Annotated in this window: 54 protein-coding genes (2 of these 54 cut by a window edge); 30 read left to right on the top strand and 24 right to left on the bottom strand. The window is 57.5% G+C overall.

Annotated features, from left to right (window positions below; all coding sequences use genetic code 11):
- A protein-coding gene (murI, locus tag ABNF92_RS05560; protein ID WP_349343694.1) for a glutamate racemase crosses the window boundary here: on the top strand, positions 1-558 show its 3' portion. 306 nt of this gene lie to the left of the window's left edge; only the last 558 of its 864 coding nucleotides appear in the window; the start codon falls outside the window, past its left edge; the stop codon is at positions 556-558.
- On the opposite strand, the gene ABNF92_RS05555 is transcribed toward murI, so the two are convergent.
- From ABNF92_RS05555 to ABNF92_RS05540, 4 genes are all read right to left on the bottom strand, one after another.
- Positions 536-1543, bottom strand: coding sequence for a DUF2156 domain-containing protein (locus ABNF92_RS05555; RefSeq protein WP_349343693.1), 1008 nt, complete (start codon positions 1541-1543; stop codon positions 536-538). The two genes, murI and ABNF92_RS05555, sit on opposite strands and share 23 nt — an antisense overlap.
- A 49-nt stretch (positions 1544-1592) precedes the next feature.
- On the bottom strand, positions 1593-2246 hold the full coding sequence (locus ABNF92_RS05550; RefSeq protein ID WP_136629338.1) for a class I SAM-dependent methyltransferase: 654 nt from the start codon (positions 2244-2246) through the stop codon (positions 1593-1595).
- 233 nt (positions 2247-2479) lie between these two features.
- Positions 2480-4654: an EAL domain-containing protein gene (locus ABNF92_RS05545; protein WP_349343692.1), complete on the bottom strand. Its 2175-nt coding sequence runs from the start codon at positions 4652-4654 to the stop codon at positions 2480-2482.
- A 24-nt stretch (positions 4655-4678) separates the two neighbouring features.
- Positions 4679-6664, bottom strand: a complete 1986-nt coding sequence (locus ABNF92_RS05540) for an HDOD domain-containing protein (RefSeq protein ID WP_349343691.1) — start codon at positions 6662-6664, stop codon at positions 4679-4681.
- Positions 6665-6870: 206 nt separating this feature from the next.
- Here ABNF92_RS05540 and ABNF92_RS05535 point away from each other — a divergent pair, with 206 nt between their 5' ends.
- The 5 genes from ABNF92_RS05535 to ABNF92_RS05515 all read left to right on the top strand — a co-directional run bounded on the left by ABNF92_RS05535 (position 6871) and on the right by ABNF92_RS05515 (position 14391).
- Complete coding sequence (locus tag ABNF92_RS05535; protein ID WP_136631805.1) at positions 6871-8193, top strand: MinD/ParA family protein; 1323 nt, start codon at positions 6871-6873, stop codon at positions 8191-8193.
- Positions 8194-8415: 222 nt separating this feature from the next.
- Positions 8416-9951 carry a fatty acyl-CoA reductase gene (locus ABNF92_RS05530; protein ID WP_349343690.1) on the top strand — a complete coding sequence of 512 codons (1536 nt, stop codon included), beginning with the start codon at positions 8416-8418 and terminating at the stop codon, positions 9949-9951.
- Positions 9952-10254: 303 nt separating this feature from the next.
- A complete protein-coding gene (gene acs / locus ABNF92_RS05525; RefSeq protein ID WP_136631807.1) occupies positions 10255-12204 on the top strand; it encodes an acetate--CoA ligase in 1950 nt (649 codons plus the stop codon).
- A gap of 44 nt (positions 12205-12248) precedes the next feature.
- Positions 12249-12914 carry a response regulator transcription factor gene (locus ABNF92_RS05520; RefSeq protein ID WP_069184146.1) on the top strand — a complete coding sequence of 222 codons (666 nt, stop codon included), beginning with the start codon at positions 12249-12251 and terminating at the stop codon, positions 12912-12914.
- Positions 12915-13302: 388 nt separating this feature from the next.
- A complete protein-coding gene (locus ABNF92_RS05515) occupies positions 13303-14391 on the top strand; it encodes an acyl-CoA desaturase (RefSeq protein WP_349343689.1) in 1089 nt (362 codons plus the stop codon).
- Positions 14392-14589: 198 nt separating this feature from the next.
- Here ABNF92_RS05515 and ABNF92_RS05510 read toward each other — a convergent pair whose 3' ends face one another.
- Entirely contained in the window at positions 14590-15573 is a 984-nt protein-coding gene (locus ABNF92_RS05510) for a D-2-hydroxyacid dehydrogenase (RefSeq protein ID WP_349343688.1), read from the bottom strand.
- A 239-nt stretch (positions 15574-15812) separates the two neighbouring features.
- Between ABNF92_RS05510 and ABNF92_RS05505 the strand changes: the two genes are divergently transcribed.
- From ABNF92_RS05505 to ABNF92_RS05495, 3 genes are read left to right on the top strand one after another with little or no spacing between them, the layout of a single operon-like run.
- Positions 15813-17039 carry a pyridoxal phosphate-dependent aminotransferase gene (locus ABNF92_RS05505; RefSeq protein WP_136629632.1) on the top strand — a complete coding sequence of 409 codons (1227 nt, stop codon included), beginning with the start codon at positions 15813-15815 and terminating at the stop codon, positions 17037-17039.
- 9 nt (positions 17040-17048) lie between these two features.
- Positions 17049-17240 carry a CPXCG motif-containing cysteine-rich protein gene (locus ABNF92_RS05500; protein WP_069184151.1) on the top strand — a complete coding sequence of 64 codons (192 nt, stop codon included), beginning with the start codon at positions 17049-17051 and terminating at the stop codon, positions 17238-17240.
- A complete protein-coding gene (locus ABNF92_RS05495) occupies positions 17233-17805 on the top strand; it encodes a DUF1439 domain-containing protein (protein WP_349343687.1) in 573 nt (190 codons plus the stop codon). Before ABNF92_RS05500 ends, ABNF92_RS05495 begins: the two co-directional genes overlap by 8 nt.
- Before the next feature lie 7 nt (positions 17806-17812).
- Here ABNF92_RS05495 and ABNF92_RS05490 read toward each other — a convergent pair whose 3' ends face one another.
- Positions 17813-18967, bottom strand: coding sequence for an isocitrate/isopropylmalate dehydrogenase family protein (locus ABNF92_RS05490; protein WP_349343686.1), 1155 nt, complete (start codon positions 18965-18967; stop codon positions 17813-17815).
- Between the two features lie 189 nt (positions 18968-19156).
- On the opposite strand from ABNF92_RS05490, the gene ABNF92_RS05485 reads away from it, so the two are divergent.
- Complete coding sequence (locus ABNF92_RS05485; protein ID WP_349343685.1) at positions 19157-19927, top strand: EAL domain-containing protein; 771 nt, start codon at positions 19157-19159, stop codon at positions 19925-19927.
- Between the two features lie 29 nt (positions 19928-19956).
- On the top strand, positions 19957-20313 hold the full coding sequence (locus ABNF92_RS05480) for a hypothetical protein (RefSeq protein WP_349343684.1): 357 nt from the start codon (positions 19957-19959) through the stop codon (positions 20311-20313).
- Positions 20314-20316: 3 nt separating this feature from the next.
- Here ABNF92_RS05480 and ABNF92_RS05475 read toward each other — a convergent pair whose 3' ends face one another.
- Positions 20317-21210 (bottom strand): LysR family transcriptional regulator, encoded by an 894-nt coding sequence (locus tag ABNF92_RS05475; protein WP_349343683.1) that lies wholly within the window; start codon positions 21208-21210, stop codon positions 20317-20319.
- 153 nt (positions 21211-21363) lie between these two features.
- Between ABNF92_RS05475 and ABNF92_RS05470 the strand changes: the two genes are divergently transcribed.
- The 5 genes from ABNF92_RS05470 to ABNF92_RS05450 all read left to right on the top strand — a co-directional run bounded on the left by ABNF92_RS05470 (position 21364) and on the right by ABNF92_RS05450 (position 26175).
- Entirely contained in the window at positions 21364-22575 is a 1212-nt protein-coding gene (locus ABNF92_RS05470; RefSeq protein ID WP_349343682.1) for an acyl-CoA dehydrogenase family protein, read from the top strand.
- A gap of 188 nt (positions 22576-22763) precedes the next feature.
- Positions 22764-23582 carry an SDR family oxidoreductase gene (locus ABNF92_RS05465; protein ID WP_008176103.1) on the top strand — a complete coding sequence of 273 codons (819 nt, stop codon included), beginning with the start codon at positions 22764-22766 and terminating at the stop codon, positions 23580-23582.
- A 51-nt stretch (positions 23583-23633) separates the two neighbouring features.
- Entirely contained in the window at positions 23634-24698 is a 1065-nt protein-coding gene (locus tag ABNF92_RS05460) for a phosphotransferase family protein (protein WP_209398665.1), read from the top strand.
- Entirely contained in the window at positions 24698-25387 is a 690-nt protein-coding gene (locus ABNF92_RS05455) for a histidine phosphatase family protein (RefSeq protein ID WP_349343681.1), read from the top strand. Before ABNF92_RS05460 ends, ABNF92_RS05455 begins: the two co-directional genes overlap by 1 nt.
- A 17-nt stretch (positions 25388-25404) precedes the next feature.
- A complete protein-coding gene (locus tag ABNF92_RS05450) occupies positions 25405-26175 on the top strand; it encodes an SDR family oxidoreductase (protein ID WP_349343680.1) in 771 nt (256 codons plus the stop codon).
- A 70-nt stretch (positions 26176-26245) separates the two neighbouring features.
- Here ABNF92_RS05450 and ABNF92_RS05445 read toward each other — a convergent pair whose 3' ends face one another.
- Positions 26246-27124 carry a DUF6279 family lipoprotein gene (locus tag ABNF92_RS05445; RefSeq protein WP_349343679.1) on the bottom strand — a complete coding sequence of 293 codons (879 nt, stop codon included), beginning with the start codon at positions 27122-27124 and terminating at the stop codon, positions 26246-26248.
- A gap of 144 nt (positions 27125-27268) precedes the next feature.
- Here ABNF92_RS05445 and ABNF92_RS05440 point away from each other — a divergent pair, with 144 nt between their 5' ends.
- Positions 27269-27508: a DUF2798 domain-containing protein gene (locus ABNF92_RS05440; RefSeq protein WP_041645013.1), complete on the top strand. Its 240-nt coding sequence runs from the start codon at positions 27269-27271 to the stop codon at positions 27506-27508.
- 154 nt (positions 27509-27662) lie between these two features.
- Positions 27663-29042: a DUF4397 domain-containing protein gene (locus ABNF92_RS05435; protein WP_349343678.1), complete on the top strand. Its 1380-nt coding sequence runs from the start codon at positions 27663-27665 to the stop codon at positions 29040-29042.
- Between the two features lie 46 nt (positions 29043-29088).
- On the opposite strand, the gene dacB is transcribed toward ABNF92_RS05435, so the two are convergent.
- Entirely contained in the window at positions 29089-30594 is a 1506-nt protein-coding gene (dacB, locus tag ABNF92_RS05430; protein ID WP_349343677.1) for a D-alanyl-D-alanine carboxypeptidase/D-alanyl-D-alanine-endopeptidase, read from the bottom strand.
- Between the two features lie 386 nt (positions 30595-30980).
- On the opposite strand from dacB, the gene ABNF92_RS05425 reads away from it, so the two are divergent.
- From ABNF92_RS05425 to ABNF92_RS05410, 4 genes are all read left to right on the top strand, one after another.
- Complete coding sequence (locus tag ABNF92_RS05425) at positions 30981-31454, top strand: sterol desaturase family protein (protein WP_349343676.1); 474 nt, start codon at positions 30981-30983, stop codon at positions 31452-31454.
- A gap of 32 nt (positions 31455-31486) precedes the next feature.
- A complete protein-coding gene (locus ABNF92_RS05420) occupies positions 31487-32257 on the top strand; it encodes a glutathione S-transferase N-terminal domain-containing protein (RefSeq protein WP_349343675.1) in 771 nt (256 codons plus the stop codon).
- Positions 32258-32452: 195 nt separating this feature from the next.
- Positions 32453-33388 carry an aldo/keto reductase gene (locus ABNF92_RS05415; protein WP_349343674.1) on the top strand — a complete coding sequence of 312 codons (936 nt, stop codon included), beginning with the start codon at positions 32453-32455 and terminating at the stop codon, positions 33386-33388.
- On the top strand, positions 33385-34062 hold the full coding sequence (locus tag ABNF92_RS05410) for a DUF6064 family protein (RefSeq protein ID WP_349343673.1): 678 nt from the start codon (positions 33385-33387) through the stop codon (positions 34060-34062). The genes ABNF92_RS05415 and ABNF92_RS05410 overlap by 4 nt, the downstream gene beginning before the upstream one ends.
- Here the strand turns inward: ABNF92_RS05410 and dkgB are convergent.
- Entirely contained in the window at positions 34031-34840 is an 810-nt protein-coding gene (dkgB, locus tag ABNF92_RS05405) for a 2,5-didehydrogluconate reductase DkgB (RefSeq protein ID WP_349343672.1), read from the bottom strand. The two genes, ABNF92_RS05410 and dkgB, sit on opposite strands and share 32 nt — an antisense overlap.
- Positions 34841-34961: 121 nt before the next feature.
- On the opposite strand from dkgB, the gene ABNF92_RS05400 reads away from it, so the two are divergent.
- Entirely contained in the window at positions 34962-35375 is a 414-nt protein-coding gene (locus tag ABNF92_RS05400; RefSeq protein WP_069184169.1) for a GFA family protein, read from the top strand.
- Here ABNF92_RS05400 and ABNF92_RS05395 read toward each other — a convergent pair.
- From ABNF92_RS05395 to ABNF92_RS05365, 7 genes are all read right to left on the bottom strand, one after another.
- Entirely contained in the window at positions 35369-36490 is a 1122-nt protein-coding gene (locus ABNF92_RS05395; protein ID WP_349343671.1) for a PQQ-dependent sugar dehydrogenase, read from the bottom strand. The two genes, ABNF92_RS05400 and ABNF92_RS05395, sit on opposite strands and share 7 nt — an antisense overlap.
- 253 nt (positions 36491-36743) lie before the next feature.
- Entirely contained in the window at positions 36744-37565 is an 822-nt protein-coding gene (locus tag ABNF92_RS05390) for a (2Fe-2S)-binding protein (RefSeq protein WP_153634515.1), read from the bottom strand.
- Positions 37552-39582: a Fe(3+)-hydroxamate ABC transporter permease FhuB gene (fhuB, locus tag ABNF92_RS05385; protein WP_349343670.1), complete on the bottom strand. Its 2031-nt coding sequence runs from the start codon at positions 39580-39582 to the stop codon at positions 37552-37554. Before fhuB ends, ABNF92_RS05390 begins: the two co-directional genes overlap by 14 nt.
- A complete protein-coding gene (locus ABNF92_RS05380; RefSeq protein WP_349344063.1) occupies positions 39572-40453 on the bottom strand; it encodes an iron-siderophore ABC transporter substrate-binding protein in 882 nt (293 codons plus the stop codon). The genes fhuB and ABNF92_RS05380 overlap by 11 nt, the downstream gene beginning before the upstream one ends.
- Before the next feature lie 43 nt (positions 40454-40496).
- Positions 40497-41270 carry an ATP-binding cassette domain-containing protein gene (locus ABNF92_RS05375; RefSeq protein WP_209398639.1) on the bottom strand — a complete coding sequence of 258 codons (774 nt, stop codon included), beginning with the start codon at positions 41268-41270 and terminating at the stop codon, positions 40497-40499.
- Positions 41271-41338: 68 nt separating this feature from the next.
- Positions 41339-43141, bottom strand: coding sequence for an ABC transporter ATP-binding protein (locus ABNF92_RS05370; RefSeq protein ID WP_349343669.1), 1803 nt, complete (start codon positions 43139-43141; stop codon positions 41339-41341).
- A gap of 102 nt (positions 43142-43243) precedes the next feature.
- Positions 43244-43696 carry a YaiI/YqxD family protein gene (locus ABNF92_RS05365; protein ID WP_349343668.1) on the bottom strand — a complete coding sequence of 151 codons (453 nt, stop codon included), beginning with the start codon at positions 43694-43696 and terminating at the stop codon, positions 43244-43246.
- A gap of 283 nt (positions 43697-43979) precedes the next feature.
- On the opposite strand from ABNF92_RS05365, the gene ABNF92_RS05360 reads away from it, so the two are divergent.
- The 3 genes from ABNF92_RS05360 (at position 43980) to ABNF92_RS05350 (ending at position 45587) form a co-directional block, all read left to right on the top strand.
- Positions 43980-44552, top strand: coding sequence for a histidine phosphatase family protein (locus tag ABNF92_RS05360; protein WP_291909712.1), 573 nt, complete (start codon positions 43980-43982; stop codon positions 44550-44552).
- A 40-nt stretch (positions 44553-44592) separates the two neighbouring features.
- A complete protein-coding gene (locus ABNF92_RS05355) occupies positions 44593-44931 on the top strand; it encodes a zinc ribbon domain-containing protein YjdM (protein ID WP_014576332.1) in 339 nt (112 codons plus the stop codon).
- Positions 44932-45077: 146 nt separating this feature from the next.
- The gene (locus ABNF92_RS05350) at positions 45078-45587 is read left to right on the top strand and encodes a copper chaperone PCu(A)C (RefSeq protein WP_349343667.1); all 510 of its coding nucleotides are present in this window, start codon (positions 45078-45080) and stop codon (positions 45585-45587) included.
- A gap of 39 nt (positions 45588-45626) precedes the next feature.
- Here the strand turns inward: ABNF92_RS05350 and ABNF92_RS05345 are convergent, their stop codons facing one another.
- The gene (locus ABNF92_RS05345) at positions 45627-45803 is read right to left on the bottom strand and encodes a DUF2897 family protein (RefSeq protein ID WP_136629612.1); all 177 of its coding nucleotides are present in this window, start codon (positions 45801-45803) and stop codon (positions 45627-45629) included.
- 64 nt (positions 45804-45867) lie between these two features.
- The gene (locus ABNF92_RS05340) at positions 45868-46698 is read right to left on the bottom strand and encodes a M90 family metallopeptidase (protein WP_349343666.1); all 831 of its coding nucleotides are present in this window, start codon (positions 46696-46698) and stop codon (positions 45868-45870) included.
- A gap of 144 nt (positions 46699-46842) precedes the next feature.
- Here ABNF92_RS05340 and ABNF92_RS05335 point away from each other — a divergent pair, with 144 nt between their 5' ends.
- The 3 genes from ABNF92_RS05335 to ABNF92_RS05325 are packed head-to-tail and all read left to right on the top strand — an operon-like array spanning position 46843 to position 48503.
- Entirely contained in the window at positions 46843-47514 is a 672-nt protein-coding gene (locus ABNF92_RS05335; RefSeq protein ID WP_349343665.1) for an SDR family oxidoreductase, read from the top strand.
- Positions 47515-47549: 35 nt separating this feature from the next.
- The gene (locus ABNF92_RS05330; protein ID WP_349343664.1) at positions 47550-48005 is read left to right on the top strand and encodes a CopD family protein; all 456 of its coding nucleotides are present in this window, start codon (positions 47550-47552) and stop codon (positions 48003-48005) included.
- Between the two features lie 27 nt (positions 48006-48032).
- Complete coding sequence (locus tag ABNF92_RS05325) at positions 48033-48503, top strand: MaoC family dehydratase (protein WP_209398616.1); 471 nt, start codon at positions 48033-48035, stop codon at positions 48501-48503.
- 18 nt (positions 48504-48521) lie between these two features.
- On the opposite strand, the gene ABNF92_RS05320 is transcribed toward ABNF92_RS05325, so the two are convergent.
- Entirely contained in the window at positions 48522-49376 is an 855-nt protein-coding gene (locus ABNF92_RS05320; protein WP_349343663.1) for a PA4780 family RIO1-like protein kinase, read from the bottom strand.
- A gap of 106 nt (positions 49377-49482) precedes the next feature.
- Between ABNF92_RS05320 and ABNF92_RS05315 the strand changes: the two genes are divergently transcribed.
- Entirely contained in the window at positions 49483-50343 is an 861-nt protein-coding gene (locus tag ABNF92_RS05315) for a DUF6544 family protein (RefSeq protein WP_349343662.1), read from the top strand.
- A gap of 22 nt (positions 50344-50365) precedes the next feature.
- Here the strand turns inward: ABNF92_RS05315 and ABNF92_RS05310 are convergent, their stop codons facing one another.
- The 4 genes from ABNF92_RS05310 to ABNF92_RS05295 all read right to left on the bottom strand — a co-directional run.
- Positions 50366-50785 (bottom strand): universal stress protein, encoded by a 420-nt coding sequence (locus ABNF92_RS05310; RefSeq protein WP_069184187.1) that lies wholly within the window; start codon positions 50783-50785, stop codon positions 50366-50368.
- A gap of 139 nt (positions 50786-50924) precedes the next feature.
- Entirely contained in the window at positions 50925-52307 is a 1383-nt protein-coding gene (locus tag ABNF92_RS05305; protein WP_209398610.1) for a sodium-dependent transporter, read from the bottom strand.
- Positions 52308-52362: 55 nt separating this feature from the next.
- Complete coding sequence (locus ABNF92_RS05300; RefSeq protein ID WP_349343661.1) at positions 52363-53550, bottom strand: amino acid aminotransferase; 1188 nt, start codon at positions 53548-53550, stop codon at positions 52363-52365.
- Positions 53543-56396: the 3' portion of an indolepyruvate ferredoxin oxidoreductase family protein gene (locus ABNF92_RS05295; RefSeq protein WP_349343660.1), read on the bottom strand. The gene runs 665 nt beyond the window's last position; 2854 of the gene's 3519 nt are visible here — the last part of the coding sequence; the start codon falls outside the window, past its right edge; its stop codon occupies positions 53543-53545. The genes ABNF92_RS05300 and ABNF92_RS05295 overlap by 8 nt, the downstream gene beginning before the upstream one ends.

Raw genomic sequence — 56396 nt, 5'->3', positions numbered from 1 at the left:
ATCAAGCCGGCGGCGGCAAAGACGATTAACCGGCGGCTGGGGTTGTTGGCAACACCGGCAACAGTTCGCAGACCGTACCTCGACAGGCTGGTCGAGGAATTTGCCGGCGATTGCCGGGTAGAACGTATTGGCCATCCGGGGTTGGTGCGCTGGGCGGAAGACCTGGTTTCTGGTATCGAGGTCCCTCTTGAGGAGCTAGAAGAGGCAATGAAGCCTTTCCGGGAAGCGGATGTGGACACGGTGGTTCTCGGCTGCACTCATTATCCACTATTGCTGGAGAGCCTGAAGCAGAGTTTGCCGTCGGTTCGTTTCTGGGTGGACTCGGGAGAGGCTATTGCACGGCGGGTGGCCTGGCTGCTGGATCAGGCGGGGCAACGTGCGTTGGTAGAAGTCCAGATGTGCAGGGAAGGGGAGTGCCCCGTGATCGCAGCTTTGTTTTCAGGGTTGGCGCCTGACGGAATCACAGCCTTCATGACGGGACTTGGACTGGCGCCCAAAGAGCTCAATGAAGGCTGGCCCAGCGGAGCGTCGGGGGCTACAGCAACCGGGTCAGCTTGAACATAGCGAAGAATTCCAGCGCCGGGATCGATCGTTTGTGACAACAGTAGGTTTTGAAATTCTCGCCCCGGAAACGCGACTTGGTGAACTCCAGGCCCTTGAAGTTGTAAAGGAAATTACCCTTCTCATAGACCCCGTGGAGAAGGCGCTTCAGCAGCCGGCTCTCCTGATGTTCCGTAGCCGAATCCAGTGACAGGGGAATCAGACCCAGATCCAGATAGGGTACGCCCTCGGCCCTGAACACTTCCATCGCATGAGCCATAAGGGTATAGAAAATGCCCTGTCGGAAATCGGCATTGGCCCGGGAGATATTGGGCACATAGCTGATGATCTCGTTATTCCGATAGATCGGGTCGAAATATATGAACCCGACGGCTTTGCCGTCCTGGTAGGCGTAGAAATGCCGTTCGTTTTCCCGATAGTCCATTTCCATGGGACGGATCAGAAAACGGATTTCATTGCTTTTGCATTTCCGGGTTCGAATCCAGGCTTCGGAGATCTCACGGGTGTGGTCGTCGCTGAACCGTTCCTTGACGGTAATGCCGTTTTTCTCAGCCTGGTTCAGTGCGGTCCGGAGAATCTGTTTCTTCTTTCCGCTCAGGGACCACTTGCTCAAATCAATGCGGGACTCGCTGCCGAACTGTGTGCCGTAAAGGCCGAAGCGCAGATGGAGAAAATCGACCACAGACTTGGATACCTGTATGTAGCTGGCATTGGGAAATTTCTGGTGAAAGCTCTCCAGCAGGCTGCCAAAGTCTTCGGGGGCACAGACCGGATCAGAGAGCACGAAGGTCGCACCCCATTTGCGCATGTAGGCGATGTAGCCCATGCCCGGTACATCGAAATACTGCATGCCCGGTTGCAGCGTCGAGAACGACTGGGAGTGGGTTCCATACTTCTTCAGGAATCCGACCCGCTCGGTAAACGTGAATGAGCCACTTTCCAGTGTGCCAACCCTGTCCAGTGCGAGGATCTGATCCGACATGCTGCTGCTCCCTGTTTGTTTTTGTTGGGTGACTCTTTAGCGAAGGTGTTCAGGCCTGCTTGCGTCCGAGGATGGACCAGTAGCAGTTCATGTTCAGAAGCTTGAAGTGCTTCTTATCGGTGACCTGAAGGCCCAGGCGCTGCATGTGCTCGGGATAGTTATAGATTTTGTGGAAGGCGTTGTTGGCGAACAGCCAGAAGATGAAGACTGCCATGTACCAGTAGAGCTTTTTGAACATTCGGGAAAGCAGGTTGCCCGTGGGGTAGGAAAAGTCGCCAACAACCACGCGGGCGTCTGCTTTGCCCAGACGTATCAGGTGCTCAAGGACCCGGACCATCATGTCTTCATCAAATACATTGAGGAAGAAATTGGCTACGACCATATCGTACTGCTCGAACTCATCCACCTTCATGATGTCGCTGTGGATACGGCGGATGGTCAGGTGTGGCGCTTCTTTTTCCTGGGCCTCGGCAAACTTTCGCAACATGGTTTCGGACAGGTCGACTACAGTCACATCGGCGCCAAGTTCCGCAGCCCGAATGGCATCCCGGCCGTGGCCGACCCCGGCAAACAGTATTTTGTCCCCTGGCTGCACGGTTTCAACGTCCAGCATCGCTGTCTTGCAGCGGTGAATGTTTTTTCCGCTGTAAAGGTTGCTCAGGAAATCGTAGACGGGACCAATATACTTGTACTTGTCGCGCATGATGACTGCTGCCTGTTCTTGTTCCTTGGATGCCGTCACCGTTTTTATCGTTATTGGTCCGAGAATGTCGGACATTCCGGTGATTAGCGCCTATGGATTCGAGCTTAGAGAACAGGGTGGGAGAAATATGTGCAGTAATGCGCATTTCCGGATACATAAAGTAACGTATCGCAATACTTTGCAAACCAGATCGCGGTTTTATATCGGAGTGTCAGACAATAAATAATCGTCTATCAGAATGATGCGGCTTTGGCTCTCGTGGTGCCCAGGGTTCTGGAAATTTCGACGGCAGGCCTGGCAGGGCCATAGAAAAAGCCCTGGACCTGATGGCAGCCCAGGCCTCGAAGGTATTCCAGTTGCTCGTCGGTTTCCACGCCTTCGGCAACAATCTCCAGCTTCAGCCCGTGAGCCATGGCGACGATGGCATTCACGATACACGCGCCGTCTTCGCCGCTGCGGATGGCTTTCACGAAAGACTGGTCAACCTTGAGGGTATGGATGGGCAGTCGGTGCAGGTAATTCAGGGAGGAATAACCGGTGCCAAAATCGTCTATCGCTATCCGGACACCCAGAGCTGCCAGTTCACGGAGTTTCTGGGAGATCTGCTCAAGATCGTTCATGATCACGTTTTCAGTGATTTCGATTTCCAGGTTGCCGGCCGGGAAGTTGTGGGCCTTTACCTGCTGCATGAGGGTTTCCACGAACCGCGGGTGCTCGACCTGGATGGGTGACAGGTTGACTGCCAGCCGGAGGTCGGCATGGCCGGCCCGGATCCATTGGCCAACATCCTCGCAGGCCTGATTGAGAACCCGTTCGCTGAGCTGGCCGATCAGCTTGGTTTCTTCTGCCAGGGGCAGAAAGTCTCTGGGGTAGAGAAGTCCGCGTTCGGGGTGCTGCCACCTTACCAGGGCCTCGAGGCCGACTACCCGATTGGTTGTGGAGCACACCTGGGGTTGGTAAAACACCCTCAACTCGTCCCGCTCCAGAGCCAGGCGCAAATCCCGCTCCAGGTTAAGACGGTTGGCTGTATCGATACTCATACTGTCGGAATAAAAGCGGTAACCGTCCTTGCCCTTGCCTTTAACGTGATACATGGCAATGTCGGCGTTCTGGATGAGCTGATCCATGGATTCGCCGGCTTCCGGGAAGATGGCGATACCGATACTCACACCCACGAACACCTCGTGATCACCCAGTTGAAAAGGCGCCCTGAGGGCATCGATCAGCTTCTTGGCGATCTGTCTGGCATCTTCGTGATTGTGGATCGAGGGCAGTAGCAGGGTGAATTCGTCGCCACCGAAGCGGGACAGGGTATCGCCCTTGCGCAGACATTTTTCAAGACGGTGGGTCACGGCTTGCAGCAATCGATCACCCATGGCGTGGCCGAGGGTATCGTTGATGACCTTGAAACGGTCCAGATCCAGGAACATAACGGCGAGTTTCTGACCGCCACGTTTGGCGTGGGTGATCGCAAGCTCAAGACGGTCCTTGAAAAGAGCCCGGTTTGGCAGGCGGGTCAGCAGGTCGTGATAGGCCTGGAAATTGATGAATGCTTCGGCTTCCTTTCGCTCGGTGACATCCCGGGCGGTGCCGTAGTAGCGAGCGCCATTGCCATTTCCGCCGCCCTGGGTGGTTCCGGAATGGGGCCAGGTCTGCGGATCGATTGGAAAGGCAGTGATCTCGAAGTGTCGGGTTGCCCGGCGGCTGCCCCGGGTTTTCAGGCGAACTTCCAGGGTCCTGGGGTTGTCCGCGGTGATGTTGGGGCCCTTCAGGGCCAGGGTTCCCCGGGTCACGTCACGGTCATCCAGGATGTGTCGGAAGTGCTGGCCACAGAGTTCCGCAGGCTGGTATCCGAGCAGGCTCTCGACCTTGCTGTTTACAAAGCAGAAGTGGCCATCGTGATCGAGCATAAACACGATATCCGGGGAACTGTTAACGATGTAGCGATGCAGGGCCTCGGATTTCTCTAGCCGCATCTGAATATGCTCGTGGGCCTCGAGCAGAGACTTCTTTCCAATAACACTCTCAACGGTGGCCAGAAGCTCTTCAGGGTCAAAGGGTTTGCGAATGTAGTCCAAGGCACCCCGCCGCAAGGCTCGGCTCACGGCACTGAAGGAGCTCTCGCCGCTGACGACAATCACTCCGCAATCCGGTTGGCTATTGGCAAGATGGGCCATGACGTCGAAGCCGCTGACTTCCGGCATCCTGAGATCCAGCAGCGCTAGATCGAACGTCTCCTCGTCAATCAGGTCACAGGCTTTTTGACCACCGTGGGCTTCCGCCACTTGGTAACCCCGGCTGCGCAACAGCGAAGCGAGCGTGTTCAGCAAACGGAGTTCGTCGTCCGCTACCAGTATCCGTGCCGTTAACCCGTGACTGAAAGGCTGATCAGTTTGTTCAGGTGCCATCGGTCTGTGTCCGTTGTTTCTGCGTCAGTCGGTCTCGTTCTTTTTATGGCTGGCCGCCGGGAGCAAAATCCTGAAGGTGGTGCCCTCCTGCCCCGTCCGACAAGCTATGATGCCCTCCATGTCATCGACTAGCTGCTTTACAATACTCAGGCCCAAACCGCTGTGGCCTTCTCCCTTTGTGGTTTTTACCGGTGAGAACAGGGTGTCCCGTATTTCACCGGGTATTCCTCTGCCTGTATCTTTGATTTCCAGCTCAACCCAGGTGCGATGATTCTGCCACACTGGAGAAGCGGTATGAATTTCAACAGTGCCACTATCCTCGGGTAGGCTTTCCGCAGCGTTACGAACCAGGTTGATCACTACCTGGCGAATCCGGGTGGTGCTGGCCGCAACCCGTGTTGGTTCGCTGCACAGTGATAGCTTCAGATTTCGGTTCCCGGAGCTGAACAGGCTATCTTCAAGAATACGTGCGAGACTTTCCAGCTCAGTATTGAGCTCAACTCCTTCATCACCCGATCCCACGGCGTCAGTATGACTCATTTGCAGCAAAAGGTTACCGGCCCGGTCCAGCTCATCCCGAATGACGTCCAGTTCCTGCTGGACACCGGCATCCTCGAGCCTGCCACGGAGCTGATAAATGTATTGTCTGATGATGGTAAGCGGGTTGCTGACCTCGTGCACCTGTTTGCGCAGCCGTTCGCGGGCTATTTCCTGATCCAGCCCTTCTGATCCGGCCTCTGCGCTGGCGGTCGCAAGATTTCGGTTTGCCAGCACGGAGGACAGCTGGCGGGTAAAGATATCAGCCAGTTCCAGAGTCGTCGGTAGATGGTCGTTGTCGGTTCCCAGGGCGAAGACGCCCGGGCAATCGTCGCCGCCCTTCACCGGCACGGCCAGCAGTGACGGTGTGTGTAATAGCGAGAGTAACTGACGGTCCAGTACCGTGGGTGAACGTTCCCCAAGGCTGACTGGCAGCCCGGAAATAAAAGCTTCCGTGAGAACACTCCCGCCTGGCTTGGCAGTTACCGCAAGTTCGGGGATGTCGCCAATGGTGCCGGACAGGAGCACGAGATTGTCTCCCGTGTGCCCAAAGCACAGTGCCGGAAGGCCTGTGATCAGGGTAAGGCTGTTGACGGTTTCGGCGAGAATACTTTCGGTTTCACCGGTCAGGTCGGCCAGGTTGATGGCCTGGTTCGCCATGGCTTGACGAAGAATGGTCTGTTTCAGCTGCCTAGAGGCACTTTCGCCACAGTAATCCTCGTCCAGCGGGATTCCCATGGAGGCCGCCATGCCGGAGACTTCATGACCGATGCGGCGGTTGATTTCACGGGTCAGTTCTTCGTTGAGCCCGAATACCGTGCCTGCCGCTGCAATGCCGGCGGCATCGGACAGAGCCAGGCGGGTTGCGAGACTGATCAGCTTCACCAGGTGGCCGGCATCCCTGAGTTCCGAGGGCAGCGCCTGCTGATAACGCATGGCATCGGCTGCCATGGGGCCCAGGCCCCAGGAGGCCACGAGTTCGGCGGCAATGTCTGACTGGTGATCAAGATAGTGTTGCTTCGCCTCGGTGGCTGGCGTTTTAATAGCGATCAGTTCGCCGATGTTGTGCAGCATGCCCAGCATGAAGGCTTCGTCTGGCTCCGGATACCGGGTAAGCGTTGCCAGCGCCCGTGCGGTTAGTGCGGTAGTCAGCGAGTGGCGCCAGAAGTCTCTGAGTTGCTGCCATTCCTCGCCGCCCAGCTCGAACAGCAGCTGTCTCAGGGCTGCGGTCAGAACCAGGGTGTGAAAACGGCGGGTGCCGAGTCTGAGGAGTGCCTGGTCAACCGATCGAATGGGGGTAGAGGGGCCGTAAAGGGCGGAATTGGCCAGTGCCAGTATGCGAGCCACCAGCGCCGTATCGGCAGAGACAATTTCGCTGATTTTTCGGTAGCTGTCGTCCTGATGGCATGCATCGAGCGCCCGCAGGGTCACCTCCGGTAGACTCGGTAGCTGTAGATCAGGCGCGATGTGCATAGGCTTACCTGCCGTGCGACGAAAAAGTCAGTATCTGACGGAGCGTTCATTCTTATTGTCCGAAAAGAGCTTAGACAATAATCCGTCGTTATTAAATACTTATTGCTCTTTTTTTAAGCAATATATTATCTGATTCGTGATATGTGTAGAATTTTTACAGGTTAAAATACTGAAAACCGAAAAATCAGGGACCTAGATTACCGGTGATGAACGCCAGAGAACCTGTCAAGCACAATTCGAACCAACCCCGCACCATCGCAATTGCTGGCGGTAAAGGTGGGGTGGGTAAGACCTCGGTCGCCCTGAATCTTGCGCTCACCCTGGCAAGGCAGGATAACCGGGTTTTGTTGCTGGATGGCGACACCGACCTTGCCAATGTCAGCATCATGGTTGGCCTGTACCCGAGAAAAACCCTTGCCAATGTGATGGCCGGAGAGTGTCGTCTGGAGGACGTCATCCTTGAGACCGATTACGGGCTGCACATTGTACCAGGGGCCTCCGGTGTCCAGGAGTGCATGGACATGGGGCCGACCGAGAGCCTTCGAATCCTGCGGGCACTCTATAACCTGGAAAATCGTTACGATTACGTCATTACCGATACCGCTGCCGGCCTGCAGGCTGCCGGGCTCCATATGATTGCCGCAACAGAACTAGCTTGTATGGTGGTGACCCCGGATCCCGCGTCCCTGACGGACGCCTTCTCGCTGATCAAGGTGCTCAGGCGCAGGGGCTACAATCGGATACCTAGCATTCTTGTGAATATGGCCCAGGGGGCCAGCCAGGCCAGGTCCGTCTTCCAGCGTCTGGATGCCGCTGCCCAGCGCCACCTGGGGATCTCGCTCCACTACATGGGTGGCATCTGGCGCGACGAGACCCTTCGCCAGTCGGTTCTCAACCAGAAGCCTGTCGCGCTTCTGCCTGTGTCGGACCCCTCATGCCGACAGTTCCACACCCTTGCCGACATGCTGGACGTGAGGCTTTCCCAGCTGCCCAGGCGAAAGGCAGGCATTGCGGCTTACTGGCATAAGGTGTCAAAAAGGGAATCGGCAAATCCGAAAGCGTTGGGCAAGCCCGAACCTCAAACCGGGAACGAGACGCCATCGCTGAAGCATCGGTGCCTGAAGGCCGTGGATGAGATTGAGGCGGTGTTCAGTGAAGCACCGATCGACCCACTGCTGCGTTATGAAGCATTCACTCGGCTTTTTGCACTGCTTGGGAGCACGCTGGATAGTGATGTCATCGAGATTATCCAGACCGGACTGGGAGCGTTCCAGTGGGAGAATCTCAGCCCCGAGCGCAAGAGTCATCTGGCGATCCACCTCCGTGACCTGGCGGACCAGATTTCGCCCCCCGCACAGGAACCGCAAAGCCGTGAGTTGATCCACCCGGTACTGCGCGAGCCTTTCTACGACCGAATCAGCTTTGGCGAGCAGGATCGCCTGGTGCGGGTGCTGAAGGAGCAGCCGGCGGATATCTCCCTGGATCAGCTCCTGCGGTCTCTTTCAGGTAATGATCAGGGACGCTCCTGACCGGTAAAAATACCTGCCTCCTTTTCCGTCATTTTATTAGCACTTTTTGTAGCGTAACTTTGCTGTGTGTCACCGCTCTGTAAATAAAGTTGTGCAAGGATTGAGCATAAATCTGAATCGTGGCCCGCAATATGCACTGAGTCTTCCGTACCTGATTCACAAACTTTTCTTTGGTTGGCAGGTGTGCGCCGACAACGAATCGAAATGAGAAGGAGTTCTCCCATGGCAACACAGCAGTTGAATCCCGAAGCGTCGTCCAAAGTACTTGAGCGGCTAAGGGGCAAGCATGTTCTGATTACCGGCACCACCGGTTTTCTCGGCAAGGTGGTACTGGAAAAGCTGATTCGCGCCGTCCCTGACATCGGCGGCATTCACCTGCTGATCCGTGGTAACAAGCGCCATCCCAATGCCCGGGAGCGGTTTTTTGACGAGATCGCGACCTCGTCAGTCTTTGATCGGCTGCGCCAGGATGACAACGAAGCGTTCGAAACCTTTATCGATGAGCGCGTGCACTGCGTGACCGGGGAAGTGACCGAGCCATTGTTTGGCCTGTCCGCAGACCGTTTCCGCAAACTGGCCGGAGGTATTGATGTGGTCATCAATACCGCCGCCAGTGTGAATTTCCGTGAAGAGCTCGACAAGGCGCTTGCGATCAATACGCAGTGCCTTGAAAACGTCGCCGAACTTGCCCGACAGAACAAGTCCCTGGCGGTTCTTCAGGTTTCCACCTGTTATGTGAACGGCATGAATTCGGGGCAGATCACTGAGACGGTAATCAAGCCGGCCGGTGAGCCTATCCCCCGGAGTACGGAAGGCTATTACGAGATCGAGGAACTGGTTCGGCTGCTGGAAGACAAGATTGCGGACGTTCGTTCTCGCTATTCGGGAAAAATGCTTGAAAAGAAGCTGGTGGACCTTGGCATCCGTGAAGCCAACCATTACGGCTGGAGCGATACCTACACCTTTACCAAGTGGTTGGGTGAGCAGCTTTTGCTCAAGGCCCTGGCAGGGCGTGCCCTGACCATTGTCCGTCCATCGATTATCGAGAGCGCACTCGAGGAGCCCGCGCCGGGCTGGATTGAGGGCGTGAAGGTGGCCGACGCGATCATCCTTGCCTACGCTCGAGAGAAGGTTACGCTATTCCCGGGCAAGCGGTCCGGCATTATCGATGTGATCCCCGTGGATCTGGTGGCCAATGCAATCATCCAGGCCGCTGCCGAAGCCATTGCTGATACTCCCCGTCACCGGATATACCAATGTTGCAGTGGCAGCTCTAACCCGGTTTCCCTGGGGCAATTCATTGATCACCTGATGGCGGAATCCAAAACCAACTTCGCAGAATACGATCAGCTGTTCTATCGCCAGCCGACCAAGCCCTTTATCGCGGTGAACCGCCGGTTGTTCGACGCCGTTGTTGGCGGGGTGCGCATTCCCCTGAGCATTACCGGGAAAGTCTTGCGTATGCTGGGCCAGAACCGCGAGCTGAAAGTGCTTCGCAACCTGGATACCACCCGCTCCCTGGCAACCATCTTTGGTTTCTATACCGCGCCGGACTATATCTTCCGCAATGACGACCTGCTGGCCCTGGCCGCCAGGATGGGGGAGCTGGACAAGGTGTTGTTTCCGGTAGACGCACGACAGATTGACTGGGCGGTATACCTGCGCAAGATTCACCTTGCAGGTCTCAACCGCTATGCCCTCAAGGAGCGCAAGGTATACAGCCTGCGCTCAGCCAAGGCCCGTAAAAAGGCAGCATGAATCCGAAGCCCGGTCCCGCAGACCGGGCTTTTCTACCCGGCCTCCTCCCTTCCCGGTTTGCCATCGGCTCCAACCGAACTATCCTTTAGAAAGCTTCTCGTTCGGCGCAATTTACCGTTGTTTTCTTGCGGGATATCGACTTTTTTGGGCTAAAAGTTCAGGCGGATTAGGACGTTAGTCTAATTCATTGTGTAGTGGCTAGCATGGTGAACTACCACTATCCGTCTAAAGGGCCGGAGAGGCCGCAACGTCTGAATTCCAAAACCGACAATGACAACAGACTCTGACTAAAGGGGGAGCACAATGACTGATAAACAGGTATATCCGGTAAGTCCGGAAGTTGCCAAGCAGGCGCTTCTGAACCGGGAACAGTACGAAAAAATGTATCGCCAGTCAGTCGATGACCCGGATACCTTCTGGGGTGAGCACGGCAAGCGCCTTGAGTGGATCAAGCCCTACACCAAGGTGAAAAACACGACCTACGACTACAACAATCTGTCCATCAAATGGTTCGAAGATGGCCAGCTGAATGCCTCTGCCAACTGCCTGGACCGTCACCTCGAGAAGCGTGGCGACCAGACCGCCATTATCTTTGAAGGTGATGATCCTGCCGATTCGCGTCACGTGACCTATCGCGAACTGCACGAAGAGACCAGCAAATTCGCCAACGTCCTGAAAGGGCTGGGCGTGAAAAAGGGTGATGTAGTTACCATCTACATGCCAATGATTGTCGAGACAGCCGTCGCCATGCTGGCCTGCGCCCGGATCGGCGCAATCCACTCTGTGGTTTTTGGTGGTTTCTCTCCGGAAGCTCTGGGTGCGCGCATTGTAAACGGCAAATCCCGTTTCGTGGTGACTGCCGATGAGGGTGTTCGCGGCGGCCGCAAGATTCCCTTGAAGAAGAACGTGGATGCGGCCCTCAAGAACGAAGACACCGCCAATGTAGAAAAAGTCGTGGTTGTCACCCGCACCGGTAATTCCGAAGTGCCCTGGAATAACGCCCGCGACGAGCGTTACGAAGATCTGATGAAGTCTGCCTCTGCAGACTGCCCGCCAGAGCCCATGAACGCCGAAGACCCGTTGTTCATGCTTTACACTTCCGGCTCCACTGGCGCACCGAAGGGTGTGCTCCACACCACCGGCGGGTACATGGTCTATGCCTCCATGACCCACGAGTATGTGTTCGATTATCACCCGGGTGACGTGTACTGGTGTACGGCCGATTTTGGCTGGGTGACCGGCCACAGCTACATCCTGTATGGCCCGTTGGCCAACGGTGCCATCACCGTTCTGTTCGAAGGTGTGCCTAACTACCCGGACAGCTCGCGCATGGGGCAGGTGGTCGACAAACACAAAGTGAATATTCTCTACACCGCACCGACCGCGATCCGTGCCCTGATGGCTGAAGGCGAGTCCTGCATGAACGGCACGACCCGTGAAAGCCTGAAATTGCTGGGCTCCGTGGGTGAACCCATCAACCCTGAAGCCTGGGAGTGGTACCACCGGGTTATCGGCAACAGCAAGTGTCCGATCGTGGATACCTGGTGGCAGACCGAGACCGGCGGCATCCTGATTTCGCCGCTGCCCGGCGCCATTGATCTGAAGCCCGGCTCCGCAACGGTTCCGTTCTTCGGTGTCCAGCCGGCACTGGTGGATAACGACGGCAATATTCTTGAGGGCAAGACCGAGGGTAACCTGGTTATCCTGGACAGCTGGCCTGGCCAGATGCGCACAATCTATGGCGATCATGAACGTTTCGCCCAGACCTATTTCAGCACCTACAAGGGCATGTACTTTACCGGTGATGGCGCCCGTCGCGATGAGGACGGCTACTACTGGATCACCGGCCGAGTGGACGACGTTCTGAACGTGTCCGGTCACCGCTTGGGTACAGCGGAAGTAGAGAGCGCGCTGGTTGCCCATGATAAAGTCGCCGAAGCGGCCGTCGTTGGCTATCCCCATGAAATCAAGGGGCAGGGCATCTACGTCTACGTAACCCTGGTTCATGGCGAAGAGCCTTCTGATGAGCTGAAGAAAGAGCTGGTGCAGTGGGTCCGCAAGGAGATCGGCCCGATTGCCTCGCCGGATGTGATCCAGTGGGCGCCTGGACTGCCGAAAACCCGTTCTGGCAAGATTATGCGCCGGATTTTGCGTAAGATTGCCTCTAACGAGCACGACCAGTTGGGTGATACGTCGACGCTGGCAGATCCGGGTGTAGTCGATGACCTGATCAGCGGTCGTGCGAACCAGTAACGCCTGTGTGTTACCAGGCCACGTACCTGTAAGGAATTTGTTGAATGGCACAAACAATTATCGTCGCTGATGATCACCCGCTGTTTCGCGCAGCATTGAAGCAGGCGGTCAGTCAGGCGGTGCCCGATGCCGAGACGGTGGAAGTCGACAGCATCAAGGCACTGCAGGCGGCGGTAGAGTCGCATCCGGATGCGGATCTGGTTCTGCTGGATCTCAATATGCCGGGTGCCCACGGCTTCTCCGGGCTCGTGTTCATGCGCGGGCAATACCCGGGGCTGCCGGTGGTGGTTGTGTCAGGATCGGAGGAGTTGCAGGTGATGCGCCGCTCGATTGACTACGGCGCTTCTGGCTTCATTCCGAAGTCGGCGCCGTTGCCCACCATCACGGAGGCGATTCAGGCGGTCCTGGAAGGGGATGTCTGGTTGCCGGCGGGAGTGGCTGAGAAGATCGAGCGGATGCATTCGGACGCCACGGACTTTTCCGAGAAGTTGGCGTCGCTTACGCCACAGCAGTTCCGGGTGCTGGGTATGCTGGCCGAGGGGCTTCTGAACAAGCAGATTGCCTATGATTTGGATGTTTCCGAAGCAACCATCAAGGCGCATATCACGGCGGTGTTCCGGAAGCTTGGGGTTCGGAATCGGACCCAGGCTGTGATTGCGATTCAGCAGATGGAGATCGATCCTTCGGATCAGTCGTTGTCTGGTAGTTGACCTGGTTTTACTGAGTTAAATGGATGATGAGCGGGAGCCTTTGGGCTCCCGTTTTTTTTGCTTCTGTTTCGGTCCGTTGTGGTGCGGGAGGTGCAGGGTGCGGAAGAGACCCCGCAGGAACGCTACGAGCACATCCCTGTGCGCTTGGCTTTGGCCATCCATGGCCAAAGACATCCTGCGCGGTCTCTTCCGCACCCTGCACTTCAACTCCGTGAACGACTTTCGAATTTGATTAAATAGGTACGACCGTTCCTGTTTCAGTATTTTTGTTCTCAGTTTCGGGGATTATATGTTGCTATAGAGCTTTTTGTTCGTTAAATTCAGCGCACAGTTGTACTCTGAAATGAAATTCTGTGACTGGATTTAATCGACTAACCAAAGGTGACAAATGAACGCTGCCGTACAACCCGAATCTCTCGGTCATGCCGTTTTTGGTAAGCCTGATGAGCGGGAACTCAGGGACAGGATGAAGAAGGAGCTGCCGGCGGATACGTTCAGGCCGCAAACCTGGCGGGTGGTCTGGTTTCTGCCGTTGCAGTTGATGATCTGGGGTGGCATTGCCACCATTCTGCTGGCGGGGTTGCCCTGGTATGCGAATCTGGGGCTTGGGTTGCTGGTGGGGCATACCATCGGTTGCCAGGCGTTGCTTGCCCATGAGGTATTGCACGGGGCGCTGGGGATGAGCCGGCGCTGGCAAAATTTTTTTGGCTGGCTCGGGTTCGGGCCGTTGATTGTGCCGCCGGAGTTCTGGCGTCGTTGGCACAACGTGGTGCATCACGGTAATACCAACGCCGGCGATACGGACCCGGACAGTTTCGGGACGTTGCGGCGTTACAAGACGGACCCGAAGCAGAAGAAGTTCACCAAACTGGCTCCCGGTTCAGGGACGTGGTACAGCTATCTGTTCCTGACTTATTCCTTTACCTTCCACGCCCAGCTGGTGCTCTGGTTTCAGGCGAAGCGGCGGAAGCAGTTCAAAGGGTTTGACCGCCGCAAGGCCATCCAGCAGTCGTTTGCCTGTGTGGCGGCCTGGGCCGTGCTGGCAATTTTGTCAGGGCCCCTGGCTGTGTTTACCGTGCTGGTTCCGTTCATGGCGGCCAATGCGCTGGGGCAGGGGTATATTCTCACCAACCATTTCCTGCGACCGCAAACGGCGACCAATAACCCGCTCGACAACTCCATGAGCCTGCGCAGCCACCCGCTGCTGGATCGGCTGCATTTCCGGTTCAGTCATCACGTGGAGCACCATTTCTTCCCGAAAATGGGCCACAACATGGCGCCCCGTGTGCGCCGCTGGCTGGAGGAGAATCATGGTGGGCGGTATGTGGCCATGCCGCACAGTACGGCGCCGAAGCTGCTGTACAGCACGCCCCGGGTTTACAAGTCACCGACGGAGCTGGTGGATCCGAATAATCCGGAGAGGGTGTTTGATTTGTTGCCTTTGCAGCAGAGGTTTTCCGCAAGTAATCGTGTGTAGGCGAGTATTGTCGGATTACGCCTATGGCTAATCCGACCTACGCGCTTAGGTTTCGGTTAACTCTGAGGAGTGAGGGGCGGGACGGGTTTCCAAAACCGTGCGGAGCCATGGATGGCGGAGCCGAGCGTACAGGGAGGTATCCACAGCGTGTTTTGGAAACCCGTCCCGACGCTCGCTCCGAGGCTCGAATGAGCACTCTTACTTGCTACCGGCGTACCCCAGTTCCTTATCCACCAGGTTGAACAACTCCTCGCCTTTGTGCCAGCGGTCGAAGTTCTCCAGAAACTGGTCGGTCAGGGCCCGCTTCCAGCCGATGAAGTCGCCGGCCATATGGGCTGTCATGGTGACGTTCTCCATGTCCCAGAGCGGGTGATCTTCAGGTAGCGGCTCTTCCTCGAAGACGTCCAGGCCGGCGCCGGCGATTTCGCCACTTTTCAGGGCTGTTATCAGATCATCGGTTTTGACGATCGGACCGCGGCCGATGTTGATCAGTCGGGCGGACTGTTTCATGGCCTTGAAGGCTTTCTCGTCAAACAGACCCTCGGTCTGGGGCGTCAGGGGTGCTGCAATTACCACGAAGTCGGCATGCCCCAGCTGCTCGTAAAGGTCGTCGTTGCCGTGTACCGCGACAAAATCCGGGTCCTCTTTTCTCGGTTTGCGGGCAATGCCGTGGGCCTTCAATCCGGCAGCGCCAACCAGCCGGCCGATCTGGCGGCCGATAGAGCCCGCTCCAACAACCAGAACCTGCTTGCCTTCTGCGCGCTCGGTGTCCCGGTGCTTCCACTGGTGCTTCATCTGCAGCCGGATGGAATTCGGAAAATCCTTGGCGAACATCAGGATAGTGCAGAGCACGTACTCGGCAATGGTGCGGTCGAAAATGCCGCGGGCGTTGGTCACGGTGACATCGCCCTTGATCAGATCAGGGAACATCAGCGCATCCACGCCGGCACTGGTGGCGTGGATCCATTTCAGCTTGTCTGCCGTGTGCCAGGCGGCCGCCAGGGCCTCTGTGCGAAAGTCGGTCACCATCATGATGTCGGTGCCGGGCAAGGTGTCGCGAAGGGTAGGCTCGTCACAGGCAAAGCGCACATCTGCGCGGGCCCTGACGGCGTCCATTCCTGGCGGTTCCTGTTCCCCGGGTGCGGTGAGAACGGTAACAACAGGTTTGCTGTGCTGAGTCATTGAGCCTCCGCCTATGATGATGAGTGACTGTCTGTGCCTGGTGTTCGTCCATGGCCAATTTACAGTCTGGTCGGCAGGTACTGTCGGGTCAACTTGCGGGGCAACAGATTTTGCTCTGATCGCGGTGATGGCGGTACTTTCACGTACATCATCTATATGATTTTTTGTCTTGTAGAGGCTTGCCATACTGACTAACCTGCAGGAGTGGATTCTATTTGCCCCGTTTGCAGGAGGTGTTTATGGCAGAAGCCGCCAACAAAGAAACCGGCCAGACCAAACCGCGTCGAGTGAAGTACCGGAAGAACAAGGCCAGTTGGAACCCTGCCATGCAGGCGATTCCGGTGCCCGGCATCCGGCGCATGGTGAACATGGCGGCCACCATGAAGGATGTCATTCATCTTTCCATCGGTCAGCCGGACCTGCCGACCCCCAAGCACGTAATTGATGCCTATGTCGATGCACTCAATGCGGGGCAGACCGGCTACACCATGGATGCCGGACTGCCGGAACTGCTGGTGGCACTGCGTGATTACTACGGCAAGCGTTACAACCGCAAGCTGACCCGGGACAACATCCTGATTACCAGCGGCGCCACAGAGGCCATGTACCTGGCCATTTCCGCCACCTCTGCGCCAGGCCGGCAGTTTATCGTAACGGACCCGTCCTTCCTGCTGTATGCGCCCCTGATCCGGATGAATGGTGGCGAGGTGAAATTCGTCCAGACCCGGGCGGAGAACAACCACCAGCTGGATCCGGATGAGGTAATCCGGGCGATGGGGCCCCGCACCTTCGCGCTGATCCTGAACAACCCCAACAACCCGACCGGGGCGGTTTATCCGCGCAGCACTGTTGAAACCATCCTTGAGGAGTGTGCCTACCGGGGTATCCAGGTTTATGCGGACGAAGTCTACGACCATCTGATCTTTGATGATGACGACTTCGCCAGTGTGCTGAACTGCTCGATGGATCTGGACAACATCATGTGCATCAGCAGCTTCTCCAAAACCTACAGTATGGCGGGGCTGCGTGTTGGCTGGGTGATTTCCAGCCAGGCCGCCATAAAATCGCTGCGGCGCTACCATATGTTCACCACGTCGGTGGCCAATACCCCCTCCCAGTTTGCCGGTGTGGCAGCGCTCACGGGGGACCAGCAGTGCGTTCGCGATATGGTCGACATTTACCGGGAACGTCGGGACAAGGTGGTTGAACTGGTTGATCAGACCCCCTACATGACCGGGTACAAGCCGGGCGGTGCGTTTTTTGCGTTTCCTGACCTTCCACCCCATGTGGATGGTTCGGATCTGGCCCTGCGGATGCTGAAGGAAACCGGTGTCTGCATGGTGCCCGGTGATGCCTTCGGTGAAGGGTGTACCAACGCCGTCAGGATCAGTTTCTCCACAACCTGCGAGAAATTGGAAGAGGCGTTTGATCGCGTCATCCCGTGGATGGCCAAACAACAGTTCTGAGGTGATGCCATGTCAGCCCTGGACTCGGTATTGATTCAGTGCCCGTACTGCTGGGAGACGCTGGATATCAGCGTCGACCCGTCAGTGCCGGAACAGGAGTATGTCGAGGATTGCCAGGTCTGCTGCAGGCCCATACTGTTGCGCGTGGTTTTTGACGACAATCTGACACCTCATGTAGAGGCCCGGGCTGAGAATGAATAGAACGTCGCTGTGTGTTTGCCGCACTCTTCTGGTCGTGATGGTGGTGCTCGCCAGCGGCTGCGCCAGTCTGTCGCCTTATTCGATTTCTGAAGGCGAGCTGGAGAGGCATCTCCAGGATGTTGTGAGCGAATTTGATCGAAACCAGTTGAACAGCGGCTCCCCGCTGAGCCTGAGTCTCGATGACGCCAACATCACCCTGGGGCCCGATGGCCGGGACGTGGCAGTAATCGATGTGAGGGGGCAGGTTGCCCTGAATGCGTTGATGGCGAAGCTACCGGTGGATATTGCCCTGAAGGTTGAGGGGGCGCCGGTTTACGACAGCTCGGAGAAAGCCATCTTCATACGGCGATTGCAACTTCTTGAAAGCAGTATCGACTCTCCGTTCTTCAAGGGGGATCTGAAGCCGGTAACCGATACGGTCATGCGGCTGGTGGCCCAGATGCTGGAGACCATGCCGGTATACCGGCTGGACGAAACCGATTTCGCCCAGCGTATGTTCGGTATGATGCCAGTAGATGTGCGCGTGGCGCCTGGCCGGCTGGAATTCGTGATGGCCGACCAGTAGCCCTGGTTTACTGAGACAGTCTCTCGCAGATTGCAGAACCGATTTCGTGGGTGCCACGCCGACGACCTGAGTTTTCGGCCAGGTCTGCAGCTACGGCATCGAACAGTTCCTTCCCTGCGGCGGCAATGGCAGGATCCTTGCGCCCCAGCCATTCGAGCATGCGGGCGGCAGTGAAAAGCATGGCGGTGGGGTCCGCCAGGCCCTGTCCGGCAATATCCGGAGCGCTGCCGTGGGTGGGTTCGAACATGGACGGCATGTCCGGGTCGGTGGGGTTCAGGTTGCAGGAGGGCGCAACCCCCATGCCCCCTGACAGCACGGCGGCCAGGTCCGTTAGGATGTCGCCCTGCAGGTTGCTGGCTACCACCACATCAAAGGCCCAGGGGCTCTGCACGAACTTCATGCAGGCCGCGTCCACCAACTCATGGTGGGTGGCCACATCCGGGTATTCTTTGCTGATTTCGTCAAAGGCCTCGGTGTACATATCACCCCAGTAGCGCAGGGCATTACGCTTGGTGATCAGGCAGACCTGGCTTTCGCAGGTGCGGCCATCCAGTGTCCGGAAGGTCCGCGTCCGGCCTTCCTTGACCCGATCAGCAGCACGGTTTCGCGCCTGTTCGAACCCATAGCGGATGATCCGGTCGGTTGCTTTGCGTGTAAATATCTCCATCTGCGTGGCCACTTCGTCCGGCGTGCCTTTGCGCAACCGCCCGCCCTGGCTGACATATTCACCCTCGGAGTTTTCCCGAATCACAAGCATGTCGATGTCTTTGGCGCGTTCGTCCGCCAAATACTGCCGGGCGCCCGGCAAAAGCCGGGCCGGACGCTCGCAGACCCACTGGTCGAACCCCTTGCGCATGTCCAGCAGCGGGGCGAGGGATATGCTGTCTGGCAACAGGTAGCGGTCCGGATCGTCCATAGGGCCCGGATCGCCAAGGGCGCCCAAAAGAATGGCGTCGTATTTCTGAAGCTGGGCCAGGGCATCCGCCGGCATGGATTCACCATGTTCTTCGTGCCAGGCGTGGGAGGGCCAGGGGAATCGCGTCCACTCAAGGTCCAGGCCGTGTTTTGCACGCAGGGTTTCCAGGCAGCGCACAGCCTCGGCCACCACTTCGGGGCCTATGCCGTCGCCCGGGGTTACAGCGATACGGGTAGATTGGGCCATTCGGGAAACTCCTTTTGGGGACAGATACGTATAAACAAACCCCAGTTTAGTCATGTAATCCGGGGATTCCACCGTTTGACATGCTTTAACCACAAAGTGGTTTTACCAGGGAGGGGTTCGCAGCTATATTGGTCAAAAACATGTCTAATAAACACAGTAAAACCGCCAGAACTGCAGTCAGGAGTTGAAGTGAACCAGCCCGCCGTACTTTTTGATGAGTCTCATTGTGAGCAATGCGCCTGTGGAGCGGGATTGGATTTTTCCTTCAGCTTCGCGTTCCAGCCCATAGTGGATGTTATCAACAAATCGGTTTTTGCCTATGAAGCCCTGGTGAGGGGCACGGAAGGCGAGGGCGCAATGAGCGTTCTCTCCAAGGTAAATGAGCACAATCGCTATGCGTTTGATCAGGTATGCCGCGTGAAAGCGGTTAAGCTGGCCGCCAGGCTGGGCATGGACACGATGCTCAGCATCAATTTTATGCCGAATGCCGTCTACCGGGCCGAATATTGTATTCGTACAACCCTGGCAGCGGCCAAGACCTACGATTTCGATACTCGTAAAATCATTTTCGAGCTGACCGAGGACGAGGCGCTTAACTCAACCTCGGTAGAACACCTTGTGTCTATCATCGAGGCTTACCAGGAAATGGGGTTCAGTACCGCCATTGATGACTTTGGCGCCGGCTTTTCGCGCTACAACATTATGATGGCGAGCCCGCCCAATCTCCTTAAACTGGATATGGCGCTGGTTCGTAATATCCATACCGAACCCAACAAACAGGCGGTGGTGGCCGGGATCATCACAATGATGAAACAGCTGGGCGGTGAGATTATTGCCGAGGGCGTCGAGACGAAGGAAGAGTATTTCTGGCTTCGATCCCAGGGCATCAATCTCTACCAGGGCTACCTGTTTGCCAAGCCGGGTTTCGAGTGCCTTCCGGAGCCCGACTTTCCCACATAAACCGCCTTTGAACTGACAGGAAGGATATCTTGCTATACAGAATGATTACCGTGGTGGGCGGACTGGTTTTCGTCATCATCCTGTTCGCCCTTATCTGGTTTTTCTGCAAGAAATTTCTCGAGCATCATGGTGTTACTGACCAGGTAAAAGACCGGGCCATGGTTCTGGCTACCTGGACCTTCGCCGGTATCAGCGTGGGGCTGGTTTTCGCGGTGGTTGGCGCGTTTGTTCTGGGCCCCTGGGCTTTCTACCGAACCCTCAGAGGCCATGATGTGGCAATATCCGACGGCGCCGCCATCTGGTGGGGGCTTGCTATTGTCGTGGCCTCCCTGGGCATTACAGCTATCGGATTTTTCGGTTTCCTCATGCTTGTCGGGGCTTACTGATCATCAACTGATGGCCTTTAATTGTTCCCGGAACCAAATCAGCGCCGGTTCCCTCTCGTAAGCCTTGTGCCAATAGAGGTGAACGTCGATGGACGGCAGGTCTGCTGGCGGATCCATGATCCGGATGTTGGCTCGCTCGGCAATGATGCGGGCATAGGCTTCCGGCATGGTCAGCAGCAGATCGGTATTCTCTACCACTCTGCAGGCGGCGTAATAATGTTGGCACCGGAGTCGGATACTGCGCTGTACCCCAAGCCTCGATAGCTCGAAATCCTCAATTCCGGGGCCCTCTGTCCGTGATGACACCAGTACGTGTTTTGCGGACAGGTACCCTTCCATATCCAGAGTGCCGTCTGCCAGTGGATGCCCCTCCCGGGCCAGCACTACCAGGCGGTCGCGCCGCAACAGTTCGTGAGATGTCTGATTGCTTACCGGCAGCAGCACATCCACGGCAAAGTCCAGTTTGCCTGCAGCCAGTTGCGTCTCCATGTCGCGCCGCGCGATCCGCTGGCTGACAATCTCCAGTTCCGGGTAGGCATCGAGGCAAGCCATAAGGCGCGGGAGGAAGGTGGATTCCAGAATGTCCCGCAATCCGAGCGAATAGGTTTTGCGCTGGGTGGCCGGATCAAAGGCATGAAACTGGTTTACCGCGCCCTGTATCTGAGTAAGCCCTGGCCGCATGGATTCGAGGAACCGGCGTGCCAGGGGGGTTGGCACCATCTGATTGCCCTGGCGGGTAAACAATGGATCATCAAAATGGTCCCGAAGCCGGGAGAGTGAATGGCTGACGGCCGGCTGGGTCAGATGCAGCGCTCTGGCCGCGCGGGTCAGGCTGCCTTCCCGGTAAATGGTATCGAACACGTGCAACAGGTTCAGATCAAGGCGATTGAGGGCCATGGGTGGAGTCCGTTTACGATTCGTTTTGAATAAGCGTGGTTAATAATAAACGATAAGGAAAATTCAGTCGCGTAATAGTTTGGTCATCCCTAGACTGGCCCTAATGTGATTTTCCGTGCATACCACGGCGCAACAGTCAGCGAGGATACGGCGATGGATTTCAATATTTCCGAGAGAGGCCAGGATTATCTCAACCGCGTGAAGCAGTTCATGAAGGATGAGATTTTTCCCATTGAAGAGCAGTACCACAAGGACCTTGCCTCCCTGGATAACCGCTGGGTGGTGCTTCCGATCATCCGGGAGCTGAAGGAAAAGGCCAAAGCCCAGGGCCTCTGGAACATGTTCTTTCCGGACGACAAATACGGCTGCGGCCTGCTGAACTCCGACTATGCCCTGATTGCCGAGGAGACCGGGCGCAGCTTTATTGCGCCGGAGATCTTCAACTGCAACGCGCCGGATACGGGCAATATGGAAGTACTGATCCACTACGGCTCTGAAGAGCAGAAAGCCGAGTGGTTGCCGCGTTTGCTAAGTGGTGAGATTCGCTCCGCCTTCTGCATGACCGAGCCGGCGGTAGCCTCCTCCGATGCCACCAATATGGAAGCCACCGCCGTTATTGAAGGCGACGAAGTTGTTTTGAACGGTCGCAAATGGTGGAGTACCGGCATCGGACACCCTGATTGCAAGGTTGCCATCTTCATGGGGCTGACGGATCCCGATGCCCACAAGCACCGTCGCCACTCGATGGTGCTGGTGCCGCTGGACACCCCGGGCGTCAAGATCGAGCGCATGCTGCCGGTATTCGGTGAATACGATGAGCCCTATGGCCATGGCGAGGTGCTGTTCGACAACGTCCGGTTGCCCGAGAGCGCTTTCATTGCCGGTCCGGGCCGCGGGTTCGAGATCGCCCAGGGTCGCCTTGGGCCGGGACGAGTTCACCATTGCATGCGGGCCATCGGGGCAGCGGAGCGCACGCTGGAGATTCTGATCAAGCGTGCAACCACCCGTGAGGCTTTCGGCAAGCCCATCGCCAAGCTGGGCGGCAATCCGGACATCATCGCCAACGCGCGGATGGCCATTGAGCAGGCCCGCCTGCTGACACTGAAATGTGCCTGGGCACTGGATACCAAGGGCATCATGGGGGCGCTTCAAGAAGTCTCCATGATCAAGGCCGTAATTCCGTCCATGCTGCAGACCATTGTGGATCAGGCCATTCAGATTCACGGTGGTGCCGGGGTCAGTGATGACGACTTCCCGCTGACGCAATTGTTCGCCTATGCTCGAGTTCTGCGGCTGGCCGATGGGCCCGACGAGGTGCATCGGGCTATGGTGGCCCGTCTGGAGCTCCGTAAATATAAAAATTGAGAATCTGAATCAGGAGGCTGGATTTGGCGGAAGGGTGTTTCTGAAACACGCTCCTTGCGGCACGTCCCTGTGACGCTTGGGCTCCGCCATCCATGGCTCCGCACAGTTTCAGAAACACCCTTCCGCCAAATCCGTCGTACTTCGGAGTTGGTTTCAGTTTTTAGCAAGATAACAGCGGGGAAGCATTGATGACACAAAGAGTATTCATCACGGGCGGCGCGAGCGGACTTGGCCGCGCCATCGCGCTGCGTTATGCCAAAGAAGGCGCGAAAGTTTGTATTGGCGACATCAATCCGGAGCAGGGCGTTGGTGTTGAGAAAGAGATCAACGCCGCCGGGGGCGAGGGCTACTTCGTTGAGTGTGATGTTCGACGGCTGACGGACTTTGAGAAGGTTCGGGATGATCTGGTGAAGAAATGGGGTGGCGTCGATGTGGTTGTGAACAACGCCGGCGTGGCCTCGGCCGGTTCCATCGAGGACACCACCATGGCGGACTGGGAGTGGATTCTCGATATCAACGTGCTCGGCGTCGTTCGCGGCTGTAAGGCGTTTACACCGCAGTTCAAGCAGCAGGGCTCCGGGGCCTTTGTAAATGTGGCTTCGATGGCAGGGTTGATGCTGGCGCCATTGATGGATAGCTACAATGTGACCAAGGCTGGCGTGATCGCCCTGTCCGAGACACTCAGCCAGGAGCTTCGGGATGCCGGTATTCATGTGAGCTGCGTGTGCCCGGCGTTTTTCCAGACCAATCTGACCAGCAGCATGCGTTCAGATATTCCCGGCATTCAGCAGAACGTGAACAAGCTGATGAAGCGCTCCACGGTAACCGCCGAGGATGTGGCCGAGGATATTTTCCGTTCGGTGAACAACAAGAGCTTCTGGGTGCTGCCCCACGCCAAGGAGCGTCGCATGTGGATGCTCAAGCGCCATGCCCCCAAGGCGTTTGACTGGCTGATGCACCAGGAAAGCAAGCGCTGGATGAGCAAGATGGGTGGTAGCAAGGCCTGATGGCGCCGTTTTTAACTGTCTCAAAGTGAAGATTCAAAAGGAGAGTCCTGAATGACCCAGATCGACCAGGCCGTGGACATCCGGGAAGGTGAAGAACTGGACGCCGGCGCGGTAGACCGGTTCATGAAAGCGGCGATTCCGGACCTGCAAGGCGAGCCGGAGATTCGTCAATACCCGGGTGGCGCCTCCAATCTGACCTACCAGGTGGATTACGGTGATCGCTCCTATGTTCTGCGCCGGCCCCCGTTCGGCAAGATCGCCAAGTCCGCCCACGACATGCTGCGTGAGGCGAAGGTTATGCGGGCGCTCAAGCCGGTCTATCCCTATGTGCCCAATATCATTGCCATCTGCGATGATCACGACGTGCTGGGTTGCGATTTCTACGTGATGGAGCGGTTGAAGGGCATTATCCTGCGCCAGGACTTTCCGAAGGATTTCGAGCTCAGTGAAGCCGATACCCGCAAGCTTTGCCTGAATGTGATCGACAAGCTGGTGGATCTTCACCGGGTTGATGCCAAAGCCGCAGGCCTGGACAAGCTGGGCAAAGGCGAGGGTTATGTGCAACGCCAGATTGGCGGCTGGAGTGACCGCTTCCGCAAGGCCCGCACCGACGATGTGGGCGACTTTGAGCAGGTCATGGGCTGGCTCAACGACAAGATGCCCGAAGACATTGCCCAGGTGGTGATCCACAACGATTTCCGCTTCGACAACGTGGTGCTGAATCCGGACAACCCCTTCGAGGTGATCGGCGTGCTGGACTGGGAGATGGCCACTATCGGCGATCCGCTGATGGATCTGGGTAACAGTCTCGCCTACTGGATCGAAGCCGATGATGAAGGCCCGTTCCAGATGCTGCGCCGGCAGCCGACCCATCGCCCGGGCATGCTCACCCGCAAGGAAGTGGTGGAGTATTACATGGAGAAATCCGGCTTCAAGGTCGACAACTTCGACTTCTATGAGATCTACGGCTTGTTCCGGCTTGCGGTGATTATCCAGCAGATCTATTACCGGTTCTATCATGGCCAGACCAAAGACAAGCGGTTCGCTGCCTTTGGCCATGCAGCCAATTATCTTGAGAAGCGCTGCCAGCGACTGATTGCGGAGAGCACCCTGTAATGGCGACGATTTATCTGGTTCGCCACGGCCAGGCCAGTTTTGGCAAGGAGAACTACGACCAGCTGTCTCCCACCGGCTGGGAGCAGGGCAGGGTGCTTGGCCGCTGGATGGCTGGCAAAGTGGACCCGGCCGCGATTTTCGGGGGCGATCTGGAGCGCCACCGGGAAACGGTGGAGGCCATCGCCACCGGCTACGGCAGTGCACTGCCGGATATGCAGGTAGCTCCGGGTTTCAACGAGTTCGACCATACCACAGTGGTGGCCCGATACCGCCCGGAGTGGAGTGACCGTGCGGTCATGGCGCGGGATCTCAAGGCATTCCCCAAGCCGGCCAAGGCGTTTCAGGAGGCCTTCGTACATGCAGTGCGTCGATGGGCCTCGGGTGAATTTGATCACGAATACGAGGAAAGCTGGCCCGACTTCAAGGCCCGGGTTCTGGCGGCGTTCGAGGATATGATTGAGTACGCCGATGGCGGTGACGTACTGGTGGCCACCTCTGGCGGACCGATTTCCGTGATTGCCCAGTATCTGCTTGGGCTGGACGATGCCCGGGCACTCGCCCTGAATGAGGTGATCGCGAATACCAGCGTTTCGCGGGTCCTGTATTCAGGCCCCCGGCGCAGCCTGGCCGTTTTTAACAACTACAGCCACCTGGAAGCGGATGACCCCGCCCTGGTGACATTCCGATAGTGAATCGAGGTGAACGAATGAGCAGCAAGAACCTGTTTGATCTGACCGGCAAGGTTGCCCTGATTACCGGCGCCAGCCGCGGCATCGGCGAAAGCATTGCCCGGACCCTGGCCGAGTATGGCGCGCACGTCATCGTCAGCAGCCGCAAGATCGATGGCTGCGAGGCCGTGGCCAGCAGCATCCGGGATGCCGGCGGCAGCGCCGAAGCTTACGCCTGCCACATTGGTGAGATGGATCAGATCGACAGCATCTGGGCCCACATTGAGCGGAGCCATGGCAAACTGGACATTCTGGTAAACAACGCTGCCGCCAATCCCTACTTCGGGCCGGTTGAAGATACCGATCTGGGTGCCTTCAACAAAACCGTGGATGTGAATATACGGGGCTATTTCTTCATGTGTGCCCGGGGCGCCCAGATGATGAAGAAAGCCGGTGGCGGTTCCATCGTGAATGTTGCATCCGTGAACGGGGTTAATCCGGGGCACTACCAGGGAATTTACTCGGTCACCAAGGCCGCCGTGATCTCCATGACCAAATCCTTTGCCATGGAGCTGGGGCAGCAGAAGATCCGGGTTAATGCACTGCTGCCGGGGCTGACCGATACCAAGTTCGCCAGCGCCCTCACTACCAATGAGGCGATCAAGAAGCAGGCCATGGCCCATATTCCCATGAAGCGTGTGGCAGACCCAAGCGAGATGGCCGGTACCGTGCTTTATCTGGTGTCTGATGCCTCGAGCTATACCACTGGCGCCTGCATTAATGCGGATGGTGGTTACCTGACAGTCTGAAGCTTATCTGAAGTTGAGGCGGGGTCGGATGATTGCTTTCATCTGACCTCGTTTCGATCAACCTGAACGTTCAGGCTGGCGAGCAGGTAAGCGCTGCAAAGTCACTGTTGAGCTCTACCGCCCGGTTCTGCAGGTGGGCAAGCGTTGCAGCGTCACCTGCCGTTATCAGGTCATGCATCAGCGAGGCCATGGCCACCCGACTCTCTGCCATCATGGCTTTGTAATCCTCGCCCCGTACTTCCTCGGAATTGAGAATCAGGTATTCCAGTTCCGCCTCAAACGTCGGCTCGTTTCTTATTTCAAGTGCCTCAAGTAAGGCCAGTTGCCAGTTCCTGCGGCCTTTCAGCCAGATTTCAGTCTGGGCGCCCCGGTTGACAGACCATTGACGCACGATGTCGCGCTGCTCGCTATTCAGTTCCCCCAGCCAGCGCTCAACCCGCTCCGCTGTCCTTTCGGCCCGGGCCTCGGCAGTCGCTTCCGGGGAATCGGCCAGGAACTCCTCTTCCATTTCCCGCTGGCTCTGAGCCATGTTTTCCGCTAACTCGTTGACCTGCTCGTCGCTCAGACTTGAAAGCAGACTTGCCGCCACCGGTGTTGCCCGCTCCAAAAGACTTGGGAAGAAACCGAAAAGCCGTTGCTGGTGGTATTCGACAGTGGGCTGATCTGGCGGGCTACTGGCTACGTCAGATTCAAGCTCATCCAGCCAGGCCTGATAGCGGGGCAACTCGGCACTGCAATGCCACTGCCGGAGTTGCTCAATATCGTTGTTTAGCTGCTGTTTCTGGTCGGCCGTCAGTGTCACGTAGTCTTCTACCCACCACACGATGCCCCAGTCCGCGTATCGATAAGCGAGCTTGGTTGAACTGCAGCCAACCAGAGCAAACGCCAGTACCAGAATTAGGACAAACGGTTTGGAAAAACCGGGTGCCCCGTGTTTGGCAGTATCCATGGCCCACCTGTCTTGGTAAAAAGGCTTATCGAAAAAAGATTGCAAGCTCACTATCATTTCAGGTTTTACTGACAACAGTGTACGTCATATCACCCCTTTCAGATGCTGTTCCGGGGATCCCTGGAGCATTGTTCAGGAGAAGTCATGAGCAAAATGAGACTTTCACGTCTACGCCAGCTGATTTTTGGTTTTTACATGTCCGGAATTATGTCGCTGCTGATGTCCGGGGTGATCACCTTCATCAACACGGGCATCGACGGTGAATTCCACTACCGGTGGGGGCCCGCTTTTCTCGTTGCCTGGGCCGTTGCTTTTCCGCTCGTGACTTTCATCGCGCCGCTTGCCGGGAAGATGACTGAGTTCACCATGCGCAGGTTCGATTAATTGCGTACATCTGTAAGCTTAAATGTTAAAAGTTGCAAATCCGTTCTTTCTGACTCCCCGTAAATGCAGTGGCGCACGATTCATGGACGGAAATTGTGCAGGTTCGAACCACTCAAATCCTGGTAAACAACCTCAAAAGTGGGGAGTGTGAAAAATGAAGACAAAATACGCTTTACCGATGGTTTTGGCGGGCAGTGTCGCGCTGTCCGGGTGTTGGCTGGATGACGACGATGATCCGGCAACCACCAGTGTCCGAATCCTGCATGCGTCTTCGGATGCACCTGCGGTTAATGTTCTTGTGAATGGTGATGTCGTCGTTCCGGGAGCGGATTACAAGCAGGCCGCGGTTCTGGCGCCGAGTGCCGGTCTCGCTGATATCGCTGTCGATGGATTGCTGCCGGGCGGTGAAACGGTGACAGTGATTTCTGCCGATGGGGTTTCGCTGCGTTCCGATACCAGCTATGACGTAATTGCAGTCGGAAAAGTAGGTGACGAGACCATTGAGCCGCTGATTCTGACCGATGATGGCGCCCGTGAAGATGCTGATAGTGCGCGTTTGCGAGTTGTCCATCTGTCGCCTGAGGCCCAGACCGCCGCCGCTGGTCCTGTCGATGTTTATGTCACGGCTTCAGGCGACCCGCTTCCCGCCGAAGCTACCTTCAGCTTCTCCTTCAAGGAGAGTGTAGGCCCGTTGGAGCTTCCTGCCTCAAACGACTATCAGATTCGGGTTACCCCTGCAGGCTCCGATACTGTTGTCTTTGATAGTGGCCAAATCGGCTTGCCAGCAGGTTCTGACCTTCTGGTCGGCGCCGTTGACAATACTGGCGCCAATGGCGATGCAAGCCCTATCAGCTTGGTCGTGTTGAACGGCAGTAATGTTGCCGAAATTTTTGACGCGGGCCAGCAGTCTGGAGTTCGTGTTGTTCACAACTCCTATGATGCTCCTGACGTAGATGTGCTTTTGAATGACGTTGTGTCGGTGAACGACTTGGCTTACCCAGAGGCTGCTCCCGGCGCTATGCTGGATAACTACGCACAGGTTCCGGTTGGGACCCAGAACGTTAAGGTTACGCCATTCAACGACAATGCCACCGTTGTGATTGAGGCCGATTTGGCATTCTCTGCTGGTACTGGGTATACGGTGATCGCAAACGGTTTGTTGGCGGACATCGAGGCGCTGGTGTTAACTGATACTGTTCGCGACATCGCAACTCAGGCGTCGGTTCGTGTAGTACATGGGTCGACACTGGCCGGTCCGGTTAATGTTTATCTTCTGCCCGATGGGCAAACCGAAGTGGGTAATGCTTCGCCTGCTTTGAGCGGCGTACAGTTTGGCGAAGAATCGGGCTATTTGGCTGTTGCGCCCGGGACCTACAATCTTGTCGTAACAGATCCTGATGGGAACGTCGCGATAGGGCCTGCGGAAATAAATCTCGAAGCAAGTGGCATTTACACTGCTATCGCCAGAGATAATGACGCCTTTGACGGTGCAGATCTTATTCTACTGGACGATTTCGTGATGCCGCCGACTTGATCGGTATGTTTAAGCGTATCAAAGCCCCGGCCACGGCCGGGGCTTTTTATTGAATACTGGTTTCAGATGTGCCGGAATCGGCATGGGAAATCGCAGTCCCCGTTGGCGGCCGGAAATGCAGCGAATACAGAATCCGGTCCAGCACCGCCTGACCATTCCAGGCCGGATCGTTATTCACCATTCCCACCACGGCCCAGGTGGTGTCATTGGCATCCCGCGTGAAGCCTGCGATTGATCTCACGTTTTCCAGGTAGCCGGTCTTGATACGGCCCTCGCCATCCATGCCGGTATTGCGCAGGCGGCGTGCCATGGTTCCATCCATCGCGATTATGGGCATGGAGGCCATCAGGTCTGCCGAGTAAGCGCTATTCCAGGCGTGCTGGAGAATCTGTGCGCCCTGGCGGGCGGTAATGCGGCCGTGCCGGGTGAGGCCGGCACCGTTGTCGATGACCATACCTGCGGTGTTGATGCCTTTGTCTTCGAGCCACTCATAGATCACCCGAATGCCGGCAACCCGGTCGTCGTTCTCGTCTTCCAGGCGGTTCTCGGCGCCAATGGTAAGCAGCAGCTGGCGCGCCATCACGTTACTGCTCCACTTGTTGATATCCCTCACCATGGTGACCAGATCCGGCGAGGTGGTTTTCATGACCAGCCGTGCGTCTTCTGGAGTGACGCCATTGATGTCTCCGCCCGAAATAACCACTCCCAGGTCGGCCAGCAAAGAACGGATCAACGAGGCGCTGTACTGCTCATGGGGCAGCAGCGACAGGTAGGTGGTGCTCCGGCAGCCTTGAGGAAGTTCACCGGTAACCCGAACAGTCACCCGATGGTCTTCATGAATAATGGGTTCCCATTCGAAGTTTCTTCGGGACGGGCAGGGTCCTTCGGCAGTGGCCACTACGCGATTATCGATGACGACCTCGCCCAGAGACGGCGTGCTCCATGCCTGGGTGCCGCGCTCATCGGCGCGCACCTGGAAGTGCATCAGGTTCAGGTTTGTCAGGTAAGCAGAAGGTTCTACCAGAAATGGCGCGTGGGGGTTGTCGCCGTTGTCTTCAAACGCGGGAAAACCACCATCGACTTCAAAGTAACTGCCATCAAGAACCAGGTCGCCCTCGATTCTGTTAATCCCCATGCTGCGCAGCTCCCTCAGCGTTGTCCAGAGCCGTTCGATGGTGAGCTTGGGGTCGCCGCCAAAGCGGACGTAGAGATTACCTTCAAGGGTGTCGCCCGCCATCACTCCATCGGTCAGGAAATCGGTATCCCAGTGGTGATTGGGCCCGAGTACCTCCAGTGCCGCAAAGGTGGTTACCAGCTTCATGATGGAGCCGGGGCTCATCAGGGCATCAGCATTGATGTACTGGTTGATGCCGGGACCATTCAGCGGAATGGCCGCCATGCTCATGGCATCTTCATTCTGCAGGGACTGAGCCGCGTAATCTTTCAGCTCATTGGTCCAGAGGCGATTCCCGGAGAAACCGGTGGCGTCGCTCTCGGCAAAGGCAAGAGGAGCAGCCGCGATCACAGAGAGAGCCACAAGGGGTGCCAGCATGGGGCGTCTGAATCGAGGACACAGTTTTTCGGCTCTCGAAGAGCCAGAGCGTCGCATTCCCGGGATTACCATGGTCACCATCCAATGAGTTCTTATATCTCCACAATAGCCCATCCTGGCGGTTTGTACTATGCAGAAAACCTCTACATGACGTTAAAAAATGGCAGTAGTGTCGTTGTTTGTATTGAAGTTTTGTGACGCGATGTAAGTGCCCTTGCGAATCATGGGGTTAGGTGGACAAAAATTAGCCCCCGGGTTGTCAATGACCTTGCGTTCAGATTTATGGGTGCTTTTCCCGGCAGTTCAGTCATGGAATCCGCATCCAAAAGGGCGTTTCCTAGGGAGTGTGTAACCAAGTGTTCCGAAAACAACAAAAGGAGGGCACCATGATTGGTATTCCATTGGGTCTTTTGACCGCCAATGCCGTGGAATGGGTATTCCATAAACACGTTCTTCATGAACTGGGTCGAAACCGGGAGAGTTTCTGGTCGTTTCATTGGCACGATCATCACCGCAATGTGCGCCGGAACGGCTTTCTTGATCACGATTACCGTCATCTGCCCTTGACCTGGAACGCTCAGACCAAGGAAGTGGCTGCCCTGGTTGCCGGGGCAGCAGCAGTCACTCCGCTACTGCCTTTAGCTCCATTCTTTGTTGGCACGCTCTACTACAGCGCCTGGAATTACTACCGGGTACATAAGCGCTCACATCTGGATCCGGATTGGGCGCGGGAGAATCTGCCCTGGCACTATGATCACCATATGGGGCCGAACCCCAATGCCAACTGGTGTGTGACCAAACCCTGGTTTGATCACATCATGGGTACCCGGGAGCCAATGGAAAATCGTCAGATTGCGTGATAATGGCGCGGTCTCCAACAGAAGGTTTGTTTATGTCGAATATGCTGTCTCATAACGTCCACATACTGGGTTCGGTCGCCACGTCGTCCCTCACTGCCTGGCGCGGTTGCCTGGTGGTTAAAAACGTCCCGCAGCCGGAAAAGCCCATTGTGCTCTACGACAAGGAGGGCTGTCCCTACTGCCGGCGGGTTCGTGAGGCCCTGACGGCCCTGAATCTCGATGTGGAAATCCGGCCATGTCCGCAGGGTGGTTCGGTTTTCCGGGCCCAGGCGGAGGCATTGGGAGGCAAGCAACAGTTCCCATTACTGGCGGACCAGAACACCGGCACGGTCATGTACGAATCCGAGGAAATCATCGAGTACCTGTTCAGGCAATACGCGGACCGGCCGGTGCCATCCTACTATCGCGGCCGGGTGTGGCAGCCGGTTCTGGGTTCTGTGGCTTCGGTGACCAGCGCCATGCGGGGGCTGCGGGTGAGCCCCGGCAAGCGTCCGGAGCAGCCATTACACCTGTGGAGTTTCGAGGGCAGTCCGTTCTCGCGTTTGGTGCGGGAACGGCTTTGTGAGCTGGAAATTCCCTATACCTTGCACAACCTGGGGAAGGAGCACTGGACGGAAATTGGGCCGGCGAAACAGCGTATCAAGCCAGGGCCCTATACGCCGATTCCCGGTGGCAAGCGGGATGCGTTTTTCCAGGTGCACAAGCGGGTTCAGGTGCCCTATCTTGAAGACCCCAATACTGGCGAAGGCTTATTCGAATCTGCCCGGATTCTTAAGTATCTGGATCGTGAGTACGGGAACTGACTTGTTTGTAAGACTGTCAGCCATGTAGCTGCCGCCCGGGTGGGTCATCCCTTCTCCAGACACGCCGTAAATACTTCCATGTAGGCTCGGTCGGGCCATCCATGGCCCTCCACGGTCTGGAGAAGGGATGACCCACCCGCGCTGCTTGCGCTTTGTGCTATTCGCACTGAAATTTATGTCAGTGGGGGAGCTGATATGGCGAATTGGATTACTCGAAGGAAGTTTCTTATCAGTTCCGGCCTGGCCGGAATTGCTCTCAAATCCCCGATGCTTTTTGCAAGCACGCAGGGAGCATCCTCGTCATCTCCCATCATGCGCCGGATTCCCGGCACGGACGAATCCATCCCTGTAATCGGCATGGGCACCTGGATTACTTTCAACGTGGGTGGCGACGCGCAACTGGTTCAGCAGCGCACCAGGGTTTTGAAGACCTTCGTCGATCTGGGCGGAACCGTTGTTGATGGTTCTCCAATGTATGGCAGTGCCGCGGATGTTATGGGTGAGGTGCTGGATTCTCTGGACGCCCACGACCGGATTTTTGCGGCCACCAAGATCTGGACCGGCGACGAATCAGAAACCCGGTCGGAGGCAGCCCGTTCGAGCAGGCGCTGGGGTGTTGATCAGTTCGATCTGTTGCAGGTCCACAATCTGTTGGGCTGGCAGGGGCATCTTGAAACCCTCAAGGAAATGAAAGCCAACGGTGAGGTCCGGTATATCGGTATCACTACGTCCCATGGTCGCCGGCATCGGGAGTTCGCGCAGATCATGGAGCGGGAGCCGCTGGATTTTGTGCAGTTGACCTACAACGTTCTGGATCGGGAGGTTGAAGATCGGTTGCTGCCGCTGGCCCGGGAGCGGGGAATCGGGGTGATCGTTAACCGGCCGTTCCAGGGGGGCTCGCTGTTCCGCAGGTTCCAGTCTGAGCAGCTGCCGGATTGGGCCGGGGATGTCGGCGTCAGTAACTGGGCGGAGTTTTTCCTCAAGTACATCATTTCCCATCCGGCGGTGACCTGTGCCATTCCGGCGACAAGCAAGGTTGAGCACATGAAGGAAAACATGGGGGCGCTCTACGGATCTTTGCCGAATGCCGACCAGCGTGAACGTATGGCGTCTTACGTGAGGTCTCTGTGAGTGGCGCGGACTGGCTGAGCTACTCGCTGCAGGATTTCGTGATGTTCGGACCGCAGGTGTTTCTGCGGTTGTTTGTCCGGATCAACCAAGATCTCTGGCCCTGGCAGTTGCTGGCGGTGGTTGCTGCTATCGGTATTCCTGCGCTGCTTCTGCGGCAGGGGGACGCGGCAAGGCGTTTCGCCGTTGGGCTGATGGCAATTGCCTGGGCAACCAGTGGTTACGGGTTTCTGGTGGGCTATTTCGGCCCTATCAACTGGCCGGCGACGTGGTTTGGTTGGGCTTTTGTCGCTCAGGGCGCATTGCTCGGGGCCGCCCTGTTTTGCGGCGGTGTCCATAAGCGCCGGCTTCCGGTCGGGAAAATTTTCGTACTCTGGCTGGTTGCCGTTTGTGGATTGCCCTTCCTCGCGGTGGCGGAGTCCGGTCAGTGGCAGTCGGTCGCGCTGTTCGGCATCGCTCCCGGCACCACCGCTGCGGCAGGAGCTTTGGTCGTTGCGCTGGTAACAGGTCCCTGGCGTTGGCTTTACCCGCTGCTGCTGGTGCTGTGGAGTCTGTTCAGCGCAGCCATGTTATGGGTGCTGCAAACCTGGTGGTTGCTGATCGCCCCGCTGGCTACGCTGCTGCTGGTTGGAGCCGGCTTCTGGCTCAGTCCCAGGCCGGCGCGAAGTCAGGATTAGCAATTCGCTCGTTGTGATCGAGCGCATCAATGGCTCGGATCTCTTCCTCGCTTAACTGAACGTCCAGAGCCTCCAGATTGGCCTTTTGGTGAGCCGGACGTGTGGAGGAGGGGATGGGTACAACGCCCCTGGAGGCCACCCAGGCGATGGCCACTTGGGCAGGGGTAAGATTTCTTTCACGGGCGATTCGCTGCAGGGTTTCATCTTCCATCACTTTACCAACGGCCAGGGGCATGTAGCCGGTCACGGTGATACCAAGCTTCTGCGCATGCTCCACAACCGTGCGGTTGGCCAGGAAGGGGTGCACTTCAACCTGATTGGTGAAAATGGGCGTGTCGCCCAGAATCTTTTTCGCCTCATCCATCTGGGCACAGGTAAAGTTGGAAATGCCGATGTGCTCTGCAAGACCCTCGCGTTGGGCGTCTCTCAGGGCACCGAGATATTCTTCCATCGGTACTTCGTCGCCGGGTGATGGCCAGTGAATCAACGCCAGATCTACATGGTCGGTTTTCAGCCTTGCGAGACTGTCGTGGAGGCTGTTGATCAGGTCGCTGGCGTGCAGCTGGTCATGCCAGATCTTGGTGGTCAGGAAAATTTCCCGGCGCGGAATGCCGCTGGAGGTGATGCCATCGCCAACTTCCGCTTCGTTCTCGTACATCTGGGCGGTATCGATATGACGGTAGCCCAGAGACAGGGCACTCTTGACGGCCTCTCGGGCATCATTGCCTTTTAGACGGAACGTTCCCATGCCGATTTTCGGAAGTGCGCTGAATGACATAGTGTCCTCCTTAGCGAATCGTGTGTTTCTAAAGTGGTGCCGGCACACTGGTTCTTCAAGTGGCTCGCGGGTATCATCGCCCGTGAATTAACCCGTGAACCGAAGCATTGAGGCCCGGACGATGTACACCGGTCGTTGCCTGTGTGGCGATATTAGTTTTCAGTATGATGGCCCGCTCGGCCCGGTTGCCCTGTGCCATTGCAGCCAGTGCCGGCGTGCCCATGGCAGCGCGTTTTCAGCCAGCGCACCGGTACAAAAGGTGCGGTTCCGATTCGTGTCCGGGGAAGACAGAATTACCGAGTTCGAATCACGCCCGGGCAAGTACCGGGGATTCTGCAGTCGCTGTGGCAGCCAGCTCTATAGCCGTGTTGATGCGATTCCCGGGATCCTCAGGCTGAGAGTCGGTTGCATCAACGAGCCTTTGGAAAAAGGGCCTTCCCAGCATGTTTTTGTTGGCTCAAAGTCGGACTGGTTCGAGATAACCGACCAACTCCCGCAGTTCGAAAAGACTGAAAGAACCAACGACCCTCACTGAACTGGAACCATCCGGTAAACCTTTCCTCTTGGTGAATCCGTGAGTAGCCAGAGGGCGCCGCCCGGGCCCATGCGCACATCGCGGATCCGTTCGCCGAGATCGGTCAAAAGATCTTCCTCTTCGGTCACTTTGCCGTCCTGAATGCGCAGGCGAACCAGCTTGCGCATTTTTAGCGCCCCGACGAACAGATCCCCCTGCCATTCCGGGAACAGATTCGCGGTATAGAACGCCATGCCTGAGGGCGCGATGGATGGGTCCCAGTAATGCAGTGGCTGGGCCATGCCTTCCTGGCTGGTTTTACTGGTGATGGGCAGGCCAGAGTAGTCGATGCCGTAGGTGATTGTTGGCCAGCCATAGTCCGTTCCGGCACGGATAATATTGATTTCGTCACCACCCCTGGGACCATGCTCGTGGCTCCAGATCTCGCCCGTTTCCGGATGGATAGTCATGCCCTGGATATTTCGGTTGCCGGTTGTGTAAAAGGTGTCGTTGACGCCGGCGGTGCCGAGGAACGGATTGCCGGGAGCAGGAGAGCCTTCGGTCGTAATCCGGTGAACGCCTCCGGCATCGTCTGCGTTGTCCTGGGCGCGATCCATGTCGCCACGGTCGCCAACCGCCACGTACAGGTTACCCTCCCGGTCGAACTCCATCCGGCCGGCGAAGTGGCGGCCGCCGTTGGAGCGAGGCAGGGCTTCAAAAATCACTTCGACGTCGCTGAGGCGATCACCACTTAAACGCGCGCGAGCTACCCGGGTAGTCATACCCTCCCGGTTTCTGTGGGCGTAGCTCAGGAACAGCACCTGATTCTGCTTGAAGTCCGGATGCAGAATAATGTCCAGCAATCCTCCCTGCCCGGATACAACGAGCTCCGGTACGCCACTGATGGGCGCCTCCAGCAACGAACCGTTCCGGATCATCCGCAGCCGACCTTCCCGTTCTGTGACCAGCATGGCGCCATCCGGTAAAAATGCCAGGCTCCAGGGGTGTTCCAGGTTCTGTGCCACGGTTTCGAGGCGAAAATCCGCTCTATCTGAGGAGAAGGTCTGATTTGCCTGGCTCGAGACAGCGACCAGTAACAGGGTGCCGGTCAGGAGAAGGTGCTTGAGAATACCCATTGGAGCCTCCGTTTTTAACGGTGTCATCAGAACATTCAGAGTAGCAGTTGAAGCCGGCGTCGCCGAGGCATACCCCAGACAGAGAATGTATAGGGCGCCGGGTCAATTACGGATCATTGACCCATTATTGCAAATAACAATTATTCGCATTAAAGTTGCATAGAGTTGGTTCAGTTCAGAGCGGGAGAAAAGGGAATGGCACCCGAACAGGAAATGATTGAGGGTTTGAAGTTGGCGGCAGGCGCAGGTGTGCTTATTGGCCTTGCGGCCATTGGGCTGGCTTTGTCGACCGCTCTTGGGGCATGAGTGTGGCCAGTCGTTCCTTACGATGCACGCCGCAGGTGCCGCAATAACCGCCTTCCGGCAAGAGATATTTCAGGCAACACCCTCTGCGCTGGGGGATTGCCGTGGCCTGCTCACCGAACACGGCCGGAATCCAGTCGATAAACCGGTTCGCATCGTTCTGAAACTGCTCCAGCCAGCCCTGCGCCAATTGGCACAGCGCATGGGGCTCTGCCAGGTTCCACACGGCTGAAAAAGGTGCTCCCAATCCCAATCCGATGCTGCTCCAGTAAGCGCCAGGGCTGACGCCCAGCTGGCGTCTGAAAACCGGGTACCATTGTGCGGTTATTTCTCCTACCGACTGGACGAAAGTCCTCTCACCAGCCATTTCCCCGCCTGGCATCTGAAACCAACGGGACGTTGTTTGCGACTGTTGGTCCATGGGGGCCAGGAAGATTCGTTTGGCGTCCGGCAAAGGCGTCTGGCCATCGCGGAACAGTCTGAGGGTCAGCGGCGCAATTACGCTGAGCGCCAGATCCTGCTGCAGCACAGAAACCAACGCACGTGCGGCCCGGGTGCCGGTGTTGTCCGGATAGTCGGTGCCAACCTGGTCAAGTAGTAGCGACGGTTGCTCCAGGCACTGGGCCAAAGACAATACGCTGCTGCGCTCGTCTTCGGCAGGTCTCAGCGCCTCATTCAGGACCAATTCCCTGTTCAGTTCTGACTGGCTCAGAAGGTGGTTGTAAAGCCGGGCCCATGGGCCGATCCCGGAGTTGTGGTCAGGCTCTGCCATGGCGACTCAACCCCCAGAGGAAGTACAGGCCGCCGACCAGGGCTGCCAGAAGCCCCGCCGGAAGCTGGTTTGGGTAAACCACAATTCGTGACAGGTAGTCGGCTACTCCCAGCAACAGGCCACCGGCAAGGGCTGCGACAACGAGCTGCCGTCCAACGGTCTGCTGGCCCAGTACCCGGGCGAGGTGAGGAGCTATGAGGCCCACGAAACTCAGCGGGCCGATCACGACCGTTGCCGACGCAGTCAGTAATGCGGCCAACAGAAGTAAAAGCAGACGCACTTTTGTCACCGGCAAACCCAGTGAGCTGGCCGATGTCTCTCCCAGGGGAAGAATGCTCAGGGGCCGGATAATCACCAGCAGGCTGGCCGAGATCAACACGATGAGCGCCAACAGGCCGAGAGCCTCGGCTTCCGAGACCAGCCAGGTGGAACCGTACATCCAGTTGAGAAGCTGCGAGGCCACCGTGCCACCGGAAGCCATCACCAGGCGAAGGCCAGCGTCCATAAAAACATACAGAGCGAGCCCGCCAAGTAACAGCTGGTTACCGGCAAATCGGTGCTTGCGAGCCAGCAAGATCAATAAACCCAGAGCCGCTCCAGCGCCGAGGGTGGCTGCACCCAGCTGTCCGCCCCGGCCGACGTCGGCGCCGAACAGGACAATCATGACCATGACCACCGCCGCGCCGCCGCTGATGCCTAGCAGTTCCGGGCTGGCCATGGGGTTGCCTGTCATGCGCTGGATCAATGTTCCAGCAAGGCCCAGGGCCACGCCAGCAAGAATTGCAGCCATGAGCCTGGGGCCACGCCAGACCCAGGCCTCGTGCCACTGGGTGATCGGAGTCCAGCTCCACTCGGTCAGCCCGGGGGACCAGGCCATAGAGATGCAGATGGTGATCAGAAGGAGCATGGCTAGGGCCCCACCGATCACAAGGCTGGAACGTCGCTTCGGCAGGAAGCCGGCGGGGCTGTCGTCCTGCCCGGGCATATGATGGGTATTCTTCAAGCCTTGCAGAGCCAGCAGAATGATCGGCCCGCCGATCAGGGCGGTGGTGGTGCCGGTTGGCACCAGAGACCCGTCACCCCACGTGGATGCCCAATGGGCAAGCGTATCCGCCAGTAACAGCAGGCCAGCGCCCAGAACACTGCTCCAGATCAGCCGTTCAGACAGGGTGCGGGCCCCCAGCAGTCTCGCCAGTACCGGTGCCGCAAGACCGATAAACGCCACGACGCCGACCCGGCTCACCACAGTGGCACTCATCATTACAACCAGAAACAGGGCCAGGACGCGGATCAGGCCAACCTTGGCGCCAAGGGAGCGGGCGGAGGTTTGCCCCAGTTGCATAACCTGAAGCGGGCGCATCAACAGAATCATGAATACTCCCAGCACCAGCACCCGGGGCCAGAGATCCGTGAACGGTTGCCAGTTGTTCTGGACCAGGGAACCGGCGCCCCAGATAAACAGGTTTCCTAGCCACTCTCCCTTGAGCAGCAGGAACGCCATGTTTACTGCGCCCAGGAAAAAGGTGACAACAAGACCGGCCAGGATCACGGTGACTGGTGAAAAGCCCAGGCGCCAGGTGAGTGCGATAACCAGCCCGATGGCCAGAAAGCCACCGGAGACTGCCGCCAGATCCGGGCTAAGAGCCAGCAAGCCGGGGAAGAACAGGGTCGCGACCGTTATGCCGAACTGACCACCGGCTTCAACACCCAGCGTTGTGGGTGAGGCCAGGGGGTTGCCCAGGATCTGCTGGGTAACCGCGCCCGCAAGGCCAAGGCCACAACCAATCAGGACGGCCATGGCGACCCGCGGTGCCCAGCTGAAGTGGGCGAGTACCGACGCGTAATCATTGGCTTCGAACGTCCAGAAGGCGGCGATCAGATCGGCGGCATTGAGCTGGTCAAACCAGGGTGCAGCGCTTGCGAGAAAGGCGCAAAACCAGATCAGCGCCGCAGCCACCGGCAACCTTGCTGGCAGGGAGGGGCGACCGACAGGGCTGTTTGCGGATTCAGCGTACATTGTCTGAACCTCCTGCTATCAGGCTATCAGCCAGTAACGTCGCCAGCCGCTTGACGGGGAAGACGCCTCCGAACGGCCAGACCGGATCGATCTGGTACACCTGATCGCGTTGAACAGGCGGCAGATAGGTCCAGAAAGGGCTGTCTGCCAGGGTGTCGGACAACCCGGGCAGGGTCGGAGCAATGACAACAATCCGGGTGTCCTGATAGGGCGCGAGCGCCTCAAGCCCAGCGACCGAGAAACCCCAATAATTACCGGGCTGGGACCAGGCGTTTTCAAGACCAAGGGCCTCGAGGGCACTCTGATAAAGACCGTTTGGCGCATAAACGCGAACATGGCGGTCGTCCAGGAAATTCACCAGCGCCACCGGCCGCTCGGTGAGGTTGGCATTCTCAAGACGACGGCGCTGAGTCTGCAGAGTCCGGTTTATGTCGTTGAGAACAGCTGCGGCGCGTTCCTCTCGGTCCAGCATGTCGCCCAGAGTGGTGAGCATATCGCTGGCTTTTTCGTAGGGGTTGGAGCCTTTTTTGTAAACACTGACAACGTAGGTCGGCGCAATGCGTTCAAGGAGGTTAGCGGCGGGTGCCATTTCGGAGCTGGTGACGATCAGGTCTGGCTTGAGTTCGGCGATGGCTTCCAGGCTCGGCGCCACCCGGGTACCGATGTTGGCCACGCCCTCGGGAAGTTCCGGTTCCTTGACCCAGACACTGTAGCCGTCGCGATCGGCAACGCCAACTGGAGTCACCCCGAGTAACAAAAGCGCCTCTGTCGCTGCCCAGTTCAGGGCAATAACACGTTGCGGGGTTTTATCCAGGCTGAGCGTGCCTTGCTCATGCTGCCATGTCTCCGCGCTGGCAAACACTGGCAGCATACCCACAAGAAGTATGAAGCAGAATCGAACCCCCGAGACAGGCCTAGTGAACATAGGACACCCACTGGCCGGGCGCCCGCTCCATCACCCCCATGGGTACGCCATAAATGGATTCCAGGATGCCGGAATCCATGATTTCACGGGGGCTGCCATCGGCCACAAGCTGCCCGGATTTCAGGGCCACCAGGCGGTCGCAGAATCGTGCCGCAAGATCCACATCGTGCAACACAACGACAACCGTGAGGTCCCTTTGTTCGGCAAGACGATGTACCAGGCGCAGGGTTTCAACCTGATGTTTTACATCCAGGGCCGATATGGGTTCATCAAGAAGCAGGCATCGGGTTTGCTGGGCCAGCAGCATGGCAATCCAGGCGCGCTGGCGTTCACCACCAGAGAGTGTGTCCACGGAGCGATGCTGGAAGGCTCCGAGCCCGGTGTCGTCGATAGCCCCGGTAATCAGTTGGTGGTCTTCGTCGTTATAGCGGCCCAGGGGCCCGCGCCAGGGGTAACGGCCCAGGGCAACCAGCTCGCGAACTGTCAAACCATCAGTGCCCGGGGGATGCTGGGGCAGGTAGCCTACATTGCGGGCAAACTCCCGGGCCCCTGTGTTCCGGAAAGATTTTCCCAGCAGCTGTACTTCACCTGAGGCCGGCGCAAGCTGGCGGGCAAGCACCTTGAGCAGTGTAGACTTGCCGGAGCCGTTGTGCCCGAGCAGGGCTGTCACCTCACCCTCAACGAAACCGAGGTTGAGGTTTTGCAGTATGGTGGTGTCGCCAATACGAACACCGAGATTGGAAACGTCAAAAAAAACAGGCATGCAGGCTCCCGGAATTCTGAGGGCCTGCAGGATAATTTAAATGCGAATCACTATCAATATTTATATCGTTAAACGGCAGCCTGGATCTGACCGGTCTGCACTCGCCATTGGTTGGCGTAGGCGCCATCCTGTTCCAGCAGCTCCCGGTGAGTTCCCTGTTCAAGCACTTTGCCGCCTTCAATGACCGCAATGGAGTCGGCGTCAACGATCGTGGAGAGCCGATGTGCGATCATGATCACGGTCCGGTTATGGCCAATGCGCTTCAGGGATCGCTGGATGGCGGCCTCTGTTTCGTTGTCCACGGCGCTGGTGGCTTCATCGAGTACCAGAATGGGCGGGTCCTTCAGCAATGCCCGCGCCAGCGAGAGGCGTTGCCGCTGTCCTCCCGACAGACGAACACCGCGTTCACCTACCGGTGTATCCAGACCCTCCGGCAGGGCTTCGATGAAGGACCAGGCTTCCGCGGTTTTTGCGGCATCGATGATGTCGGCATCGGTGGCAGCCGGATTCCCGTAAGCCAGGTTTTCCCGGATCGTGCCCTCGAATAGATAGACATCCTGGCTCACCAGCCCGATCGAGCCGCGCAGGGAATTCAGGCTGAGGTCCCGAATGGGTTGGCCATCGATGCGGATTTCGCCGTTGCTCGGGTCGTAGAACCGGAGCAGCAACTTGATCAGGGTGGATTTGCCGGAGCCGGTAGCGCCCACCAGCGCAAGGGTGTTGCCCGCTGGCACGGTCAGGCTGATATCCCGGATACCGGCGCCGCTGGAGGGATAGTGAAAGCTTACTTTGTCCAGCTCAACGTTGCCTTTTACCGGTGCCTCGAGGGCCTTCCCGCCCTCATCACGAACGTGCACGGGTTCGGCCAGAAGGTCCAGAATCCGGCGTGTGCTTGCCATGGCACGCTCGAACAGGTCAATCACCTCGGCAAGGCCTGTCAGCGGCCAGAGCAGGCGCTGGGTCAGGAATACCAGCACGCCATAGGCACCCACGTTCAGGCTGCCCTCGAGGGCCATCATGCCGCCCACCGTAAAGGTGGCCAGGAAGCCGGCGAGGATAGCCATCCGGATGACAGGAATAAACGCGGAACTGATACGGATGGCTCGGCGATTGGCCTCTACGTAGGCTTCGCTGCTCTCCTTGAGTCGTTTGGCTTCCCGCTGTTCGGCGGTAAAGCTCTTGATGGTGGCAATGCCGCCCAGGTTGTTCGCCAGACGGCTGGACAGGTCGCCCACTTTTTCCCGAACGTCGGCATAAAGCGGCCCGGCTTTGCGCTGGAAATAGAAGGCGCCCCAGATAATCAGGGGAATGGGTGTGAAGGCCAGCAGTGCAATAAGCGGTGAGAGTACGAAGAAGACGGCGCCCACGGCAACGACGGTCACCAGAACCTGAATCATCGCGTTGGCGCCACCATCAAGGAAGCGCTCTAGCTGGTTGACGTCGTCGTTCATGGTGGCCACCAGCTGACCAGAGCTGCGGGCCTCGAAGAAGCTCATGTCGAGGCGCTGGGCATGCTCGTAGGCGTCCTGACGCAGATCCGATTGCAGTCGTTGGGCCAGATTGCGCCAGAGGATCTGGAACAGGTATTCGAACAGGGATTCACCGGCCCAGATAAAGAAGGTGAGTACCGCCAGAATGGTGATCTGTTCCTGAGCGGTTTCAAAGCCCAGGCCTGCCACAAAGCTTTCTTCCTGGTTGACGACCACATCAATGGCGACGCCGATCAGGATTTCAGGGGCAATATCGAACAGTTTGTTGATGATCGAGCAGGTTGTAGCGGCGATGATCTGCCGGCGATATCCCCGGGCGTATCTGAGTAGGCGAGCCAGGGCAGCAAAACTGCTGGTGGTTTTGTGGCTGTGTGAGGACATACTCCGCTTCTCTCCCGTGTATCAGGCAGGCCAGAGGTAAGCCTGCAAATAGTAAGGCGGGAAGGGTAGCGGATCTGTCTTGGTTTTAAAATAGAATCATTATCACCTGCGGGCGTTTCTTTGGAGCCAGCGGTCGAGTTTGTCAGCAAATTCCTTGCGGTCGGTCTGGCTGAACGGGGCTGGCCCGCCGGTGACCTGACCGGCGTTGCGCATTTCTTCCATGAAGTTTCGCATGGCCAGGCGCTGGCGGATGTTCTCTTTGGTGAAGGCCTGGCCGCGGGGGTTGAACACGTCGGCGCCTTTTTCGATGGCCTCTGCGGCCAGTGGTATGTCCTGGGTGATCACCAGGTCGCCCTCCTGAATCTGGTCCATGATTTCGTTGTCGGCGACATCGAAGCCATGGGGGACCTGGCGTCGCTTGATGTAGGGGCTTGGGGGAAGGTTGATGGCGTGGTTGGCGATGAAGGTGGTGTCGATTTGCCAGCGGGTGGCGGCGCGGCAGAGGATTTCCCGGATTGGGACGGGGCAGGCGTCGGCGTCGACCCAGATTGGCATGGTGGTTCCTTCTGTTTGCGTGGTTCTGTGCAGAGTTTACCTGTTGTTGATATGAGCCTGATAGATATTGCCCGCGTATCTCTCATAGGGCTGCGGACATTGGTGCTGGAGGCATTGGGAGCCCCCTTCCAAAAACCGCTACGAGCACGTCCATGTGCGCTTGTTTCAGGCCATCCTTGGCCTTCAACATTTTTGGAAGGGGGCTCCCAATGCCTCTATCGGGCATCTTCAGTTCATCCGCGACTCCTACAGCACGTTTGGATCTTTTGGGGAGGTAGCAACTATGTGTGTTCGATTTCTAATAACTGTCTTTCTGGCTGGGGCCCTGTGTTTCAGCGTTTCCGCTGCCGATAACAACGAAGAAGCCTGGGATGCCCTGCGAGAGGGACGAGCGGTTCTGATGCTCCGCCATGCCTTGGCGCCTGGAACCGGTGATCCGGGCAACTTTGATATCAACGATTGCAGCACCCAGCGGAATCTGAACGATACCGGTCGGGAACAGGCCCGGGCGTGGAAGCCGTTTCTGGCGGACCATGGGATTACCGAAGCGCGGGTCTTCAGCAGTCAGTGGTGTCGCTGTATGGATACCGCTACCGGAATGAACATGGGTGAGGTGACGGAGTGGCCGTCGTTGAATTCGTTTTTCCGGAATCGTGGTGACGGGCCGACTCAGACGCGGCAGACGATTACTCTGGTGAACCAGCTCGAAGAAGGCGCGCCGGTTATTCTTGTGTCCCATCAGGTGAACATCACGGGCCTGACCGGGATTTTCCCGTCGTCGAACGAGGGGGCTATTATCGCCTTGCCTTTGTCGGAAGATCCTACGGTGCTGGCGCGCGTCTCGCCCGGGCGTTGATGGTATAATGCTGCGCTCATTTAATTAACAGGAAATGATAATGTCGCAGCTTCCCCCATGCCCGCAGTGCAGTTCCGAGTACACCTATGAGGACGGCGTTCAACTGGTTTGTCCCGAGTGTGGGCATGAGTGGTCTGAGGCGGAGGCTGCGGCGGCAGACGCCGCGAAGATGATTCGCGACGCCAACGGCAATGAGCTTCAGGATGGTGATACGGTTACGGTCATTAAGGATCTTAAGGTAAAGGGCTCCAGTTCCGTGGTTAAAGTCGGCACCAAGGTAAAGAATATCCGCCTGGTGGACGGCGATCATGATATCGACTGCAAGATCGACGGGATTGGTGCCATGAAACTGAAGTCGGAATTCGTCAAGAAGGCCTGATTCCCAGCGTTGCGTCCGGGTTCTGTCTTTGTCTCCGTTGGTGATTCTCCGGATTATCTGCGGCTATTTGTCGCACTGAAAAACTTGGATGCATGGGACTGACTTTCTATTCTGTACCCCGACATCATCGACAAGGAATACCGGAAATGAAGTACTGCCTGAGTGTGTTTTTGCTGGCATTGGCTCTGGTGGCGCCTGCAGCCATGGCCCATGATTACAGCCAGGGTCCTGTGACGGTCGATCATCCCTGGAGCCGGCCCACACCGCCCGGTACCCCGATGGGAGTCGGATATATGAGTATCTCCAATAATGGCAGCAGTGATATCTCCCTGGTAGGTGCTGCGACCCCGCGGGCAGGCAACGTCTCGATTCATGAAACCAGCATGCACGATGGTGTGATGCGTATGGCGCCGGTAAAAGATGGGCTACCCATACCTGCGGGCACTACGGTTGAGTTGAAGCCCCACAGTTTTCACCTGATGCTGGAAAAACTGGAAAGCCCGTTGCGCGAGGGAGAGAGCATTCCGCTGACCCTGCGTTTTGAGGGTGCGCAAGAAATGCAGGTTGAGCTCAATGTTGAACCGCTGGATGGCGAGGTGATGAAGAAACAGAGTATGGACCACTCCGGCAAGGAAATGGACCACAGCGGGCACTGACGTATCTGCCCGGCTTGGTTCTGAAGACTACTGACCGGGCTACCACTCCTTGTCTTCGGCGCTTTCCTCAGCTTCGATCTCGGCCTTCCTGGCTTGAATCTTCTTCATTTTTTCATCGGAGATTTTCATGCTGTGTGCACTGTCACGCAGTATCAGCAGGCTGCCGACGATCAAGGCCAGGGCGAGAATTATGAAGACCCATCCTATGGCTGGCATGTCTACCTCCCTCAATTGATCCCGTTTACTACATAGTGGACCACGCGTTCATCTGTCACAACCGTCAGGCATCTTGCCAGAGGGTTGTCGGGTCCAGCCGGTAGTACCCTTGCAGTGCCGCATAAACCTCGGGCTGCTCGTGTTTGAGATGACTCGGTTGCTGGAAAAACGCCTCAGTCAGTACTGCAAAGAATTCGGCCGGTTCAGTGGCACCGTAGGGGTCAAGCCATGGCTTCTGGTGGTGATGCAGGGTGTGCCTGAGATGTTCGTAGGCGTGGGTCATCGACGTTTGCCAGTGCCTGGCCTGTTCACCGCTGAGGGGTGGCGCACCGTCCGCGGTGCCGTCGAGATAATCCAGCTGGTGGGCGAATTCATGGAGTATCACGTTGTGGCTGCTGTGCCGATTCCTGGCGGCTTCCTCACACTCTTTCCAGGCCAGAACCACCTGACCCCGGCTTGAAGCCTCGCCGGCACGTATTTCGTGGCTTTCGCTGACAACCAGTCCGTCGCTTTCAATGTCTCTGACATGATAGGCGTCGGGATAGACCAGAATGCTGCTTACCTCGTCAAAGTCCGAGTATGGGCGGGCAAGAATGAGCAGGCAGGCGTGGCCAGCAATGGTCACTCTAACCCTGTCGTCCACTTCAAAGCCGTCACAGCCATAGAATTCTTTTTCGGCGAGAAAAAGCTGTACCCGCTGCTCCAACGTCTGCTTCAGGGTTTCAGGAAGCTGCCGGTAAAGCGGCACGCTCTCCTCAAGATGATGGCGCCACGGGGCTGGAAAGGGGGCTCTCAGTTCCCTCTCTCTCCGCCAGGTACGGTAAAAAAAGAGGTAAAAAGTGGTGGCCGCGATCAGGGTCACTGCAAAGACTGCGAAAACAAGTGCTGCTGACATGGCGCTCCCGGCGAGCGTTAATGGGTTAGCCCTATCTTACAGAAAAACCCCATCTGCAAGGGGCGAGGTTGCGTATTGCTGGTTGTTCTCGAACGCAGGGGATGTAAAGCTGATTGGGCTGCACTCATCGTCAAGGAGGTTGATATGTCGGATAATTCCATTGTTGTGATCACCGGAGCAAACCGGGGCATTGGTCTGGAGCTTGCCCGGCTGTACGCAAGCCGCGGCTGTTCGGTGATCGGCGTGTGTCGGGAAGCTTCGCCGGAGCTGAAAGAGGTCGCGGCGCGGATCATTGACAGAGTTGATGTGACGACTGATGAGGGCGTGGCAAGACTCGTGGCTGGACTGGAAGGCGAGCACATCGACCTGCTGATCAATAATGCCGGTCTGCTTCAGGATGAGAAGCTGGGCAGCATCGACTTTGATTCCATTCGAACGCAGATGGAAATAAACGCCTATGCCCCGCTTAGGGTGGCTGAAGCGCTGGTTGACCAGATTCCCTCGGGAGGCAAAATCGCCAACATTACCAGCCGCATGGGCTCTATCGCAGACAATGACTCCGGCGGCCGCTACGGGTACCGCGCCTCCAAGGCAGCGCTCAATGCCTTCGGCAAGTCCCTGGCGATGGATCTGAAGCCCCGGGGTATCGCCGTGGCACAATTGCATCCGGGCTACGTTAAAACCCGCATGGTGAATTTTGGCGGGTTGATCACTCCCGAGGAATCGGCAAAGGGCCTGGCAGAACGCATTGATGGCCTGACCCTCGATAACACGGGGTCATTCTGGCATAGCAATGGCGAAGAACTGCCGTGGTAGATTAGCGGCTTACTTTAATTGGAAGGATTATTCAGATGAGTCTGGCAATTGCACTGCACGTTCTTTCCGCAGTGATCTGGGTTGGCGGCATGTTCTACGCCTACATGGCGATGCGCCCGGCCGTTGTTGAGGTTGTAGAAGCCTCCCAGCGTGGTCTTTTGTGGTCGAAAACTCTTGAGCGATTCTTTCGCTGGGTGTGGCTCTCGGTTGTTTTGCTCCTGGTCACCGGTTACTGGATGATTTTCAGTGTGTTTGGCGGTATGGCTGGTGCTGGCTGGCACATCCACGCCATGCAGACGCTCGGCCTCGTGATGATGCTGATCTACTTCCACGTGTATTTTGCGCCTTTCCGGCGGCTCAAGCAGGCGGTGGCAAACAAGGATCCCCAGGCTGGTGGTGTTCAGGTGCGAAAAATCCGTCGGCTGGTCGGCATCAATCTGATCCTCGGCCTGATTGTGGTCGCGATAGGGTCTGGCGGTCGGTACCTGTGACCGGCTGGGCGATGAGGGGCCGATATCATGTCTGATATTCGAAAGAGAGCCATTGCCGGCCTGAAAACCGGGGATTCGTTCACTCTGGTGCGCACCTTCACTGAAGAAGAGACTCTTTACTTCGGCGAGATCAGTCGCGATCAGAATCCGGTCCATTACAGCGATGAATTCGCGCAAGCGAAGAATCTGCAGGGAAAAATCTGCCATGGCCTGCTGGTTGGAGGAATGATCACGGAAGTGGGCGGGCAGATCGGCTGGCTGGCGTCCGGCATGAATTTTCGCTTCCGCCGGCCGGTGTATTTTGGCGATACCATCACCTGTGTGTTCACCATCACCGAGGTGGATGAGCGTAATCGGGCCCGGGCCGAAGCGATTCTCTCGAATCAACACGGAGAGCCGGTCATCGAAGCCTGGTTGACGGGTGTTCTTCCGGGGCCCAGGGAACAGCAGGTGATGTCAGCAATGATCAGCGAAGAGAAAACCGCCTCTGCTGGCTGACCAGCGCCGGCCGAGGCCTCAGTCCTCCTCGGCGTCCCTCATGCGTTCCTGTCGCTCCCATTCTTCCTCTTTTGCCGCATCGATGATTTCCATCAGTTCGTCAACGTTGGCAGCGGTATCATCGTGCTGGAAGCAGCCGGTGAGCTTGCTGTCCGGGTGCAGGTCGCCTGACTCGTAGAGCGCCCAGATCTCCTTGCCGTAATCGGTATTCAAAAGTTCCGGCGCGAATCGGCCAAAATACCGGCGCATATTCTCCACATCGCGCTCCAGCATGCGCTCCGCGTTATTATTCCCGGCTGCATTGACTGCCTGGGGGAGATCAATGATGACTGGTCCGTTGGCATCGATCAGAACGTTGAATTCCGAGAGATCCCCATGGATAAGACCGGCACTCAACATGCGGACGACCTCGCGGATAATCTGGCCGTGGAAGTCGCGGGCCTGTTCCGGGGAGAGCGTAACATCATCCAGCCTGGGCGCGGCCCGGCCATCTTCATCCGTCACCAGCTCCATCAGCAGTACACCGTCCACGAAGCCCAGTGGCTCGGGAACCCGGACGCCGGCCGCGGCTAGCTGGTAGAGGGCGTCTACCTCGGCGTTAAGCCAGGCACCTTCCTGCTCCTTCTGGCCGTACCTGGTTTTCTTACTCATGGCACGGGCCCGTCGGCTGTTCCGGACCTTTCGACCTTCCTGGTACTCCACCGCCTGCTTGAAGCTTCGCTTGGCGGCTTCCTTGAAAACCTTGGCGCAGCGGGTCTGATTGCCACAGCGCACCACATAAACCTGCGCTTCCTTACCGCTCATCAGCTGGTAGAGCACCTCATCCACCATGCCGTCATCCACAAGCGGTTGTAATCTCTTCGGCACTTTCATAAAACCTTTCAGGCGGAAAGTGAGTCGGCCAGCCGCGTTGATTGATCTGGAACAAGGCTGGATCTGGGCAGGGCAGGGACAATGACTGCTACGGAGCATAGCTTACATGAAAATCTTTTTCCTGATCCTGTTGATTGTGCTGGTCGCGACTGCCTTGGCCCTCTGGTTCTGGCGCCAGACCGACCACGCTTCGGATCATGCCGCCATGGCCAGGTTGGCGGCTCTGCAACCAACTGCACCAGAGCGCTTTGATGTTTCTCTTCTGGAGGGACTGCCGGAGCCTGCCCAGCGCTATTTCCGGTACACCATTCAGCCTGGTACACCTCTGTATACCGTGGCGCGGATATCGATGACCGGGAAGTTTGGCATGGGCAATCGGGAGTCGCCCGACTACATGGATATGCAGGCCTCACAGGTTCTGGCCATGCCCGAAGGCTTTGTGTGGAAGATGGGTGCCAGCCGTGGCGCCCTGAGGGTTTCTGGCTCAGACACCGAAAAGTGGACGCGGTTCTGGCTGATGGGTTTGTTGCCAGTGGCCAGGATGGGCGGTGATGCGGATCACACCCGTTCGGCTTTCGGTCGCTATGTGGCAGAGTCGGTATTCTGGACACCCGCAGCCCTGCTGCCGGGCCAGGGGGTCAAGTGGGAGCTTGTTGATGTCAATACGGCGCGCGTGATTGTCCGTCATAACGGTATGGAGCAGGCCGTGGATGTTGTGGTGGCCGAGGACGGCCGGCCGCTCCAGGTGAATTTTGACAGGTGGACCAACGCGAATTCGGAAAAAGTCCATCGCTTGCAGCCCTTTGGCGGCTACCTGTCAGAGTTTCGGGAGTTTGACGGGTTTCATTTACCGACCCGGGTGGAAGCCGGGAACTTCTTCGCCACGGAAAATTATTTTCCTTTCTTCATTGCAAGCGTAGCGGACATCGAATTTCCGAAGCATGACGCAATCGGGCACCCGGAATAGGGCCCCGGATGCCCCGCTATCTTTAACGAACAACAAATACCGAAATATCACTGTGTTTGACGATATTGGCGCCGTTCGAGTGGAGAATGTGTAGCCGGTCGCCAATTCCCGGAGGATGTGAGGCCATCACCACCAGGTCAGTGCCGGTTGTTTTGATCGCCTCAAGCAACTTGTCATCAAGCTCTACGGCCGTATCAGCAGATTCAATCACCATGCTGTCGGTGTCGATCCCATGGGATTTCCCCTGCTCTTCCGCGAACACACTCAGCTTCTCGGCAAGCTCTTTCGGGTTATGGGCAGCCGCTCCCGGGGTGCTGTTTGTCACGCTTACGTAGCACAGGGTGGCGTTGTAGTGTTTGGCAATATCAATGGAGGTATTGAGCGCCTTGACCATTTTATCGGTATGGGCGAGGTCGACCGGAACGAGTATCTTGCTGTACATACGAGTTCTCCTTTTCCGCCTGAGATGCAGAACCTTGGTCTTCTGTCCTGAACCCAGATTGGCAGTACCCTTTCAGGTATGTCAAAAAAAGCCCGGTGAAGTTCACCGGGCTTTTGCGGTCTAAGGTGCCTGGTTACCGTTACACCAGGTTGTAAAGAAACACCACGGCGATACCCGCAGGCGTCAGGTATCGAAGAATGAACATGAATGCCCTGTAGCTGCTTCCCTGCAGACCAATATCGGCCGGCAGGCCTTCACGTTTCATTGCCCATCCGGCAAACAGGGCAATGGCCAGCCCGCCGAGTGGCATCATCAGGTTGGAGACCAGGAAATCGAGCAGGTCGAACACCGTCTTGCCCTCGAAGAACGGGATGAAGCCGAGCGGATGCACGCTATCCCAGACGTTGAACGACAGCACGGTACCGATACCGATAAACCAGATCGCGAGGCCACCACCAAGCGCGCTTTTCGCCCGGCTGACGCCTTTGTGTTCCTCCAGCCACTCCACCACCGGCTCCAACATGGAAATGGCCGACGTGATGGCTGCTACCAGTAGCAGTGCGAAGAAAATGGTGCCGAACAGGGCACCGCCACTCATCTGGCCAAACGCCAATGGCAGGGTTACAAAAATCAGGCCGGGGCCGGCGCCAGGTTCCAGGCCATTGGCAAACACCAGCGGGAAGATGGCGAGTCCCGCAAGAAGGGCGACGCTGGTGTCCAGAACGGCAATGGTCATGGCGGTTCTGGCAATATTCACCGTCTTTGGCAGGTAAGAGCCGTAGGCCATCAGAACACCAATGCCGATGCTCAGGGTGAATGCTGCGTGACCCAGGGCGGTCAGAACACCAGCGGTGGTGAGCTTGCTGAAGTCCGGCGAGAACATGAAACTCACGGCCCGGCCAAAGCTGCCGCTGTTCATGGCGTAGATCACCATCGCAATCAGCAGCACGAACAGCAATGGCATAAGCATGTTCACGGCTTTCTCAAGCCCGGAGCGAATGCCCCGACCGACGATAAACACGACGATGGCCATGAACACGGAATGCCACATCAGCAGTTCCCAGGGATTGGCCAGCAACCCGCCGAACTGGCCGCCAATGGCCTCGGCATCGGCACCGGTGAACAGTCCGGTTGCAGCCTTGCCGATATAGACCAGCGCCCAGCCGCCAATTACGGCGTAAAAAGACAGCACCAGGAACGAGGCAATAACGCCATTCCAGCCGATCGCCCTCCAGCCTCTGGCGGTGCCTTCGGTTTTGGTCAGGGTGCGCATGGTCGCTACAGGGCTCTGTCCGCCCCGGCGGCCAATCATGGTCTCGGCAATCAGAACCGGCACGCCGATCAGGAAGATGCAGGCCAGGTAGATCAGAACGAAGGCGCCGCCGCCGTTCTCTCCGGTAATGTATGGAAACTTCCAGATGTTCCCGAGGCCTACCGCCGAGCCGGCAGCGGCCAGGATAAAAGCCATCCGTGAAGACCAGAGGTTGTTGGCCTGCTGGTGTGGTTGGGTACTCTCACTCATTCTTTTCTCCGGCTAATTGTTTTTGTCGGATTGATGGTTATTGTCTCAACAGTAATTACTTGCCGAGCACCTCGCTCAGTGCTGAAGCGACTTGTGGCAAAACGCGGCCATTCAGGCCGGCGACATTCACGCGGCTGCTGTCGAGCATGTAGATGCCATGCTCCTTGCGTAATTCGCTAACCTGCTCGGGGCTGATACCGAGGAACGAGAACATGCCCCGCTGACGGGCGATGAAACTGAAGTCTCCCACCGGCGCGAATGCGTCAGCAAAGGCGTGGCGCAGGTGCAGGATGCGCTCGCACATGCCGTCAAGCTCCTGCTGCCACCGGGATCGCAGGCCGTCATCGCCGAGGATGGTCTCCACAATCGCGGCACCATGGGCGGGCGGCATCGAATAGTGGGACCGGATAACGCTGAGCAGTTGACTGGTGGCAGCTGCGTTCACCGATGCTGTTCCCGAAATCAATGCGAGAGCGCCGGTGCGCTCCCGATAAAGTCCAAAGTTTTTGGAGCACGACGCTGCTACCAGCATTTCCGGTACCGCACTGGCCAGATGCCGCAGGCCCGCCGCATCTGCATCCAGGCCCTCGCCAAGGCCCTGATAGGCCATATCCACAAAGGGCAACAGGCCCTTACGCTGGATCAGGCTGGTCACTTCCTGCCACTGGGCCAAGCTCAGGTCGGCGCCAGACGGGTTGTGGCAGCAACCGTGTAGCAGCACCACATCGCCCGCGTCGGCCTCTTCCAGGGTTTCCAGCATGGCGCCGAAGTCTACCTGCAGCGTCTGTGGATTGAGGTAGGGATATTCGCGAATGGTCATGCCAGCGCCACCCAGCAGGGGGAGGTGGTTGGCCCAGGTGGGCGTGCTGACCCAGACTTTTGTATCCGCCTTGCACAGGCGAAGGAATTCGGCGGCCATGCGCAATGCGCCGCAGCCACCCGGCGTCTGTATTACCGATACACGGCCGTCCCGGATCAGCGGGCTGTCGCTGCCCAGAATCAACTCCGCCATGGCACTGTTAAAGCCGGCAGAACCGGCAGGCCCCACGTAGCTCTTGGTGGTTTCTCCCTCAAGCAGGCGACGTTCTGCTTCATGCACGGCGGCCATGATGGGCGTATTGCCGGCATCATCCTTGTAGACTCCGATGCCCAGATCTACCTTGTCCGGCCGGGTGTCCTCGCGGAAGGTCTGCATCAGTTTCAGGATCGGATCCTGGGGCAGGGGCTGGAGCGCTTCAAACATGGTTTGCCTCCTTGTCGGCCTGTTGCGTGCGGATCAGCGTCGGGCGACCGGTGTCGAGAGCCTTGATCAGCTGTGTCTGTTTTTCACGGATGCTCTCTGCAGCTTGTTCCCTGACAGGACCGTAGCCCCGGACATCAGCGGGCAGTTCTGCCAGTTGCAGGAAGGTTTCGTAGTTGCTGGCATTGAGTTCACGGCAAATTCGCGCAACCAGGTTCTGGTAGTCCTTCAGCATGGCGCGATCAAGCTTGCGGTCTGCGGAGTAGCTGAACGGGTCCACTGCGGTTCCTCGCAGGCCGCGAAGTTTGGCCAGAAGTCGGAAAGCCCGGAACATCCAGGGGCCGAAACGGCGCTTTTTCGGGCGACCCTGGGCATCGGTTTCACCGCTGAGCAGTGGCGGGGCGAGGTGGAAATGAACCTTGTAATCCCCTTCGAAGGTTTCCTTGACCTCTTTCATGAAGTCGGTTTCGGCAAACAGTCGGGCCACTTCGTACTCATCCTTGTAGGCCATGAACCGATACAGCTGTTGGGCCACTGCGCGGGTCAGCAGAAGATTGGTTTCACCGAGGGCTTCCTCGGCCTTGCGGACTCCGGCAACGGCGTCCCGGTATTGGTCGGCCCAGCGCTGGTTCTGGTAGTTGATCAGATGCTTGTGACGGGTGTTGATCAGCTCGTCCAGGGTTGGTTCGGGCTTAACCTCGACCACCTGGGCGTTGTTGTCGTCCAGCAGATCGGTGACAGCGCTCGGATCCACGGCTGCCAGACGGCCCCAGCCGAAGGCTTCCTTGTTCCTGTCGATGGCGACGCCATTGAGTTCGATGGCTTTCATCAGAGCCGCCTCTGACAGGGGCAGCAGGCCTTTCTGCCAGGCAAAACCGAGCATCATCACGTTGGAGAACACGGTGTCGCCCATCAGTTTTTCAGCGATACCGTTGGCGTCCAGCTGGTCGAAGTGATCCTCGCCCACGGCGTTCTTCAGTAGCCCAAGGCGCTTGTCGGCCTTCATATCGGCGTCGCGGAAGAGCACGTAGTCGGCAGTCGGCAGTTCCGCCTCGTTCGCGACAATCCGTGTGTGGTTTGGCCGGAGCACGCTCAGGGCCTTCTGGGAAGACGCTACGACCAGATCGCAGGCGATGACCGCATCGGCCTGGCCATTGCTGATCCGCACCTGATGGAGCTTGTCCGGGGAAGGTGCCATGCGCACGTAGCTCAGTACCGTCCCGCCTTTCTGGGCGAAGCCCATGAAATCCAGTACCGAGGCACCGCGGGATTCCAAATGGGCGGCCATGGTGATCAGCTGTCCCACGGTTACCACGCCCGTGCCGCCGACACCGCCCACGAGCAGATCGTAGGAGCCGCTCATCTCCGGTAATTTTGGAGCTGGAATGTCAGCCAACTTGCGGGTGAGCACGGAGCCGGTATCCACACCCCGGGATTTGCGTAGCTGCCCGCCTTCAATGGTAACGAAGCTGGGGCAGAAGCCGTTGACGCAGGAGAAGTCCTTGTTGCACGAGGACTGGTCGATCTTCCGCTTGCGCCCCAGTTCCGTCTTGCGGGGTACAACCGATAGGCAGTTGGACTGTACCGAGCAGTCGCCACAGCCTTCGCACACATGGTGGTTGATAAAGGCCCGCTTGGCCGGATCCGGGAACTGGTTGCGCTTGCGCCGGCGGCGCTTCTCGGCAGCACAGGTCTGGTCGTAGATCAGCACGGTGCAACCAGGGATGTCGCGCAATTCACGCTGCACCTGGTCGAGCTCGGATCGATCGTGGAAGGTGACATCCTTGGGGAACAGATCATGATGGTCATCGTACTTCTCCGGCTCATCGCTAAGCACGACAACCCGCTTTACCCCTTCTGCTGCCATTTGCTGGGCAATCCTGTCGACGGTGATCTGCCCGTCCACGGGCTGACCGCCGGTCATGGCCACGGCGTCGTTGAACAGGATCTTGTAGGTAATGTTGATGCCGGCGGCCACCGCCTGGCGAATCGCCATGGAACCGGAGTGGAAGTAGGTGCCTTCACCCAGGTTCTGGAAAACGTGGGGGTTGCCGGTATAGCGGCTCTTGCCAATCCAGTTGACGCCTTCGCCACCCATCTGGATGAGGGATTCGGTGTTTCTGCCCATCCAGGATGCCATGAAGTGGCAGCCGATGCCGGCCAGGGCCTTGCTCCCCTCCGGCACCTTTGTGGATGTATTGTGGGGGCAGCCGGAGCAGAAATAGGGCATACGCTTGACGCCGCCCGGATCCTGGGCGTTGGTCATGGCACTGATTTCAGCCATCTGTTCACTGACGTCCACCGAGAAAAAGCGACCGAGTCGGGCGGCCAGGAAGCTGGCAACCAGTTTTGGGCTCAGCTCGCCAACGTACGGGATCAGCGGTCTGCCCAGTTCGTCCTGCTTGCCGGTGATCAGAACCTCGCCGGGGCGGTCCGGCTCGGACATGTATTCCTTGATCTGGCTCTCAATAATGCCGCGCTTTTCCTCGATCACCAGGACTTCTTCTTTGCCGTGAACGAAATCCAGGATGCCGCGACGCTCGAGGGGCCAGACCATGCCAACCTTGTAGATATCCAGCCCCATGTCCCGGGCCTTGTCTTCATCAATGCCCAGCAGATCCAGGGCTTCAAGCAGGTCCAGATGGCTCTTGCCGGTAGTGACAATGCCGAAGCGGGCTTGTTTGTTATTGAACAGGCAACGGTCGATGCGGTTAGCCCGGGCAAAGGCCTGAACGGCCGCAAGCTTATGCTCGATCCGGGTTTCCAGCTGGGGGCCGGGCAGATCCGGCCAACGGTAATGCAAACCGCTTTCCGGGGCGGTGAAGTCATCCGGCGTGATGAAATCCGGT

The organism is Marinobacter sp. MMG032 (assembly GCF_040112695.1).
GTDB classification, from domain to species: domain Bacteria; phylum Pseudomonadota; class Gammaproteobacteria; order Pseudomonadales; family Oleiphilaceae; genus Marinobacter; species Marinobacter salsuginis.
This window is presented reverse-complemented; position numbering and strand designations above follow the sequence as displayed.

Coding starts and splice junctions, on each gene's coding strand:
- ABNF92_RS05555 (WP_349343693.1), bottom strand. CDS start 1,543: ATGTCGGATCAGATCCTCGCACTGGACAGGGTTGGCACACTGGAAAGT.
- ABNF92_RS05550 (WP_136629338.1), bottom strand. CDS start 2,246: ATGCGCGACAAGTACAAGTATATTGGTCCCGTCTACGATTTCCTGAGC.
- ABNF92_RS05545 (WP_349343692.1), bottom strand. CDS start 4,654: ATGGCACCTGAACAAACTGATCAGCCTTTCAGTCACGGGTTAACGGCA.
- ABNF92_RS05540 (WP_349343691.1), bottom strand. CDS start 6,664: ATGCACATCGCGCCTGATCTACAGCTACCGAGTCTACCGGAGGTGACC.
- ABNF92_RS05535 (WP_136631805.1), top strand. CDS start 6,871: ATGAACGCCAGAGAACCTGTCAAGCACAATTCGAACCAACCCCGCACC.
- ABNF92_RS05530 (WP_349343690.1), top strand. CDS start 8,416: ATGGCAACACAGCAGTTGAATCCCGAAGCGTCGTCCAAAGTACTTGAG.
- acs (WP_136631807.1), top strand. CDS start 10,255: ATGACTGATAAACAGGTATATCCGGTAAGTCCGGAAGTTGCCAAGCAG.
- ABNF92_RS05520 (WP_069184146.1), top strand. CDS start 12,249: ATGGCACAAACAATTATCGTCGCTGATGATCACCCGCTGTTTCGCGCA.
- ABNF92_RS05515 (WP_349343689.1), top strand. CDS start 13,303: ATGAACGCTGCCGTACAACCCGAATCTCTCGGTCATGCCGTTTTTGGT.
- ABNF92_RS05510 (WP_349343688.1), bottom strand. CDS start 15,573: ATGACTCAGCACAGCAAACCTGTTGTTACCGTTCTCACCGCACCCGGG.
- ABNF92_RS05505 (WP_136629632.1), top strand. CDS start 15,813: ATGGCAGAAGCCGCCAACAAAGAAACCGGCCAGACCAAACCGCGTCGA.
- ABNF92_RS05500 (WP_069184151.1), top strand. CDS start 17,049: ATGTCAGCCCTGGACTCGGTATTGATTCAGTGCCCGTACTGCTGGGAG.
- ABNF92_RS05495 (WP_349343687.1), top strand. CDS start 17,233: ATGAATAGAACGTCGCTGTGTGTTTGCCGCACTCTTCTGGTCGTGATG.
- ABNF92_RS05490 (WP_349343686.1), bottom strand. CDS start 18,967: ATGGCCCAATCTACCCGTATCGCTGTAACCCCGGGCGACGGCATAGGC.
- ABNF92_RS05475 (WP_349343683.1), bottom strand. CDS start 21,210: ATGGCCCTCAATCGCCTTGATCTGAACCTGTTGCACGTGTTCGATACC.
- ABNF92_RS05470 (WP_349343682.1), top strand. CDS start 21,364: ATGGATTTCAATATTTCCGAGAGAGGCCAGGATTATCTCAACCGCGTG.
- ABNF92_RS05465 (WP_008176103.1), top strand. CDS start 22,764: ATGACACAAAGAGTATTCATCACGGGCGGCGCGAGCGGACTTGGCCGC.
- ABNF92_RS05460 (WP_209398665.1), top strand. CDS start 23,634: ATGACCCAGATCGACCAGGCCGTGGACATCCGGGAAGGTGAAGAACTG.
- ABNF92_RS05455 (WP_349343681.1), top strand. CDS start 24,698: ATGGCGACGATTTATCTGGTTCGCCACGGCCAGGCCAGTTTTGGCAAG.
- ABNF92_RS05450 (WP_349343680.1), top strand. CDS start 25,405: ATGAGCAGCAAGAACCTGTTTGATCTGACCGGCAAGGTTGCCCTGATT.
- ABNF92_RS05445 (WP_349343679.1), bottom strand. CDS start 27,124: ATGGATACTGCCAAACACGGGGCACCCGGTTTTTCCAAACCGTTTGTC.
- ABNF92_RS05440 (WP_041645013.1), top strand. CDS start 27,269: ATGAGCAAAATGAGACTTTCACGTCTACGCCAGCTGATTTTTGGTTTT.
- ABNF92_RS05435 (WP_349343678.1), top strand. CDS start 27,663: ATGAAGACAAAATACGCTTTACCGATGGTTTTGGCGGGCAGTGTCGCG.
- dacB (WP_349343677.1), bottom strand. CDS start 30,594: ATGCTGGCACCCCTTGTGGCTCTCTCTGTGATCGCGGCTGCTCCTCTT.
- ABNF92_RS05425 (WP_349343676.1), top strand. CDS start 30,981: ATGATTGGTATTCCATTGGGTCTTTTGACCGCCAATGCCGTGGAATGG.
- ABNF92_RS05420 (WP_349343675.1), top strand. CDS start 31,487: ATGTCGAATATGCTGTCTCATAACGTCCACATACTGGGTTCGGTCGCC.
- ABNF92_RS05415 (WP_349343674.1), top strand. CDS start 32,453: ATGGCGAATTGGATTACTCGAAGGAAGTTTCTTATCAGTTCCGGCCTG.
- dkgB (WP_349343672.1), bottom strand. CDS start 34,840: ATGTCATTCAGCGCACTTCCGAAAATCGGCATGGGAACGTTCCGTCTA.
- ABNF92_RS05400 (WP_069184169.1), top strand. CDS start 34,962: ATGTACACCGGTCGTTGCCTGTGTGGCGATATTAGTTTTCAGTATGAT.
- ABNF92_RS05395 (WP_349343671.1), bottom strand. CDS start 36,490: ATGGGTATTCTCAAGCACCTTCTCCTGACCGGCACCCTGTTACTGGTC.
- ABNF92_RS05390 (WP_153634515.1), bottom strand. CDS start 37,565: ATGGCAGAGCCTGACCACAACTCCGGGATCGGCCCATGGGCCCGGCTT.
- fhuB (WP_349343670.1), bottom strand. CDS start 39,582: ATGTACGCTGAATCCGCAAACAGCCCTGTCGGTCGCCCCTCCCTGCCA.
- ABNF92_RS05380 (WP_349344063.1), bottom strand. CDS start 40,453: ATGCTGCCAGTGTTTGCCAGCGCGGAGACATGGCAGCATGAGCAAGGC.
- ABNF92_RS05375 (WP_209398639.1), bottom strand. CDS start 41,270: ATGCCTGTTTTTTTTGACGTTTCCAATCTCGGTGTTCGTATTGGCGAC.
- ABNF92_RS05370 (WP_349343669.1), bottom strand. CDS start 43,141: ATGTCCTCACACAGCCACAAAACCACCAGCAGTTTTGCTGCCCTGGCT.
- ABNF92_RS05365 (WP_349343668.1), bottom strand. CDS start 43,696: ATGCCAATCTGGGTCGACGCCGACGCCTGCCCCGTCCCAATCCGGGAA.
- ABNF92_RS05360 (WP_291909712.1), top strand. CDS start 43,980: ATGTGTGTTCGATTTCTAATAACTGTCTTTCTGGCTGGGGCCCTGTGT.
- ABNF92_RS05355 (WP_014576332.1), top strand. CDS start 44,593: ATGTCGCAGCTTCCCCCATGCCCGCAGTGCAGTTCCGAGTACACCTAT.
- ABNF92_RS05350 (WP_349343667.1), top strand. CDS start 45,078: ATGAAGTACTGCCTGAGTGTGTTTTTGCTGGCATTGGCTCTGGTGGCG.
- ABNF92_RS05345 (WP_136629612.1), bottom strand. CDS start 45,803: ATGCCAGCCATAGGATGGGTCTTCATAATTCTCGCCCTGGCCTTGATC.
- ABNF92_RS05340 (WP_349343666.1), bottom strand. CDS start 46,698: ATGTCAGCAGCACTTGTTTTCGCAGTCTTTGCAGTGACCCTGATCGCG.
- ABNF92_RS05335 (WP_349343665.1), top strand. CDS start 46,843: ATGTCGGATAATTCCATTGTTGTGATCACCGGAGCAAACCGGGGCATT.
- ABNF92_RS05330 (WP_349343664.1), top strand. CDS start 47,550: ATGAGTCTGGCAATTGCACTGCACGTTCTTTCCGCAGTGATCTGGGTT.
- ABNF92_RS05325 (WP_209398616.1), top strand. CDS start 48,033: ATGTCTGATATTCGAAAGAGAGCCATTGCCGGCCTGAAAACCGGGGAT.
- ABNF92_RS05320 (WP_349343663.1), bottom strand. CDS start 49,376: ATGAAAGTGCCGAAGAGATTACAACCGCTTGTGGATGACGGCATGGTG.
- ABNF92_RS05315 (WP_349343662.1), top strand. CDS start 49,483: ATGAAAATCTTTTTCCTGATCCTGTTGATTGTGCTGGTCGCGACTGCC.
- ABNF92_RS05310 (WP_069184187.1), bottom strand. CDS start 50,785: ATGTACAGCAAGATACTCGTTCCGGTCGACCTCGCCCATACCGATAAA.
- ABNF92_RS05305 (WP_209398610.1), bottom strand. CDS start 52,307: ATGAGTGAGAGTACCCAACCACACCAGCAGGCCAACAACCTCTGGTCT.
- ABNF92_RS05300 (WP_349343661.1), bottom strand. CDS start 53,550: ATGTTTGAAGCGCTCCAGCCCCTGCCCCAGGATCCGATCCTGAAACTG.